We start from the raw sequence: 44,328 nt of genomic DNA, 5'->3' as shown, positions 1-44,328 counted from the left end.
TTATTGTTTATCAGTGCTACGAAATATTGGAGATTCAAACTTTTCCGAATATTCCGGAAAAATAGCCGCATAAAAAAGGCTGCCCTTTTCGGACAGCCTCTTTGAAAATTTATAACGGACCAAACTGACTTACTCCGTATATTGTAAAAATTAGGTAGGAAACAAAATGGAAAATATTGATCAAATGATGATAAAACCAATGATCAACAACCAGATTATTGCGGAAACCATTATTAGTACGGTAAATTGCTTATCTTTCATGACTTCAAAATTTAGATGAATACCACGGTATTAAGATACAAATAATAGGATATAAAACAAAATTTTATATATATAATAATTTTTATAACCTAACAAAAGCCAAGTTATTTATTGTGAAAAACCATATCTTACAGCAAAAAAATTGCTTCTAACGACAAAAATTATGATTTATTTTATCAATACCTCAATTTTTCATGAAGAAAAAAAATTTAAGATTTTAAAACAATCTGCTATCGATCAGGGTTTGTCTGCGAAAAATTGACTTAATTCATGGTAGTGCTTTTGGTTTTTGGACATGTTATATGCTGTCCATTTTACTTTTTTTGACCGGGGATATTTTCTAACATGACAGTCTTTTACCTGGCAATAATGACAACATGAATCGGGCAGACAGGGGTCCGCATGAACAAACACTTCTACATATCCTGGCAGCCCCTGCTCCAACACTTCTTCGACTTCATGGACTTCATCATGCACCTGTATCAAATCAAAATAATAAGGAAGGGTCAAATGCAAATCAATATGACTGTCACCGCCATATTGCTGAACACGCATGTTGTGGATATCAATCCAATTCGGTTTTCGGTTACGGTTCAGGATTTCCACCGTTTGGTTAATGGCTTCCGGATTGGACTCATCCATCAAACCCGCGACAGAGCGTCTAACCAAAAAATAACCATTGTAAATGATGTAAATGGCAAAAGCCATGGAAATGATATTATCCAGAAAAATCCAACCGGAAAAATAAATGATACCAATTCCTGCTATCAATACAAAACTGCTGATGGCATCGGTGGAAAGATGTCTCCCATCGGCCTCTAAGGTAATGCTGTTGAGTAGTTTTCCCTTTTTTTGAAGCAAATAACCTAAAAATCCATTTACCAGCCCTGAAAAACCTACAAGGGCCATTCCCATCGGTAAATCCGTCAACTCCTGAGGGAAAATAAATCCAAGGATGGCCTGATAAATGATAAATATGCCAGCAATTATGATCAATGTCCCCTCAATGCCAGCACTGAAAAACTCTATTTTTCCATGCCCGTAGGGATGATTACTATCCTTGGGAAGAGCACTTAGATAAATACTGTATAGCGCAAAACAGGATGCCACTACATTAACAATGCTCTCCATGGCATCTGTCAGTATGGCATTAGACCGGGTAATATAAAAAGAATAAAACTTGACGGTCAGCAGCAGCAAACTGATGGCCACGGACCAGATAATTAGACGCTTCTTTTCTGAATTCACATTTTTTGTACCTGATATTTAACCAAAATTACAGCTATTTGGGTATCCGAAAAAATTAAAGCCCAATAAATGACAAAGGATGCATAAAAATGCTTATGGGCGTTGCCTGGCATCCAATATTGGACAAAAAAAAAATCACGGGAGATTACAGTCCACGATCCCCAAGAAGGATAATTCAATAAAAAAACGATGATATGTTGAATTAAATGCTTACTTTCAAAATGTAAAAAAACATAAAACCCCAACTTCATTCAACATGTCTCTCAAAAAATTCTTTGTGGTATTAATTGTTATTTTTCAGGTAAATGCCAGCAGCAATGCCCAGACTACCAGCCAACAGCAATCACCCTTCCTAAGCGAAGGAAAGCCTGTGGATGCTGGCATGTCTGAAGAAAGGTTGAATCGAATAGATGGGATGTTGGAAAAGGCCATATCTGACAATACCATTCCCGGAGCGGTGGCCTTGATAGCCAGAAATGGTAAAATTGTTTTTCATAAAGCCTATGGACAGGCCAATGCCCAAGGAAAAAAACTACAGAAAGACGCCATATTCCGTATTGCATCTCAATCCAAGGCCATCACTTCCACGGCCGTAATGATGCTTTGGGAGGAAGGTAAATTTCAATTGGATGATCCTATTTCCAAATACATTCCAGAATTTAAAAACCCCCAGGTATTGGCAAATTTTCGCTATGCGGATACTACTTATACTACCCGATCCGCCAATAGGGAAATTACCATCAGGCATTTGCTAACCCATACCTCAGGGCTGGGCTATGGGGTGATCGACGGAGATGAAAGAATGGAAATGATTTACCATAAAGCCGGAACCACCGACCTGTTTACAGCAGAGGATGTAAAAATCAAAGACGTGGTCATGAAACTGGCTAAACTACCCCTGCACCATAACCCGGGTGAAAAATACACCTATGGACTTGGATTAGATGTGCTGGGTTATTTTATCGAAATCATGTCCGGAATGACCTTTGAAGCATTTCTTGAAGAAAGGTTATTCGACCCTTTGGGCATGGATGATACCGGGTTTTATTTGCCGGAGTCCAAAGCAGACCGCCTTGTGGCCATACAACATAAAGTAAATGAAAAATGGGAAGATTATCCCAATACTTTTTATGATGTAAATTACCCTGTAAAAGGTGCCAAAACATTCTTTTCAGGAGGAGCAGGCCTGTCAAGTACTGCTAAGGATTATGCTACCTTTCTTCAAATGTATCTCAATGGAGGTGAGTTAAATGGCAAAAGATTCTTAAGCAGGACGACTATTGCCACCATGATGGCAGACCAAACTCTGGAACTTTATGGGGGTGCGGACCAGCATTATGGCTTGGCTTTCGGCGTTTTGACCGAACGTGGCCAGGCCAAAGGAGGCCTGGGCAGTCCGGGTACTTTTGTCTGGGGAGGTTATTTCAATACCCAATACTTTGCAGATCCTCAGGAGCAAATCATTGGTATTATCATGAAGCAAACCCAGGGTGGCACAGGAGACCAGACTGCCTGGAAATTCAAACAAATGGTAGGAGCAGCTGTAGACGATTAAATTGTAAGCAAATTTCATAGCAATGGTCTTAAAAATATTATTTTATAGATTTTGATTTATAAGGTTATAATTTATCCTATAATTAAATTAATTAAAAATTAATTACTTTTATTGCTTAATTAATCCATATAAAATCGTATTTTGTTTCCTTTAATTTGACTGGTATACCTTCTGTTAAGTGTGAAAATATTTAGATCTCTGTATGAAAGCGCTAGTTTGTTTCCGGATCATTTATCTCCAATTGGTTTTTGCCCTGCTTATCTTCCTTCCCATTGTGTTAAGGGCACAGGACACTGGCAGACCGTCGGAGGAAAGCCAGATGGTGCTCGTACAAACCAAAGATGGCAATGAATACCTGGGGACAATCACCTCAGAGGATGAGGTAAAAATCGTTATTCGCACCCAAAATCTTGGTGACATCACCATCTTCCGTTCCGATATCGTACGGATAAGTGGTATGGATACTGGCAGGATGGTAAACGGGGAATTTTGGTTTTCCAATCCCCAGGCCACCCGATACTATTGGCTTCCCAATGGGTATGGGTTGAAAAAAGGAGAATCCTATTACCAAAACGTATGGATCTTTTTCAATCAGGTTTCTACCGGGATTACGGATAATTTTTCTATTGGAGCCGGAATGGTGCCTCTTTTTCTTTTTGCAGGATCCCAAACCCCGGTATGGATCACTCCCAAAGTTTCCATCCCAGTCGTAAAAGATAAATTCAACCTTGGAGCAGGAGCATTGGCCGGAACCGTTATTGGAACAGATGACGGAGGGTTTGGCATGCTATACGGCCTGTCCACTTTCGGATCCCGGGATAAAAACCTCACCATAGGATTGGGATGGGCCTTCGCCGGAGGGTCCATTGCCAATGCACCTACTGTTTCTGTTGCCGGGATGATCAGAACAGGTCCCCGTGGTTACTTTTTAACTGAAAACTATTTTATTGCAGCAGGTGGCGAAACCATAGGTATCTTGTCCGCCGGAGGTAGAAGGATCATCAAAAGGATCAGTCTGGATTACGGTTTATTTTTACCGATTGCTCCTGGCTTAGATACCCTGATTGCTATTCCCTGGTTGGGAATCACCTTGCCATTTGGTAAAAATTAAGTACAGTGCCCGGGGCCAGCTGGCTTTGGTCCCATACGGTCGATTAATGTGCCTTCATATTTCGCCTAAAACCTATTTTCGCTATCTTTGTGGGCTATGAGCGAAAAAATATTTAAAAGATATACCGTTACTTCAGCTTTGCCTTATGCCAATGGTCCACTTCATATTGGCCACCTGGCAGGGTGTTATATTCCTTCTGATATATATGTGCGCTACTTGCGGCTGCAAAACAGGGATGTGGCCTATGTCTGCGGATCTGATGAACATGGTGTAGCCATTACCATCAAAGCAAAAAATGAAAACATCAGCCCTCAGGAGGTGGTAGACCGATACCACGGCATCATGAAGGAGAGTTTTAAAAAATTCGGTATTAGTTTTGACCATTATTCCAGGACCTCCTCAGCCATTCACCATGAGACGGCTGGCCAGCTTTTCAGGGACCTGTATGATAAGGGGGAATTTGTAGAGAAAGAAACCGAACAGTACTATGATGAGGAGGCCGGACAGTTTTTGGCAGACAGGTACATTGAGGGGACCTGCCCCAATTGCGGGTACGAACAGGCTTATGGGGATCAATGCGAAAAATGTGGATCTTCATTGAATCCAACAGACCTGATCAACCCAAAATCCAAACTTAGTGGCAATACACCGGTACTTAAAATGACCCGGCATTGGTTTTTAGACCTGGGCAAGTACACCCCTTTTCTCAAGCAATGGATATTGAAAGACCATGCTCATGACTGGAAAAACAATGTTCTGGGACAATGCAGGAGTTGGCTGGAAGCCGGAGAGGGCCTGCAAGCCCGATCCATGACCCGGGACATGGACTGGGGAATTCCTGTACCCCTTCCCGAAGCGAAAGGAAAGGTTTTGTATGTTTGGTTTGACGCTCCCATTGGGTATATATCCTCCACAAAAGAATGGGCCAAAGAAAAGGGCATAGCCTGGGAACCTTACTGGAAAGATCAGGAGACCAAACTGGTTCATTTTATCGGTAAAGACAATATTGTCTTTCACTGTATCACCTTTCCTGCTATTCTCAAAACACATGGGGATTTTATTCTGCCGGATAATGTTCCCGCCAACGAATTTTTGAATCTGGAAGGTCAGAAAATCTCTACCTCCAGAAATTGGGCGGTTTGGCTTCACGAATACCTGGAGGAGTTTCCCGGACAAGAAGACGTACTCCGCTACGTACTAACGGCCAATGCTCCCGAAACCAAAGACAACGATTTCACCTGGAAGGATTTTCAGGCCAGAAATAACAATGAATTGGTAGCCATATACGGGAATTTTGTCAACCGGGCGGTAGTACTGACCCATAAATACTTTGAGGGAAAAGTGCCCGAAAATTCCGACCCCCAGCCCATTGATGAAGAACTGTTATTGGCTTTGAAATCCTATCCAGATAAGATTGCCCAATCTTTGGAAAGGTATCGGTTCAGGGAAGCTTTGGCACTTATGATGGACTTTGCCAGAACAGGCAATAAGTACCTGGCGGATACCGAACCGTGGAAAACCATTAAAAACGACAGGGAAAGAACCGGCACTATACTGAATATAGCCTTAAATATCGCAGCCAATTTATCCATTCTTTCAGCACCCTTTTTGCCTTTTACAGCTGAAAAAATCAAGGAAATGTTGCATTTAAAAATATTCAAATGGGAAAATGCAGGCCAAATGGACCTGTTAAAGGCAGGTGAGGAAATTAAACCAGCCGCTTTGCTCTTCAAGAAAGTGGAGGATAGTACAGTGGAGGAGCAGGTACAAAAACTTTTGGAGAGCAAACGCAAAAATAAGGAAGTTCAGCATGAAACAGTTCCCGTGAAACCTTTGGTATCCTTTGATGATTTCACCAGGTTGGACTTGCGCATTGTTACCATATTAAAAGCCGAAAAAGTAAAGAAATCAAAAAAACTGTTGCAACTGACCGTGGATACCGGGCAAGGTCAAAAAACGGTATTAAGTGGTGTGGCAGAACAATTTGATCCCGGGTATCTCATTGGAAAACAGGTAACCATGCTGATCAACCTGGCCCCAAAAAAAATGGCTGGAATTGCATCAGAGGGAATGATCCTTATGGCGGAAGACGCCGGCGGAAAATATAAATTACTTACGCCACATGAAGCTACAAGTCCCGGGTCAACCATCAGTTGATCCGGAAGTAGCGGGGAGTTGTAAATTATTTTGCCAGTAAAAAACATTACAAGCTTCAATAGGTTATCACAGTATTATTTAAATGCCGTTGATTAACCATGAAATTCCTGATTGCTTTACTCCTTGTGTTTGCCTTGAAGCTTGATCCTTCTCCCATTACCCTGGAGGATCTTCAGTGGAAACACCGGGTTTTGCTGGTTTTTCCAGGAACCGATCAAAACTCAGAACCGGGCCTGGAATGGACCACCGATCTTGAAAAAGAATTGCTTGACCGTGATTTGCTTTATTTTCTTTTTGCGGATACCTTATCGGGCAATAATGATTACGTTTTTACACCTGCTTACCGGGAAAAATTAGAAAAGAAATTTAGGATGGGGTCGAAAGAAAATACTTATGTTCTGATTGGAAAGGACGGAGGTGTAAAATTGAAAAGAGAGCAACAAAAAGTAGATTGGAATGAACTTTTCAAAACCATAGATGCCATGCCCATGCGGATTCGGGAAATGAGAGAATCCGGTAAAAATAAAGACCAATAGTTTTAGTAAATATCTTTGTACCAACCCGTGAGACTGATCCGGGTCGCTTTTGTTGGCAATACTTCATGGTGCATTTCACCGCTTAAAAAAACAACCAACCTTCCACCAATGGGAAAGATATCCTTATGCTCTTCTAATCCATTTGACCCTGTGAAATACAACCTCAATGCACCTCCTTCAGATTCATCCCAGGTATCATTCAGATAAAGGATTACTGATACAATCCGGTAATTGACCGATTGAAACTTATCCAGGTGCCGAAGATAAAATGAGCCGGGCGGATACATGGCAAAATGGGCTTCAAAAGAGCGCAGCCCCAGAAAACACCGTTGGTTTATGGCAATTCTTAATTGATCCAGTTCGTTCCAGTATGTCTGTTGCAGGGGAGTCAATTGATATTCATCGAGCCAAAGTACCTTATCACTTCTGATTTCCGGCTTGATGGCAAAAGTGTCACCATTGCCAACTCCCGCATGACGAAACTGTCCGTGATATAGTAACTCACGCTGCTCCTTTAAAAGTTGTTTTCTGAAGTCTTCAGAAATATATTGATCCATTACCGCCCAGCCTTTGGTATACAGCTCATCTGCCAGCAATTCATTCTTTTTTTTTGTATAACCTTGCTCCATGGTTACAAATTTCGGCAAAATTTGTAAAACTCCGATGGATTTAATTTCATTTAAATTGGAAAAATCTTACTAATTGTCAGCCAAGAAAATGGAATTTTAGCTTTTATCCCTTAATTTGATGAATTAGCATTAATTTTAAATCCACTTACAGGAAGAATACATCATGCATTTAAAATCAGATGACATCATCAGGCTTGAAATAGAATATGTTACGGGTGAAGTGCCACCACCCTTCAGCCATGTTTTTAAGCTGAAAATGTCTTTTGGCAAGAATTTCGTTAACACACAATTCGATATCCAATATACCGGAAGAGAAAACTTAAGCCCTGAAGAGATAACCGACGAAGGTTTTACCATGGCTGATGACTATAGCTATAAAGGCGAAATCCCAAAACTTTGGGAGCAAATCATAAAAAAACTCTACTCTTCTTCAAAGTGGTCAAACCAAAAGGCTTTGGGAGACAAAGGGGGTATTAAAATTTTGGCCAAGGACATTCATGGAAAGATCACCAGGGATATTCCCCTAAACCAGGATGAATGGTACCTCACCTGCCAGGATTTCATACAAGCCATCTATGAAATCAGTAAAAAAGAAGCTCCACTTTGCATCAGGTTTAAATCCATCCGACCTTCACAGGAAATTAAAATCGAATTACTGTTTAAATTTTCCGTAAGGAAAGTGGAAGCCATGGTGAATGATCAGGTCAAAACCCTGGACTGGGACAAAGGAAGGGAGTTAGCTTCCCTTATCTTTATTCCCGATTATGACTACGGATCAGCCATGGAAGAAGAACCTAAGCAAATTGGCGAATTCCTGGATTGTGGGGATGGACTTTGGCATAACTTCGAAAAAGGAATATTCAATTTAGACCAGGAGTATGATGCTAAAGGAAAAGTATTGATGGCATTCAAAGAATTAGCTGACTGATAAAGAAGTCAAAATTTAATTGCCTGTTATTTTTCGGATATCGGTTTTGATCTCCTGTATCATCTCCGCCAAATCTTCCAGGGAGAGAGGACTGGCTGAAGGCTCTGGAAAATCCGTACTGATATAGGCCCTGGCTTCCCAAATTTCCAAAATATCCTGCGCAGGAATATCATATGGTTTGTACCTGTCATTGTCGGACACAGCGAATAATTTCCCCCTTTCCTGGATATAATTGAATAACCTTTTATAAACGACACCCTCGTTTTTGGTAACCAAAACATATGTTTTGCCATTTTTTATTTCCAGACCACTTTCTACATAAGCCCCGATAATTAATGTTCCAGGCATCAGGGGAAGCATGCTGTCTCCGCTGATTTCGAATGCCCGGTAGGTTTTGTTTTTCGAAAGATGGGGCAAACTGAAGTTGGGCAATTTTTCCATGTATTCAGGATCTGAAAAACCATTTAGATAGCCGGCAGAAGCTTTTTGTCCGACCATACTTATCCACTCCTCATCTTTTTTGTCCAAAGTAACTGTTAATATTTTTAGTTGATCTTTTTGCAGGTATTTACGACCCTTTTTTTTAATGTCCCAAAAAACCAATTCATCCATGGTGACATCAAAAATAGCAGTCATTACTTCCAATGCTGAAAGTTTTGGATCCGACCGGCCATCCTCATAGGCAGAAATCATGCTTCTCTGCACGCCTAATTTTTCAGCAAGCTGAACCTGGGTAAGCCCGCAGCTTTTTCGCAAAAGTCTAATGTTTGCAGCGAGGAAAGTCATGCGGAATACAAGAAAAATTGGTGGTCATCTTTCCATTCGTTTTTGAAGGTAAACCTGAGCAGATCCATTTTGGAATGGGACCTTTGGCTCAGCCTCTTTTTGATTTCATCTACGATTTCCTGATCTGAATAGTCGCCTCCAACCAAGAGATAGCCATAACTCGGTTTAAGGGAATCAAGGACTTGAAATTTGACCTGAACATTTCCAGAGGGAAGTTTTTTTGTAGTGAAGTTTATTCTGAAGTAAGTTTCCATTTGAAGTATATGTTGATATTTATAACATTGTAAATATATAAATTGTTGATAAAATAAACAATTTTGTTTTATTTTTCCTGACAATTAAGGCATTCAGACAGTAGGGGGCAAAGGCATGCGCTAACAAAAAAATCATAAAATACCTCCCGTTAATTGCGAAAAACTCAAATCCAACAGGAAATGATAACTAACTTAACTCATAGGGTATATATTAACCTTATTTTTAATTTTTTTATACAAAAAATAATTTTACTGGATTAAAAACAGACCTATTTTTTATGTTTTTATTTTTTTTCATTCGAATTTGGTGTAAATTTAAACCAAAATATTAACCACTTTACAAAAGTAGACTTATGAAAAATTTTAACAGAAGGGACTGGTTAAAAACCAGCGTTTTGGGTTTAGGTTCGATACCGTTGATAACCGGAAACCTCTCAGCAAAAACCAATTCCATATCTACAAAGAACTGGAGCAGCGAAAGTATGTTGTGGGAAATGAATCCCATGTATAAAGATGTAAAAATGAAGGCCAGGCTTCTGGCCAATGAAAATCCATTTGGTCCCTCCTCCAGCGTTCAGAAAGCCATCGCCGAATCCATTAGCCTGGGAAACCGTTATGGACATGGAGATGCAGCATACCTGATAGACATGCTCGCAGAAAAAGAGGGCGTTAAACCCGAAAACATAATGCTCGGTCCAGGATCTACCGATATGTTGGAAAAAACTGCCATAGTATTGTGTCAAAAGGGAGGAAATGTCATTTCCGCTGATCCTTCGTACATGTCTTTGGTCAATACTGCCAAAGCAATGGGCGGAGATTGGAAGGCAGTTCCATTAAAAGCCGATTATTCTCATGACCTGGATGCGATGGAAAGTGCCATCGATTCTGAGACCAAGTTATTGTACGTGTGTAATCCCAATAACCCAATGGGTGCCATCACGGATCCTGCTGAATTGAAAACATTTTGTAAAAGCGCCTCCAAAAAGCGTCCCATTTTTGTAGATGAGGCTTACCTGGAATTTATGGAAAAGCCAGAAGATCATACCATGGTAGGATTGGTTCAGGCAGGTCATGATGTAATGGTAGCCAGAACATTTTCTAAAATTCACGGTATGGCCGGTCTTAGGGTAGGTTATCTGGTTGCCACTGAGGAGCGGATCAAGTCCATTACCAGCATGGTTAGAGGTACGATGGGACTTTGCGTCACTTCTCTTAAAGGTGCCATTGCAAGCTTAAAAGATGAAAAATTCATTGCATCCTGCAGAAAATGGAACAAAGAATCAAAAGAATACACTTTAGATCAGGTGAGGTCTATGGGATTTGACCCCATTACTTCCCATACCAGCTTTATGATTTTCCCTATTCAGCAGGAAGGTAAAGCATTCGCAGGAAAAATGATGGACCAGGGTGTAGGCATACGGGTTTATTCTATCGCAGACTCACCTTGGTGCAGGGTCAGTATGGGTACCATGGACGAGATGAAATTGTTTGTGGATGCCCTAAAAACAGCCACCACCTGATAATTATTGATTGATTAGCAATAGACCCCAAATAACCACCCACTTTACTCACTAACAAACTAATCAATTCCTATGAACTTAGCTGTCCAAAAGACGCTTTCTTTGCTATTGCTATTGGTTATCGGGTTTTTATTAAGGAAAAAACTAAAAGATCCTGCACAGCAAAAAGGTTTAAAAACCATAATCCTTACCGTCGCGCTACCTGCCATCATATTCGTTGCTTTGTTAAAGGCGGAAGTGCAATGGGATTTACTGGCATTGCCTATTATGGCACTTGCCTTCAATTTCACACTATACTTTATATTAAAATTTTCATTGCCTTTATTTGGGTTGGAAAAAGATTCTCCTTCCTACAGAACCTATTTGTTGTTGTTTCCTTCATTGGCACCGGGTTTATCTTGCTTTCCCTTTCTGATAGAATATCTCGGAGACGATGCGCTGGCCTGGGGTGCATTGGCTGATATTGGAAACAAAATATTTGTTCTGGTTATAGCCTATATGATTGCCATGAGTTGGTACTTTAAAATCAACAATGACATCAAGGTGGGCAATGGGGAAAAAATTAAATCCCTGCTGCTGTCCCTGGTTAATGAGCCCATTAATATCGTGATTATACTTGCCTTGGTATTGATCAGCCTGGGAATTCATTTAGAACATCTACCGGTATTTATGTCTACTGCCATCAGTACCCTAAGCAATCTGATGACTCCTTTGGTGTTGATTTTCATAGGAATTGCTGTAGTATTTAATTGGAAACAAATTAGAAAAATCGCCGGGTTATTAATGATCCGATCCGGGCTAACCTTCTTATTGAGTGGTACGATATTACTATTAGCTCCTCAATTATCCTATGCAGCAATTTTGGTTCTGGTAGTATTTCCACAAAGTGCCATAAGCTTCTGGCCATTTGCACATATGGCATCCGTTACTGCTCTGGAACAGGGCAATGATAAGAATTGGAATAAAACATTTGACATGGAACTGGCAGTAAACATATTGGCTTGTTCACTTCCATTTTCCACACTAATCATGCTGACGGTTTTTTCCTTTGGCGAATTGTTCGCTTCATCTACCACCCTTTTGTTGGTGGGGTTTGTTTTGATAGGTTTAGGGATAATAAAACCTTTGTTGAAATGGTTTAACCTTATCGAATATGAGCCTGCATTGGAAAAAGAAACACACTCTTCATAAAAAATAAACCACTAACAGTTAATTTTACAATGTGATCAGATTTACCTCTGTAAACGCAGAAAGCAGCTTTTCGGGTGAAAAGCTGCTTTTTTTTTATTAATAGCCTGATTTTTAACAGTTTCAAACCCTCAAGATATGTTTCTTCCCTATATACAGTAAAAAAGCAGTCTCCTAAAAAAGAGGACTGCTTTATAAGCTGAACCAATTATTGTTCAATAAGGCTAAATCAAGAAACTTCGGCCCGATTTAGGATTTGTTTATAGTGGTACCGATGACTTTTTGAAAAGCACCTGCAAACATTTCCAAATCCTCCATTTTACCCATACTGACCCGACAATAATCTTGACCGGCCACATTCATGCTTTTTATTCCTACCCCATTATCCAGCATCTTCTTTTTAAAATCTGCGTAATCCATGGCTATGGGAAATAAAATGAAATTGGTATGGGAGGGAAAATAATCATGACCTGTTTTTTCCAAAACATCATAAACGAATTTCTTACCCTCATTATTCATTTTAACAGAATATTTGATAAAATCATAATCCACCAAACTGGCTGTAGCAGCACTCATTGAAGGACCGCTCAGGGTATTTCTGGGGCCTTCTTTGGCCAACTCTTTGATGACTTCCGGCTGAGCAATGCAATAACCTACCCGTAAACCAGCAAAGGCGTGTACTTTAGAAAATGTCCTGGCGACAATCACATTTGCTCCTTCCTTGATACAGGCAGTAGTGGTAGACCCCTTGGGATTCTCCATATAATCCCAATAAGCTTCATCAACAAATACAGGGACCTTAGAGGATACCGTATTACAAAAGCCAATGATCTCTTCACCAGTCATTATTTTTCCCGTTGGATTATTTGGATTCACCAGATAAACCAAAGAAACACCTGGTTTTACTTTATACTCCATGGTAGACAAATCGTGGTCGAAATTTTTGTCCAATGGAATTTTGATCCATTCAGAGCCCATCATTTCGGCAGACCTGATCAGGGATGTATAGGTGGGGTCAGCGGATAAAACCTTACCCTTTGCTCCGCCATATACCCTAGCTGCAGCATGTAATAACTCACTGGATCCGGCTCCAAGCAAAATATGATCTTCACTTACTCCTTCTTCTTTTGCAATCAATTCAATCAGGGTCTGCCTGTATTCTCTGGGATAAAGGAAAGAATCGTCAATAGCAGCTTTAAGTGCTTTCTTGGCCGAAGGGGATGGGCCGAAAGGATTTTCATTGGAGGTTAACCTGGCATACCTGTCCTTTTTTGGAAGGTATGAAGGTCCCAAAGAAGCAACGGATGATCCGGAAGCCGCACCGGCATAACCCATTGACATGAGGCCCGCGGTCATTGTAAGACTTGATTTAAGCCAGTTTCTTCTGTTTAATTTTGTCATGATTGATTTGGTGTTAAGTGGTTAAAATTAATTTATGAGACTAAAATACAAAAAAGGATGTTTTGTTCTGGGTTTTACCTGTCCTTTCCATATAGATATACAATACCAATATTTGAATAAGACTTTTACCAAAACAAAACATCCCTCACTTAAGGAACACTGTCCTACTTTTTGATGGTTTATTTTACACGCACATTGTGGTATTGTCTGAAGGCAATATCATTGTAAGTACCTGCAAATTCCAATCTGATCTGGGTGCCAGAGCTTGGTGTTGCCACTCCAAGGGAAGTCCATGGATTTTCAAACATGATCTTTCCCTGTGCATCGGTAGTTAAAGTACTTATTTCTTCCGTCTGATTAATGAAAACAGTTATTTCCAAGCCGGAAACCGGGATAGAATCAATGCCTACGGTCCGATCCAGAATACCGCTTTTGTCAAGTTCATAAAAAGAACCAGCAACAGCAACACCTGTGCTGGCCTCAAATTCATTTCCTTCGAGGACTACCAAAACGGGAGAGGCGACATTAGGTGTGGCCAGTTCTACTGCATCTACGCAAGAAAATGCCGACACAACCAAACCCAGAAAGGCAATTTTATTTAATAAGTTTTTCATGATTTGTATTCAATTGATTATGAATGATTTTCATTTAGCCGAGTAAAATAAATGGGATGGCTATTATTCCGCCCACCACAACCTGGTTCTCATATTATCTCCACCACCCAGCATTTGTATTCCTTCTTCAAGATTGGTCATATTCAATGAATATTCAGAAGGTGGATACTCGATTCGTGTAGGCAGTACCCCATCGTTTACAAAAATAGCGTTGGGATCAGGTGTTGGCATTTGAGGAAAACCTGTTCTCCTGTATTCTGTCCAGGCCTCTATACCCTGACCAAACAAGGCGATCCACTTTTGTGTCATGATGGCTTCCTTATCTACATTTCCCAATCTGCTGATATAATCTGCCGGCATCTCCAAACCATGCTGTTCGAAAGAACCGCTGATGGCCATTTCCAGGTAATCCATGTGATCCCCTGCTATATCTCCTTCAAGAGCAGCTTCAGCCAATATAAACATCAATTCCGAATACGTCATCAAAATACTTGGTGCTTCGGGATCAAGAAACTTCTGTCCTATGGTAGAGGCAGATATGGAAGATGCCGCTGCATCTGTTAATCCATTCGGCAATCCGGCAAAAGAACCGTCCGCCAGCGGTAAGGCATAAACACTGATGCGATCATCATCCAACTCCAGCAATTTATCTATTAGGGTAGTGCTGATATTCCAGTCAGAACGAGTAGAAAAAACATCAAACATTTTATTTCTGCTTCCGATCACGTTGGCATGATTGAGCTGTGCATAATCATCATTCCCTGTGAAGATAGGAAAGGTTTCAGGTGAGGATAGAATTTCCTGCATGATGGCCCTGGATTCTGCGGGCTTTTTGGCAGCCTGACGGTTGGCCAATTTGATCCTCAGGGAATTGGCAAACTTTTTCCAGCGTAAGATGTCCCCATCAAACATGATATCTCCATTTACCGCCGGACCTCCTATTGTCAGCTTTTCATTGGCCATTTTCAAATCTTCCAAGACACCGGCATAAATTTCCTCCATGGAATCATAATCCGGAGAATTGACAGGTTCATCTGCCGCCCCTTTTAAGGCATTGGAATAAGGAATTGGTCCAAAGACGTCTGTCAAATAGGAAAAGGTAAATGCTTTCATAACCAGGGCTATACCTTCGTAATTGCGGTTTTGAAATGCTCCACCTTCACCGGCCAATTCAATTACCTGTTCCAGATTTACCAAAGAACTGTTATACAAGTTATCCCAGGTCCCGGTGGAAACAGTAATAGGTATTTCATAGGTATCTCCTTCAGCATTGATATATATGTTTCTTGCCAAATGCTGGATCCAGCACATGGCTGCATCGATATTCAATCTTTCAAAACGCGTACTATGCCCCCAGTACCTGTCTACGGACACCTGAATGGCATTAGGCAATAACAGGGCAGGAGAAATAGTAACAGGATTGTTAGGATCTGTATTGATCTCTTCAAATTCCTCTGTACAGGAACCGACCAGAAGGAATAGACCCAACATTAGGGTATATGGTATAAATTTTAATCTTTTCATTGTAATTTTCTTTACCAGGTTGGAAATCGCTTAAAAGGATACATTCAGGTTAAAGCCTATGTTTCTGGTAGAAGGCATTTCGCCATATCCAAAACCTTGGGCATTACCACCTTTTCCATCAAATTCGGGATCCAGATGGGGATGATTTCTGAATAAAATAGCCAGGTTTCTTCCCACTGCAGATATCCTGACACTTTGAAGAAAGGTATTGGATAGCAGGGATTGTGGCAAACTATAGCCCAGAGACAATTCTCTGAGTTTGATAAATGACCCATCAAATATCCCTGATTCGTGATAGGTCCTTGGATTTTGAGCGTTCCAAAAGGGTTGGGCACCTACGATCACGTCATTGGTTACATAAACCGGGCTTTCATCCGTTCCAACGTTTTTCACACCTTGACCGATAACCCCCTCTTCTCTACCAATGGCTGTTTCTACATACTGTCCTGTTTTACGGGCCAGGCCGGTACCTACGTCAAACAAGTCTCCGCCCATTCTCACATCTATCAATGAACCTAAGGTAAATCCTCTGTAGGAAAAAGTGTTTGACAAGCCACCAATCCAGTCCGGTTGAATGTTGCCGAGCTGAAAAGTACCGGCTTCAAGTTGTGGCAAACCATTGCTGTAAACAATCTCACCTTCCGGAGAACGCAGGTACCTTCTTCCATAGAGTGTTCCGTAAGGCTGTCCGATTCTGGCTTCTGAAGTCAAACTATTCTGACTACCCAGGGTGTAGTTTTCAAGACCTTCGGCCAACTCCACTACAAGATTCCTGTTTCTGGCGAAGTTTAATGCCACATCCCAGTTTAATCCTCCTGAATTTTGCAACAAAGACCCTGTCAACATCAATTCAATCCCCTGGTTGGTAATTTCTCCGGCATTCAGAATCTGGCTTTGATATCCGGATGCCCTTGAGATGGCCACGGCTAGAATCTGGTTGGTAGTGGACTGGTGGTAGTAAGTAAAGTCCAAACCAATCCTTCCATTCAAAAACCTCATGTCCAAGCCAATTTCCTGTCCTGTGGTAATTTCAGGTTTCAGGTTTCTATTGGCGATTTCATCAGCCGCTGCGTATGCAGGTGTAGTGCCTGCCCAAAGACCCTGAGAAGCAAAAACCTGATTCAATAAATAGGGATCTGCATCGTTTCCTACCTGTGCCAAACTGGCCCTCACTTTAGCGAAGGTAAGGAAATTGCTTTGTACGTTAAATAAGTCCGTAAGCACGGCACTCAAAGCCACAGAAGGATAAAAGAAGGAATTGCCGTTTACGGGCAATGTACTGGACCAGTCATTTCTACCTGTTACATCCAGGAAAATGGAATTGATGTACCCAAATTGAGCAGAACCAAAAACACTATTTACTACCTGCTTTCTGATCTCACTGGATGGTACAACGGGACTGGCATAATTACCCAGATTGTACAAACCATCAATGGTCAATTCCCTGACATTTACAGCTGTCATTTTGTAATTATTGGTCCTGTTGATGGCCCCTCCCTGGAGGTTGAGCGAAAATCCGTTATCCAAAGTTTTGTTATATGTCAGGATAATATCACTATTGGTTTCCTGACTGGTCATTTGGGTGTCTGTATAAGCTCCCAGAATTCGCACAAAATTTTTGGTTCTTTCTACACTTGTCACATCAGTTCTGCTATCGGTCCAGAAGTCAGTACCAGACCTGACCATTACCTTAAGGTCGTCTGTAAAACTGTAGGTAGCCGCTATATTTCCAACCAGCCTATCTTTTTCGTTGGCATTAGGATAGCGGTCCTGAAGAAAATAAGGATTGGTAAAATATTCATGTTGCCAATTGGCGTAGGGATAATCGTCACCAGGTCGGAAAGTTTCCCTTTGGATGTCATAATATTGCTCCCAGTTTTTCAGCTTATCATAGTCTGTATGCCTGTGCGCCCAAATAAAATCAGAACTTCCGGTATACCTTCTGTTATCAGAACCTGATTTCACATATTCCGCACTCACAGTGAAGCTTAACTTATCGGTAAAGTTGTATCCTGCATTGAGCTTGAAATTGTTTCTGTAATAATCGTTGTTGTACATGATACTAGACTGGTCAAGTCTACCCATAGACAACCTAAAATTACCGGATTCATTGGAACCTGCCACCGCAATGTTATGGGTCATACTCCTGCCGGTTTCCCAAAACTGCTGAAAATTATCAGGTTGAGGCAATAAAGGCTCTCTTCCCGGAGCACTGTACCAAAGGGGCACCTCGCTGCCATCCATGGGCTGACCCCAGCTTTCATCCACTCCGGCAGTACCGCGAATTCCATCGGCATCAAAACCATTTCTACCGTCCACATACCAGGTCCTGTACCCGATACCTCCACCATAAATATTTTGCAATCCTGGTTCTACCAATGGTCTGTCAAAAGTCATGTTGGTGTTGTATTCCACACCAATGCCTTTAGCACCGGAACCATCTTTAGTGGTAACCATGATCACACCGTTTGCCGCTCTGGATCCGTAAAGAGCTGCCGCAGTAGCTCCCTTAAGAACGTTTATTTCCTTGATGTTATCAGGATTGATCTCTGACAATCCACCGCCATATCTCCTGTCTGAAGACTGTTCCAATGGAACACCATCCAGCACCACCAATGGCTGGTTGTTTCCTGCTACTGAAGAAGATCCCCTGATAACAATATGAGAGCTACTACCGGGCATGGAATTGCTATTGATCTGTACGCCGGCAATTCTACCGGAAAGGTTGTTGGCAATATTCGGCTGGCGGGCATCAGCGATTTGGCTACCCTCTACCGCCTGTGTAGTGTAGCCTAACGCCTTCTTTTCCCGTTCCATTCCAAAGGCGGTAACAACTACCTCTGATAGGGCTGTTTCATCGGGTAAAAGAGAGATGGTCAATTCACTTTGATTGCCCACTTTTACTTCCTTTTTGTCATAACCAATAAAAGAAACCTCCAGAAGGTTTTCGGTTCCTGACAAGGAAAGTGAAAACTCCCCGTTAATATCAGTAGCGGCTCCTTTGGTCGTTCCTTTCACCAATATGCTTGCTCCCGGAATAGGTTGCTTGTTTTCATCAATTACCTTTCCAGATACTGACCGCTCTTGTGCAAAGAGCGGATTAATCAATGTTGACCCGAACAGGATCATCAATCCAAGGAGGAGTTTGGTCATGCCATTACTCCCTTCCTTTGCGTGAGTAAATTTTTTAATCATGTTGTTAATGGTTAATAAGTTAAGATTTTAACCGGATAAACACCGGCCGGCCCAAGCGGTTGATTTTGGGGAAGTCTGAAAAGGTTACTTTGGGGGTAAAATTGTTTTTATAGGAAAAAGTGGCTTAAATGGAACCCTAATTCCAACAATTCGAGATAAATATAAAACAGGAAACCGGATTAGAAAAATTTACCAAATTATTTTTCACAATAATCAATAAAACGAAATATATAAATGATATTTGTTTTTGATATTTTATTATCTTTTTATTTAAATTTTAAAGAGTTAATAATATATTTTATTATATATTTTAATGTTTTATTAATATTTTTTAGATGAGTTAATTATTTTTATTTTTTGATAATAAAAACAAAAAATGGTTTATTTTATTATCGTAATTAAATTATTATGTTCTTTTTTTAAATTTTTTAGTTTATTTTAAACCTATATTTTTTTATAAAACATTAATTCATCTTTTTTAAGGTGTTTTTTTTACCAAAAAAAATTAATGGTTCTTATATAATTTTTTTTATTGTATAATTTATCATTTTAAATATTTTATTCTGTTTAAATCATCTTAACAGAGGCTTTCTTTAAAAAATCACACAATCAATTCATGATCACCGTTTTGGGTTCAATTTTTTGATAAAAAAAGCCCATGCTCAATTTATGAACATGGGCCTTTCAGGGCAGTTGCATTCACTTATTTTCCGAATTTTTGCTTCAGCAAATTTAATTTCTCCGCCATACTTTCATTTTCTTCTTTCTTTTTTGTTTTGCGTTTTTTACCAGGGTTCTCTGATTTATTTTCCTGAGTAGCTTTCGCAAATGGATCTGATTTCATACTCAAACCAATCCGTTTTCTCGGCAAATCCACTTCCATAACGGTCACCTGAACTTTTTGATTGACTGTAACCACTTCTTTTGGATCCTTTACAAATCGATCTGCAAGCTGACTTAAATGAACCAGGCCATCCTGATGGACGCCAATATCCACAAAGGCACCAAATTGCGTGATATTGGTCACAATTCCGGGCAATTCCATTCCCACTTTCAAGTCCTTCATTTCATTGATTCCCTCCTGAAACTGGAATATTTCAAATTGCTCTCTAGGGTCTCTCCCAGGCTTACCCAATTCCTCAAGAATATCCTCAAGGGTGGGCAGGCCTACTTGTTCATCCACATATTTTGACAATGGAATTTTTTGGACCAACTGATCATCTTTAATCAATTGCTCCACAGAAACGCCCATATCTTTGGCCATTTTTTCAATCAAATCATACCTTTCCGGATGGACCGCACTACTATCCAGTGGGTTGGCGCCATTTCTGATCCTCAAAAACCCCGCAGCCTGCTCATAGGCCTTATCTCCCAACCGGGGTACTTTCCTGATATCTTCCCTGCTTTTGAAGGGGCCGTGTTCATTTCTAAATGCCACGATATTTTGTGCGAGTGAGGGCCCAAGCCCGGATACATAGGTAAGCAATTGCCTGGATGCCGTGTTCACTTCCACCCCTACTCCATTTACACAACTCATTACGGTGTCATCCAAGGAGTTTTTCAGGGCAGTCTGGTCTACATCGTGTTGATATTGCCCTACCCCAATGGATTTGGCATCAATTTTTACCAATTCTGCCAGTGGGTCCATCAACCTTCTTCCTATGGAAACAGCTCCTCTTACCGTCAGATCATAATCGGGAAATTCTTCCCTGGCTACATCAGAAGCAGAATAGATGGAAGCCCCGCTTTCATTGACCATTACAATGAGTACTTCCGGCGGCAAGCCAATATTTTTAAAGAACAGCTCCGTTTCCCTGCTCGCAGTACCGTTTCCGATAGCAATGGCCTCAATCTGGTGCCTTTCCACCAAATATTTTACCAATGCTCCTGATTCCATGGTCTTCTTTTGAGGTTCATTTGGATAAATGGTCTCATTCTGCAACAACTGCCCCTGAGGTCCCAGGCAAACCAATTTACACCCTGTTCGAAACCCAGGATCTATGGCCATTACGGACTTTTCACCCAATGGAGAAGCCAGAAGCAGTTGCCTCAGGTTTTCTGTAAATACCTTTATCGCGGCTTCGTCTGCCTTTTTCTTGGAATACAGCCTGACTTCGGTTTCCATAGAAGGTTTTAATAACCGTTTGTACCCGTCCTTTATCGCCATACTTACCTGCTCGGCACAGAGGTTATTGGCTTTTAAAACCCTCTTCTCAATTACTTCCAGAGCTGCTGCCTCCGTTGGCCCTGTATCCAACATCAGAAAAAGCTCTTTCTCGCCCCTTCTCATGGCCAGGACCCTATGAGACGGAGCAGATTTGATGGGCTCTTCCCAATCAAAATAATCTTTGTACTTCATGGCCTCCTGCTCCTTTCCTGGAATTACCCTGGAAGTGAATTTCCCTTCTTCAATAAACAGCTTTCGTAAATTTTTCCTTATTTCAGCATCTTCATTCACCCATTCGGCCATGATGTCCCTTGCTCCCTGCAAGGCCTCCTCAACGGTTTGCACACCCTTTTCTTCATCCACAAAATCTTTGGCAATGGTTTCTGGCTGAAGGCGTTCCTGAGCAAATATCTGGTTGGCCAATGGCTCCAGGCCCTTTTCCCTGGCAATGGTACCTTTTGTCCTACGTTTCGGCTTGTAGGGAAGGTAAATGTCCTCCAGTAAACTCATGGTTTCCGCTGCCAAAACCCTGGCCTCAAGATCCCCGGTCAATTTCCCCTGTTCCTCAATGGATTTGATGATGGCTTCCTTTCTTTTTTCCAGATCCCTTAGTTGTTGGAGCCGATCCCGGATAGCGGCAACCTGCACCTCATCCAAACTTCCGGTAACTTCCTTTCTGTACCTGGAAATGAAGGGGATGGTGGCACCTTCATCCAATAATCCGGCAGTACTGACCACCTGATCATTTTTAACCCCCAACTCGCTGGCTATCTTTGAATAATGATTCACATCTGACATGAACAAAAATTATTTATTGCTGATTCTTTATAACTGGGCGCAATTTAAGTCTATTTTCTTGTGAAGCATGGAAAAAAACTGAAAATCCCACATGCGGTTTTTTCCGTTTCAAATGATATATTTGTAGCCTAAATAGACCAAGCCACAATGGAAAATAGCCAGGGAAAATTATACAATCTCGTTAATTTGGAAGAAATCAGTGGGGGGAGCGACGAGTTTATCATCGAAATGACAAAACTATTTATTGATCAGGCAAAAAACACCATAAGTGGGCTGAACGCTGCCTTTGATCAGAAAAATTTTACCGAAATCAAAAACCTGGCACATCAGATAAAACCAAGCATCGATAATATTAAAATTGACATTTTAAGTCCGATCATCCGGGAAATCGAGCACCTGGCTGAAAGGCAAGATCAACCAGAAAAACTTTCTCCTCTGATCATGGAAACCAACACCGTTTTGGAAACCGTGATTTCCCAACTTCAAACCGAACTGAAAGAAAGAGCAAAATAGCGATCAGGGATAAAAAGCCCGAATTCGCTTTCTTTCCATTCTGGCCTCAGCTTTTTTTTCTTGTCGGGCCAAAATGTCCGCCCGCAACACATGACAGTGTTTGGCAACATAGGAATCAGGAAAGGATCTCACGGAAAGTGTAAGCAGTTGGTAAGCACTGTCCAGTTGGCTTTTTTCACCGGATTCTATCAACCCTTTGCCTGCCTCATAATTGGCCTTCCATTGTAAAGCCTCAGGACGCATTCTTTCGGCCTCCTGGAAAACTTCAAATGGAGAAATTTCCAGTGGGGATTTTTTCTCCTGAATTTCCGGTACTGAACTTGAAAAAAAATCAATTATACCTTCGAAATAAGCCCTGGCCTCTATCTCGTTGTAATTTGTTGACTTGAGTCTTTTTTCTTCCCCTGGATGCGTGAAAAAAGAGGCCTCGGCGATAATTCCGGGAATACCATATGTCCCCCTTAGTACACTTGCCCCGGATGTAGAGAAAATGGTGTAATCTGAAACCAGGCTAAAGGGACCCTGATCATCAAACAAGTTTTTGCGCAATTGGTCGGCCACTTTCTGCCCGAGGACCACACTGGCGCCATTTTCCACAGCACTGCCATGAAAATAAATGATAGGAAAATTTACGGTGGAATCAGCTGTGGCATTGTGGTGAATGGAAACAAAGAGATCTGCCTTATTGTCTAGTGCCAATTTACTTCTATCATCCAACGAAACAAATGAATCATCCATACGGGTAAAGATCACATTGGCACCTGCCTTTTCAAGCATTTCTCCCAGGAGAAGAGCAACCCGCAAATTGACCCACTCCTCTCTTTCGCCAGAAGGCCCTACGCGATAAGAATCAGTAGCTGCTGTTCCCCCATGACCGGGATCCAGGAGAATGACTTTACCTTTTAACTGATCTGATGGGTTTGAGATATTGATATCCGAAAATGAACCAAGTGTTAACAAACAGCTGGCTAGGAGGGGAAACAAAAGAGGCGTGTTAAGGTATTTGCACATATATTGTATTAATGATTGTTAAAATATCTTTTTTAAAATTTATGGTTCGTGCAAAATTGACTTGAATCAAAAACCCAAAATCTGATTTTATTTTCAAAAATAAAAATCAAAAATTCAGGTAAGCAATAAAAAATTCTCCCCCATATTCCTTTTGATTTCAAAAATTACGAATAAAACCAACAAAACCTGAGTTTGACTGAATTTCGTTAAAAAACCGTCATTCCGAGACCTAACATTTTAAAAAACGAAGAAATCAGGATGACGATACGGTAATTTTAAAACATTGATTTACAGGTACTTAACAAACACATCATCGGTAGGGATCCCCTCACCGGTAGGCTTAGAGAGTGTTTTGAGCGGTGAAAGCCGTGGGTATCTCCTGCCAAACGAGACTGCCACACCCTTTCCCAGCTCCTATACCCACGGCAAAGGGTTCGAAGTGACGATTCAATTGGTTTTTATTGACGATCTTCATTCGAACTCAGTAACAAAATAAAAAGCCGCCAGTGAATCGTTGGCGGCTTTGATTAAGAAAAATGTATTTTTCAGATCAGTTGATCTCTAACACTTCAATTTCTGCTGGTAATGCTTCAGGTACCTGCACTACTTTCTTGATTTCATCTACCCCGGCATTGTCTGAAATTCCCAGCGGACTGTTCAGGGGAATAAATGGTGCAATGATGATGGAAACGATTGAGGTCAGCTTGATCAGGATATTCATGGAGGGCCCTGAGGTATCTTTAAAAGGATCTCCTACCGTATCTCCGGTAACGGAAGCTTTGTGTGGCTCTGAGCCTTTATAATACATTTCTCCATTAATTTCCACACCCTTTTCGAAAGATTTCTTTGCATTATCCCAGGCACCTCCGGCATTGTTCTGAAAAATACCCATCAATACTCCTGAGACGGTCACTCCTGCCAACATACCTCCCAAAACCTCATGTCCGAAAAGAAATCCAACGATAATGGGAGACAAAAGGGCAATGGCCCCCGGTGCCACCATCTCCCGGATGGAAGCCTTGGTAGAAATCTCCACACATTTTTCATAATCCGGCTTTTCGGTATAGTCCATAATTCCCGGCATCTCTTTGAATTGCCTCCTCACTTCATTTACCATGTCCATGGCTGCCCTTCCTACTGCTGCAATGGCCAGGGATGAAAAAATAAAGGGAATCATGGCCCCTACAAATAATCCGGACAAAACATCCGCTTTATAAATGTCTATGGTAGAAATGCCCGAAATACCCACGTAGGCTGCAAATAGTGCCAGGGCTGTCAAAGCTGCTGAAGCAATGGCAAAACCCTTTCCCGTAGCAGCTGTGGTGTTTCCAACGGCATCCAGAATATCGGTTCTCTCCCTGACCTCCTTGGGAAGCCCGGACATTTCAGCAATTCCACCGGCGTTATCAGCAATAGGGCCAAAGGCATCTATGGCCAACTGCATGGCAGTGGTGGCCATCATGCCCGCTGCTGCTATTGCTACTCCATATAGACCTGCAGCCATATAGGAAGAAAAAATCCCTCCGGCAAGGACCAAAATTGGCAAAACTGTAGATTGCATTCCTACCGCCAGGCCTCCGATTATATTGGTGGCATGGCCGGTTGAGGATTGTCTGATGATGGAATTCACCGGGCCTTTGCCCATGGCGGTATAATGTTCGGTAATGATACTCATCAGGGCCCCAACGATCAAACCTATAAAAACAGCCCCAAAAACACCCATTTTCGTAAATGCAATAGAATTTAACCTGGACATGACCAGATCACCCTCCGGCAACATATAATCAATTACAAAGAATGAAGCTGCAACAGTCAACAATATTGAAATCCAGTTTCCCCTGTTCAGGGCCGCCTGTACATTTCCTGTTTCGGAATTTATTTTAACGAAAAAGGTGCCTATTATGGAGAACACCAGACCCAGCCCGGCTATTACCAGAGGCAGAAGGACCGGAGCAATTCCTCCAAAATTGTCATTACTTACAATTTCTCTTCCCAATACCATGGAGGCCAATATGGTGGCCACATAGGACCCAAATAAATCTGCTCCCATTCCGGCTACATCCCCTACGTTATCACCCACATTATCTGCAATGGTAGCGGGATTTCTCACATCATCTTCGGGTATTCCAGCTTCAACTTTTCCCACCAAGTCAGCTCCCACATCGGCAGCTTTGGTGTAAATACCTCCACCTACCCGGGCAAAAAGAGCAATGGATTCCGCACCCAGGGAAAACCCTGCAAGTACTTCCAGGGCAGTCTCCATTTCATGTCCGTTAACATCTCCTCCGGAGGACAATACAAACATGTTGTAAAAGATGATAAACAAACCACCCATACCCAATACTGCAAGGCCTGCAACTCCCAAGCCCATAACCGTACCCCCGGTAAAGGAAACATTCAGCGCTTTGGCAAGGCTGGTTTTGGCTGCCTCTGTGGTTCTGACGTTGGATTTGGTGGCAATCTTCATTCCCAGGTATCCGGCAAAAGCCGACAAAACCGCCCCTATGACGAAAGATACTGCGATTATTGGACTGGAGTTTTCAAGTAGTGTCCCGGACCATCCCAAAATGATGGCTGCAATCACCACAAAATAGATCATGACCTTCCACTCTGCTTTCAGGAACGACATCGCTCCTTTGGCAATGTAACCTGCCAACTCCACCATACTTTGTTCACCCGTAGGCTGCCTTGTTACCCAGGCAGATTTTATGGCCATGACCACCAACCCAACAATACCCAAAAAAGGGACCAAATAGAGAAATAATTGTTCCATATCAGCTATCAAAGAAATATATAGATTTTTTAATTTCGACAAAGATATTATTATTCCTAATCCTTTCAAGAAAGAAACTGTAAAAGATGCTGTTGTAAGTTCCAATCATTCAATTTGAGGCTTTGGCACGCATAAACCCTGAATTTTTTAATCATTTCACCGGAAATGTCAGGGTTTCGTTCAAAATCAACTCTCCTTCTCATGCGATATTCAGTGATGATAAGGATCTTATGCGAATTTTTACCATTGGCCCTTTTTACATAAGGATTTGTCATTAATTTTAGGTTAATTAAGTTACAAACGCCAAACCCGGCCCTTTCCCATGAAAAAATCAAATATGCGATCCTGTTTTTTCGGAGGTATAATCTTAATCATCAGCCTGATACCCCTATTGAGCATGGCTCAATCCCCTGATACCTTGAAGCGCAAAGCCTTTTTGGAAGATCTCCGTGAATTAAACAGACCCCACCCGCGCCCTGAGCAGAGGGCCAGAAACGTTTTTGCTTCCTTTGAGCGGCTGAGCTATAAGGATAGCACCTGGGATGCCTGGCAAAAAAGGACCGGAGAATTACCTCCTGATTTCGACTCCCTGCCTGATCTTCCTTTTCTCCCAGATCCGCTCATCCTGGATGAAGGTGGTCAGCAGATCCCTGTTGAAACAATGGAACAGTGGCAGGCAAAACGAGAATGGATACAAGAACAGGTGAAACTTTTACTGTCCGGAACCTTTCCCGATCCTCCGGAAAACCTGACATCAGAAATCTTATCAGAACACCGGGAAGGTGAAATCAAGGTTCAAACCGTCCTGCTGAAATTTGGAGACCATGAAAAAGCCCGGCTAACCCTCGAAGTATATACCCCTCCCGGTGATGGTCCACACCCGGTCTTTATGAGCCAGTGGAACCACAGGGGTTGGGTGCAGATAGCTGTAAGAAGGGGCTACATGGGGGTCATATATGCCGGGGCAGATGTTTTTGATGAGACCATTTCCTACCAGGAAGTGTACCCTGAGTACGATTGGTCTGCCTTGATGACCCGCGCCTGGGGAGCGCAAAGAGCCGTCGATTACCTGTATACTTTGCCGCATGTGGATAAAGATAAAATTGCATTGACCGGGCATTCCAGGAATGCAAAATTATCCATTTTTGCCGCAGCCTTTGACCAAAGGATCACCGCCCTGATAAGCAGTAGCGGAGGTACGGGTGGAGAGATCCCCTACCGGTATACGGACGAAAGACATGAAAATGAATCGATCGATTACCTGAATTCGATCAGGCCTCAATGGTTTCATCCCCGCTTACGGTTTTTTAACGGCAGGGAACACAAGCTGCCCATTGACCAAAACTCACTGATGGCCTTGATTGCCCCCAATGCCTTATTGCTGAGTTCTTCTATCAGGGAGGCCGGAGGAGGTGACCCCTGGGCCATCGAACAAAATTACAAGTCTCTGCAGCAGGTGTATGACTTTCTGGGACAACCCGATAAACTAGGAATCCGATTCAGGGATGGGAAACACGCCGTTGCAGCCAGGGATATAGAATCTTTTGTGGACTGGCTGGACATACAGTTTGGACGATCGGACAAAAAATGGAACAATCAAATGTATTACAGTTATGGTTTTGAAAGCTGGGAAAAGGGAAGAAACTCACCAGGCTTACTCAACGAACAGCCAGTAGCACTATCTTCCTTAATAGATCACACGGCTACTCTGGACCAACCAGGTCTGAATGCCTGGCAGGAAAAAGTCCGGGAAAGGATTCGGTGGACCCTTGGAAAGCAGCCTGAGGGAATCGCCGCCTCCCCTATTGCAAATTTAAGCAACAATACGGATTACCTGGACCTGTTACTCAATCGTCCGCAGGTATCCAACGGTATCAGGCGCAATATAGCCCCATATAATGCTTTGGGAGATTACCAGCATGGTGCCATTTACCTTCCTTCAAATGATAAGGGGGAGTTCAAACCAGAAAGTGGAAAAAAAATCCCTATGGTCATATACCTGCATAAGTATGTCAACACAGGGTTTGATACCGGCATGAACCATTTTATTGAAACTTGTCTGGCTAAGGGGATGGGTGTATTCACCATGGATCTGTTGGGCTATGGCAGCCGCATTGAAGAAGGCTCCGGTTTTTATGACAGGTATCCGGATTGGTCAAAAATGGGTAAAATGGTCAAAGATACCCGTGATGCCATTCAGGCACTGGGTCAACTGCCATTTGTAGATACCAATCAATTGTACCTGGCTGGCTATGCTTTGGGTGGTACAGTAGCGCTGTTTACTGCTGCTTTGGAGGAGCAGGTTGCCGGAGTAGCGGTTGCTTCTGCTTTTACCCCTTTGAGGGAGGCCGGTTCGCATATGGAGGGAATCAAAGCTTATTCCCACCTTTATGGCCTGATCCCCAACTGGGGGTACTACACGGATAATCCCTCGGAAATACCCGTGGATTTCCCGGAAATACTGGCTACCATCCTTCCACGGCCGCTGATGGTCGTCAGCCCAGCTCAGGACAGGCATGCCGATTTGCCAGCCATTAGCAGAACCCTTCAAAATCTCAAAAAAATCACCCATCAAATGGGGGACAAAAACAGCCCTTACCAGTATATACCCAAGGGATTTAACCGATTCAGAGAGACCTCCCAGGATAAAATGATAGACTGGATTCATCAGCATACCCAACAAACTCATGACTAAGCTATTGATTGATACAAAGTTTTTATTTCCTTCCCTTATTTGCCTGCTTTTTCTGCTGGTTTCAATTCCGGGGATGGGCCGGCAAAAAGAAAAAGAACCGGATAGTGGCCTGACGCTTGCAGTCTTTGATGTGGATGCTACTCCTCCAGTCGGAAGCTGGCTAGCTTATGACCCGATGCAAAACAGGGATGATTTAGGTCTCAGGGCAAAAGGAATTGTCATTTCAGGAAGCGGTCTTCCGATTGTACTCTGTGCGATAGATTGGATTGGAATTGCCAATGAAAGTCAGGATGCTTTCAAGGCGACTTTGGCAAAGGCGGCTTCCACCATACCCTCGCGGGTAGCCGTCCATACGGTCCACCAGCACGATGCGCCCATCAGTGACTGGGGGGCGGAAAAAATCCTGGTGGATGCAGGTTTAGACCCATTTGCTTTTGAAAGTTCCTTTGACCGGGTTGTATTGAACAGGCTGGAAGCGGCCATACGCAGTGCTTTACCCAATGCCCAACCCCTGACCCATGTGGGTACAGGAAAAGCAATGGTGGAAAGGGTGGCTTCAAACCGCCGTATCAAAGGAACTGACGGGAAAATCGAATATTTTCGCAGCTCCTCTACCAAAGATCCCAAAATCCGGGATTTCCCTGAAGGCCTGATTGATCCGGAGGTTTCACTGATCAGCTTTTGGAATGAAGATCAGCCGCTGGCAGTCCTGAGTTATTATGCCGTTCACCCGCAGAGCTACTACCTCACCAAAGTGGCCAATCCCGACTTTCCGGGTATAGCCAGGTACATGCGGCAACTGGAGGTCCCGGAAGCCTTGCATGTACATTTCAACGGTGCCGGTGCCAATATTGCTGCAGGAAAATACAATGATGGCTCAAAAATCAACCGAGGTCTGTTGGCTGATCGGCTGGCCGCAGGGATGAAAAAGGCCTGGGAAAACACGAGTAAACAAGCATTGGCCCCTACAGATATATTTTGGCAACAGGAACCCGTTTTGCTGCCGGCAAGAGAGGACATCCCGAATATTGAACAGGAAATGCACCGGCAGAACGCTCGCTGGCTGACCAATAACATGCAAAAATTGGCCTGGTACAAGCGACAGCATTTGGGGAAAAAAATTGAAATCGGCTGCCTGACCCTTGGAGATGCCCGCATACTCCATTTGCCTGGAGAACTATTTGTGGAATACCAACTGGCAGCCAAGGCCGAAAGGCCCGACTTATTTGTGGCCATGGCAGCTTATGGGGATTACGGACCGTTTTATATTGGTACCGCTGCGGCCTATCAGGAAGGGGGTTATGAAATCGACGCAAGCCCGGTAACTTCGGAAGCCGAGCCAGTCATCATGGCGGCGATCAAAAAGCTCCTGCGTCAACCCATACCCAAGCGGGAAGCATCCAATTCCTACATTTTGCGGGAAGAAAGTGACACTCCTATCAGAAGCCTTCATGAATGGAAAGAAAAAGAGAAAGTTTGGAAAAACAATATGGCCTCCATCATGGGAACCCTACCCTCCCGTAAATGTCTGTCCATTCCTACCCTGACCTATACCGACTCCCTGGTGGAGAGCAGGTTTACCCGTTATCAGGTGAGCTTTCCGTCCGACCATAAAAATAATGTAACGGCCTATCTGTATGTTCCGCACCAAAGCAAAAACCGGCCAGCCATGTTGGTCCTTCACAGCACAGGCGAGGAGGGTAAAAGAATCGTAGACGGACAGGGTCCATTAGAAAACAGGGCTATAGCCAGGGAGCTGGCCGAAAAGGGTTACGTGGTGATGGCTCCTGATTATCCAAGCTTTGGGGAACAAAAGAACCATGACTTTTCACAGGATGGCTTTCCTTCAGGAACCTTGTTAGGAGTTTGGAATCACATGCGTTGTGTGGATGTTTTGAGCCAGATGGAGGCAGTAGACCCCAACCGCATAGGTGTGATCGGGCACTCTCTGGGTGGGCACAATGCTCTTTTTGCCGCAGCTCATGATCCCCGGATCAAGGTGGTGGTGAGCAGTTGTGGCTGGACTCCCTTTGATTTTTATGATATAGGAGAAGCTGGTACGAAAAATTATGGAGGACGGCTTGGGCCCTGGGCCCAGGAAAGATACATGCCAGCCATCAAAAATCAACTTCCGGATGCCTATCTTCCATTTGATTTTACAGATATCATCGCCTTGATTGCTCCCAGACCTGTGTTTACCAATGCCCCCCTGCAGGATAGTAATTTTTCCGTGGAAGGGGTCAAAACCGGTATCCATTTACTCGCCCCTGTATACCAGTGGATGGGGTTTCCGGATCATCTGCAAGTGAGGTATCCGAATGCCGGACATGACTTTCCCCCGGAAATAAGAAAGGAGGCCTATGCCTTTTTGGATGATATTTTCGGTTTTAAGCCGACTAAAAAATTGGCCTTTGAGTGACAAAAGGTTCATATAAATCATGGAGTAATTAAAAAAATGATCCGTTAACGGAAAATAATTTTCATTTTAACGGATTTAAACCAATATTGGAAATCAATCAATAACACACATTATTTGACATGAAACTTTCCGCATCCTTCATTCTCTCCATGATATTGCTTTCAGGTCTACAATCCTGTAAAGAAGACAAATATGCCGGCCCCCTGAGCCCGGAGGCCTCCATCGCTACCTTTGATATTCACGAAGCGTTCGAAGTACAACTCTTTGCCGCCGAGCCTCATATCAAGGATCCGGTGGATTTGGTATTTGATGAGCACGGAACGGCCTTCGCCGTAGAAATGCCTGACTACCCCTACAAGCCTGAAGAAGGTAAGGGAAGGGGAGTGATTAAACAATTGGTAGATGAAGACGGAGATGGGCAGATAGACTCCTCCATTGTTTTTGCAGAAGGCATAGCAGATGCCACCAGTCTGATGCCCTGGAAGGGAGGCCTGCTGGTAACAGCTGCACCCTATATCTACTACATGAAAGATCTGGATGAGGATGGAGCTGCTGACAGCAAAGAAATCATTTTTTCAGGTTTTTTTGAAAATAATTCTGAAGCCCAGATTACCAATTTGCGACTGGGTGTGGATAATTGGATCTATGCGGCCAATAACGGGCAAAGAAGTGAGGTAACCTTCCAAAACAAAACTGAAAAAAAGCCGATAAACCTTCAGGGGATGGATTTCAGATTTCGACTGGACAAGGGCCAATTTGAAAAGGAAAGCGGCACCGCACAATTTGGGCAGACCTTCGATGACTGGGGCAATAAGGTATTTACCCAAAACACTTTGCATGTGCAGCAGGCAGTTATTCCTGGAAGATACCTGGAGCGCCACGGGCATCTATCCAGCAAATCTGTAAATCAAAACATTTCCGACCATGATTTTGAAATGTTTCAAATGACTCCGCCTCCCTACTGGCGGGCAGAGAGGACACAAAGAAGGAACAAGCAATACCAGGAACAGGAATTGGACCGGGTAGAACATGCCGAGGACTATTTCACCGGAGCCTCCGGAGGTACGATTTACAATGGAGGCGCCTTTCCGGAAGAATTTTACGGAGACCTGTTTACCGGAGATGTAGCAGGAAACCTGGTACACAGAGACCAGTTGGTGCTGGATAAAAACGGACCATCCCTACTGGCCCGGCGACATGCTGAAGAAACCACAAAGGAATTCCTGGCATCCACCGATCCCTGGTTCAGGCCGGTAGGTTTTACGGTAGGTCCTGATGGGTTTCTGTACCTGGTTGATTTTTACCGGCAACATATAGAAACCCCGGTTTCGATCCCGGATGATCTAAAAGAGGAAATGGACTTCATGAATGGAGAAAACCATGGGCGAATTTATCGCCTGGTACCAAAAGGCACGGGTGTTGGAAAAAGGGAATCCCCTGATTTCTCAAAAATGGACGCGGAAGCTCTTGTTGCTCAACTGGCCCATGACAATGGCTGGAACAGAACTACCGCTCAGCGCTTGATACTGGAAAATCCCAGCGCGGAGCCGGTGCCTTTTCTATTGGCATTGGCAAAAAAGGAAAACCCAAAAGCCCAGGTTCTGGCCCTTCATTTATTGCATTCCATGGATGCTTTACCTTCAGATTTGGTAGCATCCGCATTGGAAAGCGAACATTGGGGGCTTGTTAAAAATGCTTTGGTGTTGGCAGAGGACTTTCCAGCTTTAAGGGAAGATATATCGGAAAAAATAAACCATGAAAACCCAATGATCTCCATGCAGGCTGTTTTAAGCCTGGGAAATTATGAGGACAATTCAGTCATTGAAAAAATGGCGGGTGTATTAATGGAAAAGGGATCAAATAAATGGTTTCGAACAGCAATCCTTAGCTCCAATGCTGGCTCCGGACTTCAGATCCTTGAAGAATTGAAAGAGCAGCATGATTTTTTTGAAAGTTCTGAAGGTTGGAAAAATGATTACCTTAAAGAAGTGTCACATATATTGGGTGCAAAAGGGGAAGAAGCCAATATTAAGGATTTCATCGGACTATTGTCTTCTTTGGAAGGCGAAAACATGGATCATTGGAAGCAAATAGCTTTGGATAACCTGAAAAAAGGTCTGGAGCTATCAAAGGATAACCATTCTGAAAATTTAACTGCTATTTTGAAAAAACTGGAAGCAGGGGAAAATTATGGTGAATTCCCCCTTCAGGAATTAATGACCGCACTTTAAAAACCAACCCATGGAAAGAAGGAATTTTGTAAAGTATTTACTCGGATCGTCAACCCTGATTTTATCCTATTGTGCCAGCCCAAAAAAAGAATACCAACTCGAACAGGTTACTGATTGTGCAGACCTGACAGGCTTAAGCGAGGATGAACTGGAAAAAAGAAAAAGCCTGGGATATGAAGAAGAAACGCCGGTTTCTGACAATCGTTGTGACAATTGTCAGCTCTACCTACCCCCTACGGAAAAAAGAAAATGTGGTGGATGCCAACTCTTTAAGGGTCCTGTAAAAGCCGGAGCATATTGTACCTATTGGGCTCCGAGGGTGGACAATGCCTGATATACAATCTAATTTTTTAATCGAACAAATACCTGTTCCTGATTGTTTTATCAGGAAAAGAACCAAATTATGGACAACCCATTGGTACCAGTTAGCCTGGTAACAGGCTTTCTATTGATTTACGTTGTTGCTGTAGCAGTAAACCTGAATACCGCACTGATATTGTTGCTATTTTCCATTTCTCCGGTATTAATGATATGGATGGTGGTGAAAGTATTGAAAGCTGCCTTGGAGTCTACCCATACCTTTGATGAAAAATGGTATGAGGATCAATAGTAGCCTTCAAAAAACTTTGATTTGATGCAGTTAACTAGTTTTATGAAAGATATTCTTTAACTTTAATTTTTACAGTTTACTTTCAAATGCACCTCATACCATGAAAAAATTAATTGTACTTATTGATTTTTCACCCTATACGCCAACAATAATTAAGGTGGCTTATGAGTGGCAAAATTCGTACGGTGTTTCCCTCCAATTCATTAACCAAATCCCCGGTTTGGTGCCCACTCTGGCCAATTCTCCAGGCAAGGAACAAGTGATAGCTTTCGAAAAACAAGAAGCGGACAAGAAGTTTTCGGAAGAATTGAAAAAATTAGCCCTGCCACGTGAAAAAGCTGAATTTTTGGCAATTGACAGTTCGATCATCCATTTTTTAGCTAATGAAACAAGTTCAGATGACATACTTTTGTTGGGATTAAAAGGAACTGGTTTCCTTAAAAAATTTTTAATTGGCAGTACGGCTACAAATATTATCAATCACCTCAACAGGCTTATTATTGCTTTACCAAAATCCATTGAGCAGGCTCTTCCAAAGAGACTTGCCTTGGCCAGTCACGTTAATTTTCCTTTTAATGAACCGGCACTTAACCATCTTCTTAACACAATTGGAAACTCAATAGGTGAAATAGAGCTACTTACCATCCTTTCAGAAACAGATGACAAAACTGAAAGCGAGGTATATTTGAATGCGCTTAAAGATAAATTAGATGATAAGTACCAATGTTTGGTGAAAATTTATGAGGGTACAGATGCTTTTAAAGTCATCAAAAACAGATACAGTGAGTATCCGGACGATTATCTTGTCCTTCAAAAAGGTTCCAGAACACTAAACGACAAACTATTCAGAAATTTTTTTATCAACGATTTGGTACACGAGGGCGCTACTCCTTTGATTATTCTCCCTTGTAAAGATGACTAAAGCCACCAGAAATGGGATTCATTTTCTTGTAACTAATTAAACCATGGGTAAGGCAGGGTCTGTTTCTACCCTTTATAACCGTTTGAGAAGGGCTTTGAATTCTCTTATCCGGGTATCGCCATCAATCAACACACATTCCAAACGGGCCATTTCCGCAAAATCTTCCAAAACTTCAGTTGGCAAGTTCTGACTGAAACAGGTATGGTGAGCACCTCCTGCCAGAATCCAGGCGGTAGCGGCGGTTTTAAAGTCTGGCTTAGGCCTCCACATACTGCGAGCCACCGGTAATTCAGGGAGATCCCTTGGGGGCATGATAGCTTCCACCTCATTGAGCACCAATCTGAATTTCGTCCCTAAATCTATCAGGGAAGCATTAAGTGCATTTCCTCCCCCTGCGTTAAACACCAGTCTTACCGGGTCATCCTTACCCCCGATATCCAATGGGTGTATTTCACATCGTATCGGCCCGGCTGCAAGGCTTTCATCCACTTCCAGCATATGGGCCCCCAGTACAAGTCCTCCCTGCTCCTCAAAATCATAAGTATAATCCTCCATAAAGGCATTGCCTCCAGGCAATCCTGTACCCATTACCTTCATGGCCCTTACCAGAGCCATGGTCTTCCAATCTCCTTCTCCAGCGTACCCATATCCCTGAGCCATTAGCCGCTGAACAGCAATGCCAGGCAACTGCTTCATGCCATGCAAATCCTCAAAGGTATTGGTAAAACCTTTGAAGGATCCCTGTTCCAGAAACTGCTTCAATCCCAACTCTATTCTTGCAGCATCTCTCAGGGATTCCCTCCTGCTCCCCTGCTTGTTCATTTGTTCATCTACCAGGTACTGCTGCTCGTAGGTTTCAATCAAACGATCGACAGCTGCAGAAGATATTTCCGCTATCTGGGCCACCAAATCCCCTACCCCATGGGTATTGACAGAGAAACCAAATTGCATTTCTGCGGACACTTTATTTCCTTCAGTGACAGCCACCTGCCGCATATTATCTCCAAACCGCACAAATTGAGCGCCTTGCCAATCGTGCCAGCCACAAGCCGCCCGACACCAATTATCGATTTCCACCTGCACCTGTAGCTCTTTCCAATGTCCTACCACTACTTTTCTGGGAATTTCCATCCGGGTACAGATAAATCCAAACTCCCGATCCCCATGAGCACTTTGGTTTAGGTTCATGAAATCCATGTCGATGGCATCCCAAGGTAAGTTTCGGTTATATTGGGTATGTAAATGTAAAAGGGGTTTTTGCAAAACCTTTAATCCACTGATCCACATCTTGGCAGGCGAAAAAGTGTGCATCCAGGTAATGACCCCTATGCAATTACCCTTCCCATTGGCTTGGGCAAGTACTTCGTAAATAGCTACTGCCGTGGTAACAATGGGTTTATAAACAATTTTGACAGCTATTTTTTCTGAAGCATCCAAAGCTGCTGCAATTTCTTTGGCATGCAATGCTACGGTATTCAGGGTCTCTTCACCATACAAATGCTGGCTGCCAGTTATGAACCACACTTCGTACTCAGGTAAACTTTTCATGTCATTTTTTATTAATTGTCATAATTACACCTTAATTTCGGAAATAAAAAAATAAGGATAAAGAAAATTCGTTAGCCTGAAAAAAAGTGTTTTCCAAATTTATATTTTCTTTTTGATGCTCAATTCCTTAAACCCATACCCTGCCTCCAAAAGAAATATATTTCCAGGCTGTCCTTTTTTTGGATATTGGGTAAAATTTTTTGTTATTCACTCAGTCTATCTGCTTTCAAAATGAATAAACTCGCCTGTTTAACGCTTATACTCTATTTCACCTTTTCTATTGTCAACGCCCAAACAGAGAAACGCTGCAAGATTTCAACGGCTTTTGGCTCCATAATTATTGAACTTTATCCGGAAAAAGCTCCCGGAACAGTAGCAAATTTTCTGAAGTATGTATCGAGCGGCGCCTATGAAAATTCCAGTTTTTTTAGGGTATGTACTCCTGAAAATGAATCTCAAAGGGACATTAAAATCCAGGTGATACAAGGGGGAAACGTTACTGAGGAACAACTATTACCTCCAATACCCATTGAAACCACCAGGACAACAGGGATACTGCATGAACATGGAACCATTTCCATGGCAAGGCTTGGGCCCGATTCAGCTCAAAGCAGCTTTTTTATTTGCCTGGGAGACCAACCGGAACTTGACTACGGTGGCAAGCGAAATCCGGACGGTCAAGGATTTGCTGCCTTTGGTAAGGTAGTTGAAGGAATGGATGTGGTGAAACAAATACAGGGATTGGAGAACAAAGAACAATACCTATTGGAGCCAGTCATTATCCAGGAGGTCAGGTTATTAAAGCAAATCCATTAACGAATGTGTTCTCAGGTTAAATACAGCATTTATGCCTTTCTGTTGATATTTTCCATGGCTATGATGCATAGGATGAGGGAAGGCCAAAACTATTGATCAGAACCATCGGCTGGTCAGCAGAGGGATGGCCAGAAGTTGATCTTTGAAATTTAAGATTAAGTTAAACGTACAGGGCTGACCCTGATTGAATAAAAAAAAACCAAGCTTATGACAAGTAATTTTAAAGAATTGAAAAGGGAATGCTATGAGGCCAATATGGAACTGCCCCAACTTGGTTTAGTAGTTTATACTTTTGGCAATGTTAGTGCAGTTGACAGGGACAGGGCTGTTTTTGCGATTAAGCCCAGTGGATTGCCCTATGGTAATTTGAAGGCTGAGGATATTGTGATTGTAGATTATGATAATCGGGTGGTAGAAGGCAAAATGAGACCCTCTTCCGATACCAAAACCCATGCTTTTTTATATAAAAATTGGGTGAAAATCGGTGGAATTTGTCACACCCATTCCACCTTTGCGGTATCCTGGGCCCAGGCTCAAATGGATATTCCCATATTTGGCACCACACATGCCGACCACAACACCAAAGATATACCTTGTGCCCCGCCCATGGCTGATGAACTTATTGCTGGGGATTACGAACACATGACCGGCCAGCAGATATTGGATTGTTTTTCCAAAAAGAACCTGTCTTACGAAGAGGTGGAAATGGTATTGATAGGAAATCATGGCCCCTTTACCTGGGGAAAGGACCCTTCCAAAGCCGTATACAACAGCAGGGTTTTAGAGGAAATTGCCCACATGGCCTATCTGACCCTGCAAATCAATCCCAAAGCGCCAAGGCTCAAGCCTGCATTGATTCAAAAACATTATGAAAGAAAGCATGGAAAAGGAGCTTATTATGGTCAGGAAAATTGAAAACTAAAAACCTCCGGGGCAGTGCCCCGGAGGTTTTAACACTTAAAAAACCACCAACCTTTAATTAAATCTAATTAATTGCTCTTGCGAGCAATAGAATTTAATTTGTCTGCCAATAAATACATTACCGGCACTATTACTAACGTCAAAAAGGTCGCAAAGGTTAACCCAAATATCACAGTCCATGCCATTGGCCCCCAGAAGTCTGCGTTGTCTCCTCCAATGTAAAATTTCGGATCAAAAGAAGACAACAGACCATAAAAATCGATATTCATCCCAAGGGCCAACGGAATCAGCCCCAGAACGGTAGTGATAGCCGTCAGTAGTACCGGCCTCAACCTGACTTTACCTCCCTGAATGATGCTGTCCAGGAGATCCTCCTTCGATAAAAATCCATCTTCCGGGATATCAAGTTCCTCCCTTTTTCTCATCCTTACCAAATTCGTATAATCAATAAGTACAATGGCGTTGTTTACCACCACCCCCGCCAGTGAGATGATGCCAATCCCTGTCATGATGATTACAAAATCCATATTGAATGCCAGCAAACCCAAAAAGACCCCTATGGTACTGAACACCACAGAAGCCATGATGATGAATGGGGTGGTCACCGAATTGAATTGGGCCACAATAATCAGGAAAATCAAGGATATGGAAATAAGCAATGCCCTGGTAAGGAATTCAGCAGATTTTGCCTGCTCCTCCTGCTCCCCGGTAAAACTCAAATCGATACCTTCCGGCACCTCAATATCCTGCATCAATTCCTTGATCTCATTATTTATTTCTGTGGCATTATATCCATCATTGACATTGGAAAATAAGGTAATCACCCTCTCCAGGTCTTTCCTTTTTACTGATCCATAAGTGGAACTGTATTCCAGACTGGCTACCGAAGAAATTGGAATTTCCTTTAGGTTACCAAATTTATCCCTGAAACTAATTTTCTTGTTCAATAAAGCGCCGATTTCATACCGGTACTCTTCTGACAACCGCAATTGAATTGGGTAATCATCTTCACCTTCTTTAAATTTGGAAACTTCCAATCCAAACAAAGCAGTCCTGAGTTCATTGGCGATGGTGGAAGTAGACAAGCCAAATCTCCTTGCCTTTTCCCGGTCTATATCAATAATAAGTTCAGGGTTTCCCAGCTCCAGATCAGATTTTAATTCTTCTATGCCCTGAATGCCGGATTCGTTGATTTGTTCCCGCACCTGACCTACAAAAGTGATCAATTGATCAAAGTTCTCGCCACTGATTTCAATATTGATTGGTTTTCCTACAGGCGGGCCATTTCTTTGCTTATCTACCGTTACCAGTACTCCAGGATACCCTTCTGCCAGGTTCCGGATTTTCTCCATTACCTCATTGGTATTTACCCCATCCCTAAACTGATACTCCACAAATCCGATGGTAATTTTCGCCTTATGTGGGGTCTTTGCCTGGCTGGGACCCTCCAGCGGATCCCCCGTTCCTTCCCCGACTTGAGAAATGACAGACTCTATGATGTCATCATAGGGTTCCAAAAGTTCAAATAAATCGTCCTCCAATTGGTGGACAAAATCATTGGTAGCCTCAATATCCGTACCTATGGGCTTTTCCATATATATACTCACCAGTGCAGGCTGATTGTCAGGAAAAAAGAGGATCTTGGGTGCTCTTATAAATAATAAGACCAGGGATACTACCAGCAACAATACCGTTCCTCCAAAAAACAAATAGGGTTTAGATCCCTTCAAGGCAAAGTGAAGGGTATTCTCATACATGTTTTCCAGCTTGACCAAAAATACATTTTGAAACCAGCGAATAGCTTTTCTTAAGGCAAAAACATTGAAAATCGTCAAAAGGGCCCCCAGAAACAACAGGTTGCCCAAAGCAATCCAACTGGCAAAGTAACACAGGATTGCCATTGAGGTCAATACCGCAGCCACGATCATGGGTTTTTGAACCGGTTTCCTTTTGTCCACATCCTGAATCTTCATGTACAAAGCCGTGAGTACCGGATTAATGACAAGTGCAACAAAAAGGGAAGAGGACAAAACAATAATCAGGGTAATGGGCAGGTATTTCATAAACTCCCCGATAATATCATCCCAAAAAGCCAAAGGAAGAAATGCAGCCAGTGTTGTGGCCGTTGAGGTAATGATGGGCCAAGCAACCTCTCCCACACCTTCTTTGGCGGCACGTACGGCAGATTTCCCTTCCTGCATTAGTCTGTAAATGTTTTCTACTACCACAATCCCGTTATCCACCAACATGCCCAATGCCAGAATCAGAGAAAACAAGACCATCAAATTCAAGGTGACACCCAGAGAATTGAGTACCAAAAAGGAAATAAACATGGACAAGGGAATGGCAATACCCACAAACAGGGCATTCCTGAAGCCCAGAAAAAACATCAGCACCAGCACTACCAGGATCACACCTGAGACAATACTGTTTTCCAAATTGTCTACCTGTGAACGGGTTGCTTTAGACTGGTCATTGGTGATGGTGACCTCCAGATCTTCGGGAAACCGATTGATTTTTACATCTTCTATCAGTTCTTTGATTTTGTCCGAAGCGTCCAGGAGATTTTCCCCGCTTCTTTTGACCACATTGATGGTGACCACAGGAAGATTATTGCTTCTGGCATAACTTTCCCGCTCTTTATAAGTATCGCTCACGGAAGCCACATCCTTGAGGTAGACGATTTTATTATTTTCCGTCTTTATGATAACATCTTCCAATTGCATGGGGTCCGTAAATTCACCCGCAATCCGCAAGGTCCTGCGGTAATCACCCGAAAGGATATTGCCTCCGGAAATGGTAACATTTTCATCAGCCACCGCACTGGAAATATCCGAAAAAGTAACCCCATTGGCTTCCATTTTATACAAATCGGCATTGATCTGTATTTCCCGCTCTATAGTTCCGCCCAGGTCTGCACTGGAGATTTCTGACAGTTTTTCAATCTCATCCTCCAGGTACTCCCCGTATTTTTTCAGTTCCTGTTCAGTATAGTTTCCTGAAATATTTACGTTCATGATCGGGAATTCCGAGGTATTGATTTCCAATACATCAGGATCTCTGTCCAGGTCCGTGGGCAGCTCACTTTTGGCTTTATCCACCGCATCTTTAACATCCTGTAAAGCCTTGGATATATCCACATTGGGATTGAACTCCACCACAATAGAGGAAAAATCCTGAATGGAAGTAGAACTCACATCTTTCAGGTTGTTGATGGATTTAAGTTCCTTTTCTATGGGCCTGGTGATCAGGTTTTCCATATCCACCGGAGAATTACCAGGATATGCCGTACCTACATAGACGGTAGGAATGACAATTTCCGGAAAACTTTCCTTGGGCATGGTCCGGTAGGCAAACATGCCCAGGAATGAAATGATTAAGGTAAGGATCACCACACTGGTCCTGTTGTCTACTGAAAGTGTGGAAATACCAAACTCCCTGATCAGGCCTTTTTTTGATTTGCTATCTGTATCCATAAATGCCTTATGATGCGATGTTTACATTAAAATTATCCCCAACTTCTCTGAATCCCTTGTCTACCAATGTTTCTGTACCATCCAGGCCTTCCAGGATTTCTGTCTCACCCTTATAAGTCATGCCCCTTTCCACATATTTTTTTCTGGCCATGCCCTCTTCCACCACAAAGACATAACTGCCTTTATTGTCCTGAAGAATCAAATAGGTAGGCACAATCACTGCCTCGGGGTTTTCATAATCCTGTATATTCAATACCGAAAGCATATTGGGTTTTACGAGCTCCATTTTGGGTAAAAACACCTCTACTTTGAAAGTTCGGTTGTCGGGATTAATGACGCTGCCGATGGCCGTCACTTTGGTCTTGAGGGATTTGTTGATGGATGGAAAGCGAATACTTACTGAGTCGCCCCGCTCAAGGATACCAATATACCTTTCGGAAATATCACCTTCTATAAAAAGGTCGTCCTCACCGATCAGGTTGACGATGGGGGAACCTGGTTGCACCAACTCCCCTACCCTAATCAGCAACTCCTCCACTGTACCGTTAAATGGTGCCCTCACCGTTGTCCTGTCTTTTTGCAATTCGAGTGAAGCCAGGTTTTTTTCCAGCGTTTCCATTCGGTTTTTTGCCTCCAGGTATTGCATTTCAGTACCAATTTGCTGGTTCCAAAGTCGCTCCTGCTTTTCAAAAACTGTCTTTGCCAAATCCAACTGGGTTTGAATTTCAGCTATGCTTCTCTCTACAGATTCGGCATCAATAGTGGCAATTACTTGTCCTTTTTTCACAGACATTCCTTCCCGGGTTACTATTTCCTCAATTCTCCCGGAAAGCTCTGCACTGATATTGACATTCTTTTTAGACAACACTGAACCGGTAACTTCAACATAATGCTCAAAATTTCCCCGCTCTGGCTGTGCTGTGGTAATTAAAACAGATTTACGTTGATTTCTCCTGAATTCGGGATCCAGCCGGGAGATTTCTTCTTCCAGCTCCTGAATAGAGACTTTTAGTGCAGCAGCTTCTGATTTGTATGCTTCCAGTTGGTCCTTTTTTTCGGCCAGCTCATCCTTTGGTTCAGAGCAGGCAATTACCCCAATCAGCAGGGCTAGTGTTAAAAACTTGATGGTATTTTTCATAAAATATTACGGTATCCTTTTTGATTATTTTAAAATTCCCAATGCTTTTTCCAAATCCACTTTTGCGATGAAGGCATCATACAAAGCAGAGAAATAATTGGTTTCTGCCTCCTTAAGGGCTGAATCCGCCTCTACTACTTCGAGGTTAGAACCAACTCCCTCCTGATATTTTATTTTAGCCATATCAAATACCTCCAGGGCCAAATCCCGGTTTTCCCTTTGAACATCCAGTGCCTTAAGGCTATTGATCAGGTTTTGACGAGATTGAAATTTTTCTATTACAATATTTTGAAGCACAGACTCCTTCTGCACCTCAAGTTGCCTGAGCTGTACCCTGTTTTGCTGAATTTTATACCTTTTTGTAAATCCATCAAAAATGGGAATCTGCAGCGTTACACCTACCACTGAGCCTGTAAACCAATCTCCGGACCACAGGTTTGAAAAGTTGCCCCCAAAGGCATTACGCTGGAAGGTATAATTGGCATCCAGACGGGGCATGTATTGAATCTGATTGTTTTTAAGATCCAGCGTTGCTAAGTCATAATTGGTATTTACCTGATCAATTTCCACTCTCTGCTCCCCGTCTTCCAACAGCAACCTTTCTGCATCCAACAGGGTCTCAAGGCCCGTAATCGTGTCCACAAGGGTGATTTCCTGACTTTGTGGCATTCCCATCTGAAATTTCAACAGCCGCATGCTTACCAAAGTCGCCGTTTTCGCCTTGTCTAGTTCAGTTTGAATATTGTTGTGCTGCACCTGAATCCGGCTGACATCAATCTTTTCTGCAAAACCTTCATCATAGAGTATTTTTGTCTCTTTAAGAAGGGTATCAATACGGCTCAAATTGGCCCTTATCAGTTCTTCCCTTTCCCCGCTGACTAAAACCGAATAATACGCTTTCTTAACATTCTCAATAACTTCGAGTTCGGTTAACTTTCGGTCCACTTCAGCCAGTTGACGATACGTTTTAGCTGCCTTCAGTCCGATAAAATAAGAACCGTTGAAAATCATTTGGGAAACGGTGCCTGTCAAACCGGCCGTAAACTCGGGAGAAAATTGAATGCCAATAAACTCACCTTCAGCTGCTTCCGGATCAAAAATCCTAGCCGGAAAGGGAGAAACAGGTACCATCAGGTTATTGGTTGCATTGAGGTTGGCATTAATTTGCGGCAGCCCTTCAGCGGTTCGCTCTCCTACCAATCCCCTGGCAGCTTCAATTTCAAGCCTGGCGTTTCTGGCCTCTGCATTATTCTCAAGGGCATACGACACACTTTCCTCCAGGGTAAAGGGAGTTTCCTGGGCCCTTGCTTCTGTAATCCAATAACCATTAAGGCAAATGATCAGTGATAAAATTTCAAATTTTAAATTACTAAAATTAAGATT

The 44,328-nt window shown here is 42.6% G+C and carries 31 protein-coding genes; 16 read left to right on the top strand and 15 right to left on the bottom strand.

The window, feature by feature from the left end:
- Nucleotides 1-498: 498 nt before the first annotated feature.
- Nucleotides 499-1,509, bottom strand: coding sequence for a cation diffusion facilitator family transporter (locus HUJ21_RS12010; protein ID WP_291370080.1), 1,011 nt, complete (start codon nucleotides 1,507-1,509; stop codon nucleotides 499-501).
- Nucleotides 1,510-1,765: 256 nt separating this feature from the next.
- On the opposite strand from HUJ21_RS12010, the gene HUJ21_RS12005 reads away from it, so the two are divergent.
- The 4 genes from HUJ21_RS12005 to HUJ21_RS11990 all read left to right on the top strand — a co-directional run bounded on the left by HUJ21_RS12005 (nucleotide 1,766) and on the right by HUJ21_RS11990 (nucleotide 6,868).
- The gene (locus tag HUJ21_RS12005; protein ID WP_291370078.1) at nucleotides 1,766-3,064 is read left to right on the top strand and encodes a serine hydrolase domain-containing protein; all 1,299 of its coding nucleotides are present in this window, start codon (nucleotides 1,766-1,768) and stop codon (nucleotides 3,062-3,064) included.
- Between the two features lie 202 nt (nucleotides 3,065-3,266).
- Entirely contained in the window at nucleotides 3,267-4,175 is a 909-nt protein-coding gene (locus tag HUJ21_RS12000; protein ID WP_291370076.1) for a hypothetical protein, read from the top strand.
- A 96-nt stretch (nucleotides 4,176-4,271) separates the two neighbouring features.
- Nucleotides 4,272-6,332, top strand: a complete 2,061-nt coding sequence (metG, locus tag HUJ21_RS11995) for a methionine--tRNA ligase (RefSeq protein ID WP_291370074.1) — start codon at nucleotides 4,272-4,274, stop codon at nucleotides 6,330-6,332.
- A gap of 98 nt (nucleotides 6,333-6,430) precedes the next feature.
- Complete coding sequence (locus HUJ21_RS11990; RefSeq protein WP_291370072.1) at nucleotides 6,431-6,868, top strand: DUF4174 domain-containing protein; 438 nt, start codon at nucleotides 6,431-6,433, stop codon at nucleotides 6,866-6,868.
- A gap of 2 nt (nucleotides 6,869-6,870) precedes the next feature.
- On the opposite strand, the gene HUJ21_RS11985 is transcribed toward HUJ21_RS11990, so the two are convergent.
- Nucleotides 6,871-7,497 carry a 2OG-Fe(II) oxygenase gene (locus tag HUJ21_RS11985; RefSeq protein ID WP_291370070.1) on the bottom strand — a complete coding sequence of 209 codons (627 nt, stop codon included), beginning with the start codon at nucleotides 7,495-7,497 and terminating at the stop codon, nucleotides 6,871-6,873.
- A 163-nt stretch (nucleotides 7,498-7,660) separates the two neighbouring features.
- Between HUJ21_RS11985 and HUJ21_RS11980 the strand changes: the two genes are divergently transcribed.
- Entirely contained in the window at nucleotides 7,661-8,425 is a 765-nt protein-coding gene (locus HUJ21_RS11980; protein ID WP_291370068.1) for a hypothetical protein, read from the top strand.
- Between the two features lie 15 nt (nucleotides 8,426-8,440).
- On the opposite strand, the gene HUJ21_RS11975 is transcribed toward HUJ21_RS11980, so the two are convergent.
- Together HUJ21_RS11975 and HUJ21_RS11970 are read right to left on the bottom strand one after the other, a co-directional pair.
- Nucleotides 8,441-9,211 carry a LexA family transcriptional regulator gene (locus HUJ21_RS11975; RefSeq protein ID WP_291370066.1) on the bottom strand — a complete coding sequence of 257 codons (771 nt, stop codon included), beginning with the start codon at nucleotides 9,209-9,211 and terminating at the stop codon, nucleotides 8,441-8,443.
- Nucleotides 9,208-9,465, bottom strand: a complete 258-nt coding sequence (locus HUJ21_RS11970) for a hypothetical protein (protein ID WP_166145037.1) — start codon at nucleotides 9,463-9,465, stop codon at nucleotides 9,208-9,210. The genes HUJ21_RS11975 and HUJ21_RS11970 overlap by 4 nt, the downstream gene beginning before the upstream one ends.
- A gap of 353 nt (nucleotides 9,466-9,818) precedes the next feature.
- Between HUJ21_RS11970 and HUJ21_RS11965 the strand changes: the two genes are divergently transcribed.
- The gene (locus HUJ21_RS11965) at nucleotides 9,819-10,985 is read left to right on the top strand and encodes a histidinol-phosphate transaminase (protein ID WP_291370063.1); all 1,167 of its coding nucleotides are present in this window, start codon (nucleotides 9,819-9,821) and stop codon (nucleotides 10,983-10,985) included.
- A gap of 72 nt (nucleotides 10,986-11,057) precedes the next feature.
- The gene (locus HUJ21_RS11960) at nucleotides 11,058-12,176 is read left to right on the top strand and encodes a permease (protein ID WP_291370061.1); all 1,119 of its coding nucleotides are present in this window, start codon (nucleotides 11,058-11,060) and stop codon (nucleotides 12,174-12,176) included.
- A gap of 246 nt (nucleotides 12,177-12,422) precedes the next feature.
- Here HUJ21_RS11960 and HUJ21_RS11955 read toward each other — a convergent pair whose 3' ends face one another.
- The 5 genes from HUJ21_RS11955 to HUJ21_RS11935 form a co-directional block, all read right to left on the bottom strand.
- Nucleotides 12,423-13,574 carry a histidinol-phosphate transaminase gene (locus tag HUJ21_RS11955; protein ID WP_291370059.1) on the bottom strand — a complete coding sequence of 384 codons (1,152 nt, stop codon included), beginning with the start codon at nucleotides 13,572-13,574 and terminating at the stop codon, nucleotides 12,423-12,425.
- Nucleotides 13,575-13,753: 179 nt separating this feature from the next.
- A complete protein-coding gene (locus tag HUJ21_RS11950; protein ID WP_291370057.1) occupies nucleotides 13,754-14,188 on the bottom strand; it encodes a hypothetical protein in 435 nt (144 codons plus the stop codon).
- Nucleotides 14,189-14,251: 63 nt separating this feature from the next.
- Complete coding sequence (locus tag HUJ21_RS11945; RefSeq protein ID WP_291370055.1) at nucleotides 14,252-15,712, bottom strand: SusD/RagB family nutrient-binding outer membrane lipoprotein; 1,461 nt, start codon at nucleotides 15,710-15,712, stop codon at nucleotides 14,252-14,254.
- A gap of 30 nt (nucleotides 15,713-15,742) precedes the next feature.
- Entirely contained in the window at nucleotides 15,743-18,841 is a 3,099-nt protein-coding gene (locus tag HUJ21_RS11940; RefSeq protein WP_291370083.1) for a SusC/RagA family TonB-linked outer membrane protein, read from the bottom strand.
- A 769-nt stretch (nucleotides 18,842-19,610) separates the two neighbouring features.
- The gene (locus HUJ21_RS11935) at nucleotides 19,611-21,872 is read right to left on the bottom strand and encodes a Tex family protein (protein ID WP_291370053.1); all 2,262 of its coding nucleotides are present in this window, start codon (nucleotides 21,870-21,872) and stop codon (nucleotides 19,611-19,613) included.
- Between the two features lie 147 nt (nucleotides 21,873-22,019).
- Between HUJ21_RS11935 and HUJ21_RS11930 the strand changes: the two genes are divergently transcribed.
- A complete protein-coding gene (locus HUJ21_RS11930; protein WP_291370051.1) occupies nucleotides 22,020-22,385 on the top strand; it encodes an Hpt domain-containing protein in 366 nt (121 codons plus the stop codon).
- Between the two features lie 3 nt (nucleotides 22,386-22,388).
- On the opposite strand, the gene HUJ21_RS11925 is transcribed toward HUJ21_RS11930, so the two are convergent.
- Nucleotides 22,389-23,345 carry an N-acetylmuramoyl-L-alanine amidase gene (locus tag HUJ21_RS11925; protein WP_291370049.1) on the bottom strand — a complete coding sequence of 319 codons (957 nt, stop codon included), beginning with the start codon at nucleotides 23,343-23,345 and terminating at the stop codon, nucleotides 22,389-22,391.
- Nucleotides 23,346-23,946: 601 nt separating this feature from the next.
- Nucleotides 23,947-26,169 carry a sodium-translocating pyrophosphatase gene (locus HUJ21_RS11920; protein WP_291370047.1) on the bottom strand — a complete coding sequence of 741 codons (2,223 nt, stop codon included), beginning with the start codon at nucleotides 26,167-26,169 and terminating at the stop codon, nucleotides 23,947-23,949.
- A gap of 322 nt (nucleotides 26,170-26,491) precedes the next feature.
- Here HUJ21_RS11920 and HUJ21_RS11915 point away from each other — a divergent pair, with 322 nt between their 5' ends.
- From HUJ21_RS11915 to HUJ21_RS11890, 6 genes are all read left to right on the top strand, one after another.
- Entirely contained in the window at nucleotides 26,492-28,864 is a 2,373-nt protein-coding gene (locus tag HUJ21_RS11915) for an alpha/beta fold hydrolase (protein ID WP_291370045.1), read from the top strand.
- Nucleotides 28,857-31,283, top strand: a complete 2,427-nt coding sequence (locus HUJ21_RS11910; protein WP_291370043.1) for an alpha/beta fold hydrolase — start codon at nucleotides 28,857-28,859, stop codon at nucleotides 31,281-31,283. Before HUJ21_RS11915 ends, HUJ21_RS11910 begins: the two co-directional genes overlap by 8 nt.
- A 119-nt stretch (nucleotides 31,284-31,402) precedes the next feature.
- Entirely contained in the window at nucleotides 31,403-33,514 is a 2,112-nt protein-coding gene (locus HUJ21_RS11905) for a PVC-type heme-binding CxxCH protein (protein WP_291370041.1), read from the top strand.
- Nucleotides 33,515-33,524: 10 nt separating this feature from the next.
- Nucleotides 33,525-33,848 carry a high-potential iron-sulfur protein gene (locus HUJ21_RS11900; RefSeq protein ID WP_291370039.1) on the top strand — a complete coding sequence of 108 codons (324 nt, stop codon included), beginning with the start codon at nucleotides 33,525-33,527 and terminating at the stop codon, nucleotides 33,846-33,848.
- Nucleotides 33,849-33,917: 69 nt separating this feature from the next.
- Nucleotides 33,918-34,124, top strand: a complete 207-nt coding sequence (locus HUJ21_RS11895) for a hypothetical protein (protein ID WP_291370037.1) — start codon at nucleotides 33,918-33,920, stop codon at nucleotides 34,122-34,124.
- 100 nt (nucleotides 34,125-34,224) lie between these two features.
- Nucleotides 34,225-35,046 (top strand): universal stress protein, encoded by an 822-nt coding sequence (locus HUJ21_RS11890; protein WP_291370035.1) that lies wholly within the window; start codon nucleotides 34,225-34,227, stop codon nucleotides 35,044-35,046.
- Between the two features lie 72 nt (nucleotides 35,047-35,118).
- Here HUJ21_RS11890 and araA read toward each other — a convergent pair whose 3' ends face one another.
- Entirely contained in the window at nucleotides 35,119-36,594 is a 1,476-nt protein-coding gene (gene araA, locus HUJ21_RS11885; protein ID WP_291370033.1) for an L-arabinose isomerase, read from the bottom strand.
- 231 nt (nucleotides 36,595-36,825) lie between these two features.
- On the opposite strand from araA, the gene HUJ21_RS11880 reads away from it, so the two are divergent.
- The gene (locus tag HUJ21_RS11880; protein ID WP_291370031.1) at nucleotides 36,826-37,410 is read left to right on the top strand and encodes a peptidylprolyl isomerase; all 585 of its coding nucleotides are present in this window, start codon (nucleotides 36,826-36,828) and stop codon (nucleotides 37,408-37,410) included.
- Nucleotides 37,411-37,617: 207 nt separating this feature from the next.
- Entirely contained in the window at nucleotides 37,618-38,325 is a 708-nt protein-coding gene (locus HUJ21_RS11875; protein WP_291370029.1) for an L-ribulose-5-phosphate 4-epimerase, read from the top strand.
- A gap of 74 nt (nucleotides 38,326-38,399) precedes the next feature.
- Here HUJ21_RS11875 and HUJ21_RS11870 read toward each other — a convergent pair whose 3' ends face one another.
- The 3 genes from HUJ21_RS11870 to HUJ21_RS11860 all read right to left on the bottom strand — a co-directional run.
- The gene (locus HUJ21_RS11870) at nucleotides 38,400-41,807 is read right to left on the bottom strand and encodes an efflux RND transporter permease subunit (protein ID WP_291370027.1); all 3,408 of its coding nucleotides are present in this window, start codon (nucleotides 41,805-41,807) and stop codon (nucleotides 38,400-38,402) included.
- Nucleotides 41,808-41,814: 7 nt separating this feature from the next.
- Nucleotides 41,815-42,945 carry an efflux RND transporter periplasmic adaptor subunit gene (locus HUJ21_RS11865; protein WP_291370025.1) on the bottom strand — a complete coding sequence of 377 codons (1,131 nt, stop codon included), beginning with the start codon at nucleotides 42,943-42,945 and terminating at the stop codon, nucleotides 41,815-41,817.
- 24 nt (nucleotides 42,946-42,969) lie between these two features.
- On the bottom strand, nucleotides 42,970-44,328 hold a 1,359-nt coding region (locus tag HUJ21_RS11860; protein WP_366483689.1), incomplete at its 5' end, for a TolC family protein.

It is taken from the genome of Cyclobacterium sp. (assembly GCF_014762705.1).
Lineage (GTDB): Bacteria > Bacteroidota > Bacteroidia > Cytophagales > Cyclobacteriaceae > Cyclobacterium.
Note: the sequence above shows the minus strand (reverse complement) of the source record. Positions and strands in the feature narration are given on the sequence as shown.

Excerpts from the sequence above, each read along its gene's own strand:
- HUJ21_RS12005 (WP_291370078.1), top strand. The coding sequence starts at position 1,766 with ATGTCTCTCAAAAAATTCTTTGTGGTATTAATTGTTATTTTTCAGGTA.
- HUJ21_RS12000 (WP_291370076.1), top strand. The coding sequence starts at position 3,267 with ATGAAAGCGCTAGTTTGTTTCCGGATCATTTATCTCCAATTGGTTTTT.
- metG (WP_291370074.1), top strand. The coding sequence starts at position 4,272 with ATGAGCGAAAAAATATTTAAAAGATATACCGTTACTTCAGCTTTGCCT.
- HUJ21_RS11990 (WP_291370072.1), top strand. The coding sequence starts at position 6,431 with ATGAAATTCCTGATTGCTTTACTCCTTGTGTTTGCCTTGAAGCTTGAT.
- HUJ21_RS11985 (WP_291370070.1), bottom strand. The coding sequence starts at position 7,497 with ATGGAGCAAGGTTATACAAAAAAAAAGAATGAATTGCTGGCAGATGAG.
- HUJ21_RS11980 (WP_291370068.1), top strand. The coding sequence starts at position 7,661 with ATGCATTTAAAATCAGATGACATCATCAGGCTTGAAATAGAATATGTT.
- HUJ21_RS11975 (WP_291370066.1), bottom strand. The coding sequence starts at position 9,211 with ATGACTTTCCTCGCTGCAAACATTAGACTTTTGCGAAAAAGCTGCGGG.
- HUJ21_RS11970 (WP_166145037.1), bottom strand. The coding sequence starts at position 9,465 with ATGGAAACTTACTTCAGAATAAACTTCACTACAAAAAAACTTCCCTCT.
- HUJ21_RS11965 (WP_291370063.1), top strand. The coding sequence starts at position 9,819 with ATGAAAAATTTTAACAGAAGGGACTGGTTAAAAACCAGCGTTTTGGGT.
- HUJ21_RS11960 (WP_291370061.1), top strand. The coding sequence starts at position 11,058 with ATGAACTTAGCTGTCCAAAAGACGCTTTCTTTGCTATTGCTATTGGTT.
- HUJ21_RS11955 (WP_291370059.1), bottom strand. The coding sequence starts at position 13,574 with ATGACAAAATTAAACAGAAGAAACTGGCTTAAATCAAGTCTTACAATG.
- HUJ21_RS11950 (WP_291370057.1), bottom strand. The coding sequence starts at position 14,188 with ATGAAAAACTTATTAAATAAAATTGCCTTTCTGGGTTTGGTTGTGTCG.
- HUJ21_RS11945 (WP_291370055.1), bottom strand. The coding sequence starts at position 15,712 with ATGAAAAGATTAAAATTTATACCATATACCCTAATGTTGGGTCTATTC.
- HUJ21_RS11940 (WP_291370083.1), bottom strand. The coding sequence starts at position 18,841 with ATGATCCTGTTCGGGTCAACATTGATTAATCCGCTCTTTGCACAAGAG.
- HUJ21_RS11935 (WP_291370053.1), bottom strand. The coding sequence starts at position 21,872 with ATGTCAGATGTGAATCATTATTCAAAGATAGCCAGCGAGTTGGGGGTT.
- HUJ21_RS11930 (WP_291370051.1), top strand. The coding sequence starts at position 22,020 with ATGGAAAATAGCCAGGGAAAATTATACAATCTCGTTAATTTGGAAGAA.
- HUJ21_RS11920 (WP_291370047.1), bottom strand. The coding sequence starts at position 26,169 with ATGGAACAATTATTTCTCTATTTGGTCCCTTTTTTGGGTATTGTTGGG.
- HUJ21_RS11915 (WP_291370045.1), top strand. The coding sequence starts at position 26,492 with ATGAAAAAATCAAATATGCGATCCTGTTTTTTCGGAGGTATAATCTTA.
- HUJ21_RS11910 (WP_291370043.1), top strand. The coding sequence starts at position 28,857 with ATGACTAAGCTATTGATTGATACAAAGTTTTTATTTCCTTCCCTTATT.
- HUJ21_RS11905 (WP_291370041.1), top strand. The coding sequence starts at position 31,403 with ATGAAACTTTCCGCATCCTTCATTCTCTCCATGATATTGCTTTCAGGT.
- HUJ21_RS11900 (WP_291370039.1), top strand. The coding sequence starts at position 33,525 with ATGGAAAGAAGGAATTTTGTAAAGTATTTACTCGGATCGTCAACCCTG.
- HUJ21_RS11895 (WP_291370037.1), top strand. The coding sequence starts at position 33,918 with ATGGACAACCCATTGGTACCAGTTAGCCTGGTAACAGGCTTTCTATTG.
- HUJ21_RS11890 (WP_291370035.1), top strand. The coding sequence starts at position 34,225 with ATGAAAAAATTAATTGTACTTATTGATTTTTCACCCTATACGCCAACA.
- araA (WP_291370033.1), bottom strand. The coding sequence starts at position 36,594 with ATGAAAAGTTTACCTGAGTACGAAGTGTGGTTCATAACTGGCAGCCAG.
- HUJ21_RS11880 (WP_291370031.1), top strand. The coding sequence starts at position 36,826 with ATGAATAAACTCGCCTGTTTAACGCTTATACTCTATTTCACCTTTTCT.
- HUJ21_RS11875 (WP_291370029.1), top strand. The coding sequence starts at position 37,618 with ATGACAAGTAATTTTAAAGAATTGAAAAGGGAATGCTATGAGGCCAAT.
- HUJ21_RS11870 (WP_291370027.1), bottom strand. The coding sequence starts at position 41,807 with ATGGATACAGATAGCAAATCAAAAAAAGGCCTGATCAGGGAGTTTGGT.
- HUJ21_RS11865 (WP_291370025.1), bottom strand. The coding sequence starts at position 42,945 with ATGAAAAATACCATCAAGTTTTTAACACTAGCCCTGCTGATTGGGGTA.